The sequence below is a fragment of the Phytopseudomonas straminea genome, assembly GCF_900112645.1.
Taxonomy (GTDB): domain Bacteria; phylum Pseudomonadota; class Gammaproteobacteria; order Pseudomonadales; family Pseudomonadaceae; genus Aquipseudomonas; species Aquipseudomonas straminea.
This window is the reverse complement of record NZ_FOMO01000011.1, coordinates 1-56350: the sequence shown is the minus strand read 5'-3', so window position 1 is coordinate 56350 and position 56350 is coordinate 1. Positions and strand designations below refer to the sequence as shown.

Annotated in this window: 53 protein-coding genes (1 of these 53 cut by a window edge); 24 read left to right on the top strand and 29 right to left on the bottom strand. The window is 63.4% G+C overall.

Translation table 11 applies throughout. From position 1 onward, the window contains the following. From serC to BM279_RS20545, 3 genes are all read right to left on the bottom strand, one after another. On the bottom strand, positions 1–993 hold the 5' portion of the coding sequence (gene serC, locus BM279_RS20555; RefSeq protein WP_093506866.1) for a 3-phosphoserine/phosphohydroxythreonine transaminase. The gene continues 93 nt to the left of window position 1, outside the view; the window shows 993 of its 1086 coding nt (coding positions 1–993); its start codon is at positions 991–993; its stop codon lies beyond the left edge, outside the window. An 85-nt stretch (positions 994–1078) separates the two neighbouring features. Further along, positions 1079–3886 (bottom strand): DNA gyrase subunit A, encoded by a 2808-nt coding sequence (gene gyrA, locus BM279_RS20550; protein ID WP_093506864.1) that lies wholly within the window; start codon positions 3884–3886, stop codon positions 1079–1081. Between the two features lie 224 nt (positions 3887–4110). After that, a complete protein-coding gene (locus tag BM279_RS20545; RefSeq protein ID WP_093506862.1) occupies positions 4111–5181 on the bottom strand; it encodes a s-methyl-5-thioribose-1-phosphate isomerase in 1071 nt (356 codons plus the stop codon). 124 nt (positions 5182–5305) lie between these two features. On the opposite strand from BM279_RS20545, the gene BM279_RS20540 reads away from it, so the two are divergent. Together BM279_RS20540 and ubiG are read left to right on the top strand one after the other, a co-directional pair. Next, positions 5306–6625, top strand: a complete 1320-nt coding sequence (locus BM279_RS20540; protein WP_093506861.1) for a TRZ/ATZ family hydrolase — start codon at positions 5306–5308, stop codon at positions 6623–6625. Positions 6626–6890: 265 nt separating this feature from the next. After that, positions 6891–7589, top strand: a complete 699-nt coding sequence (gene ubiG / locus BM279_RS20535; RefSeq protein WP_093506859.1) for a bifunctional 2-polyprenyl-6-hydroxyphenol methylase/3-demethylubiquinol 3-O-methyltransferase UbiG — start codon at positions 6891–6893, stop codon at positions 7587–7589. A gap of 15 nt (positions 7590–7604) precedes the next feature. On the opposite strand, the gene hpxK is transcribed toward ubiG, so the two are convergent. The 7 genes from hpxK to BM279_RS20500 all read right to left on the bottom strand — a co-directional run bounded on the left by hpxK (position 7605) and on the right by BM279_RS20500 (position 14059). Further along, a complete protein-coding gene (gene hpxK / locus BM279_RS20530; RefSeq protein WP_093506857.1) occupies positions 7605–8867 on the bottom strand; it encodes an allantoate amidohydrolase in 1263 nt (420 codons plus the stop codon). Then, positions 8867–10099, bottom strand: coding sequence for a pyridoxal-phosphate-dependent aminotransferase family protein (locus BM279_RS20525; protein ID WP_093506855.1), 1233 nt, complete (start codon positions 10097–10099; stop codon positions 8867–8869). Before BM279_RS20525 ends, hpxK begins: the two co-directional genes overlap by 1 nt. Positions 10100–10123: 24 nt before the next feature. After that, positions 10124–10861, bottom strand: coding sequence for an amino acid ABC transporter ATP-binding protein (locus BM279_RS20520; protein WP_093506853.1), 738 nt, complete (start codon positions 10859–10861; stop codon positions 10124–10126). Continuing rightward, the gene (locus BM279_RS20515) at positions 10842–11498 is read right to left on the bottom strand and encodes an amino acid ABC transporter permease (RefSeq protein ID WP_093507001.1); all 657 of its coding nucleotides are present in this window, start codon (positions 11496–11498) and stop codon (positions 10842–10844) included. The genes BM279_RS20520 and BM279_RS20515 overlap by 20 nt, the downstream gene beginning before the upstream one ends. Next, positions 11498–12163, bottom strand: a complete 666-nt coding sequence (locus tag BM279_RS20510) for an amino acid ABC transporter permease (RefSeq protein ID WP_093506851.1) — start codon at positions 12161–12163, stop codon at positions 11498–11500. The genes BM279_RS20515 and BM279_RS20510 overlap by 1 nt, the downstream gene beginning before the upstream one ends. A gap of 10 nt (positions 12164–12173) precedes the next feature. Beyond that, entirely contained in the window at positions 12174–12986 is an 813-nt protein-coding gene (locus BM279_RS20505; RefSeq protein WP_372239552.1) for a transporter substrate-binding domain-containing protein, read from the bottom strand. A gap of 233 nt (positions 12987–13219) precedes the next feature. Further along, complete coding sequence (locus BM279_RS20500) at positions 13220–14059, bottom strand: MurR/RpiR family transcriptional regulator (RefSeq protein WP_093506849.1); 840 nt, start codon at positions 14057–14059, stop codon at positions 13220–13222. Between the two features lie 129 nt (positions 14060–14188). Here BM279_RS20500 and hpxX point away from each other — a divergent pair, with 129 nt between their 5' ends. From hpxX to BM279_RS20470, 6 genes are all read left to right on the top strand, one after another. After that, the gene (gene hpxX / locus BM279_RS20495; RefSeq protein WP_093506847.1) at positions 14189–14377 is read left to right on the top strand and encodes an oxalurate catabolism protein HpxX; all 189 of its coding nucleotides are present in this window, start codon (positions 14189–14191) and stop codon (positions 14375–14377) included. After that, positions 14374–15768 (top strand): AtzE family amidohydrolase, encoded by a 1395-nt coding sequence (locus BM279_RS20490; RefSeq protein WP_093506845.1) that lies wholly within the window; start codon positions 14374–14376, stop codon positions 15766–15768. The genes hpxX and BM279_RS20490 overlap by 4 nt, the downstream gene beginning before the upstream one ends. Positions 15769–15772: 4 nt before the next feature. Next, entirely contained in the window at positions 15773–16156 is a 384-nt protein-coding gene (hpxZ, locus tag BM279_RS20485) for an oxalurate catabolism protein HpxZ (protein WP_093506843.1), read from the top strand. A 147-nt stretch (positions 16157–16303) separates the two neighbouring features. Continuing rightward, positions 16304–16975, top strand: coding sequence for an N-acetylmuramic acid 6-phosphate phosphatase MupP (gene mupP / locus BM279_RS20480; protein ID WP_093506841.1), 672 nt, complete (start codon positions 16304–16306; stop codon positions 16973–16975). A 121-nt stretch (positions 16976–17096) separates the two neighbouring features. After that, the gene (locus tag BM279_RS20475; protein ID WP_093506839.1) at positions 17097–17837 is read left to right on the top strand and encodes a YciK family oxidoreductase; all 741 of its coding nucleotides are present in this window, start codon (positions 17097–17099) and stop codon (positions 17835–17837) included. 241 nt (positions 17838–18078) lie between these two features. Continuing rightward, entirely contained in the window at positions 18079–19002 is a 924-nt protein-coding gene (locus BM279_RS20470) for a GGDEF domain-containing protein (RefSeq protein WP_093506837.1), read from the top strand. A gap of 208 nt (positions 19003–19210) precedes the next feature. On the opposite strand, the gene rluB is transcribed toward BM279_RS20470, so the two are convergent. The 6 genes from rluB to BM279_RS20440 all read right to left on the bottom strand — a co-directional run bounded on the left by rluB (position 19211) and on the right by BM279_RS20440 (position 23928). Further along, positions 19211–20374, bottom strand: coding sequence for a 23S rRNA pseudouridine(2605) synthase RluB (gene rluB / locus BM279_RS20465; RefSeq protein ID WP_093506834.1), 1164 nt, complete (start codon positions 20372–20374; stop codon positions 19211–19213). A 141-nt stretch (positions 20375–20515) separates the two neighbouring features. Further along, positions 20516–20695, bottom strand: a complete 180-nt coding sequence (locus tag BM279_RS20460; RefSeq protein WP_093506832.1) for a DUF1289 domain-containing protein — start codon at positions 20693–20695, stop codon at positions 20516–20518. Next, on the bottom strand, positions 20692–21522 hold the full coding sequence (scpB, locus tag BM279_RS20455; protein WP_093506830.1) for an SMC-Scp complex subunit ScpB: 831 nt from the start codon (positions 21520–21522) through the stop codon (positions 20692–20694). The genes BM279_RS20460 and scpB overlap by 4 nt, the downstream gene beginning before the upstream one ends. A gap of 47 nt (positions 21523–21569) precedes the next feature. Continuing rightward, entirely contained in the window at positions 21570–22421 is an 852-nt protein-coding gene (locus tag BM279_RS20450; protein ID WP_013791105.1) for a segregation and condensation protein A, read from the bottom strand. A gap of 4 nt (positions 22422–22425) precedes the next feature. Next, positions 22426–23052 carry an L-threonylcarbamoyladenylate synthase gene (locus BM279_RS20445; protein ID WP_093506828.1) on the bottom strand — a complete coding sequence of 209 codons (627 nt, stop codon included), beginning with the start codon at positions 23050–23052 and terminating at the stop codon, positions 22426–22428. Between the two features lie 12 nt (positions 23053–23064). Next, a complete protein-coding gene (locus BM279_RS20440; RefSeq protein ID WP_027910620.1) occupies positions 23065–23928 on the bottom strand; it encodes a PHP domain-containing protein in 864 nt (287 codons plus the stop codon). Between the two features lie 115 nt (positions 23929–24043). Between BM279_RS20440 and BM279_RS20435 the strand changes: the two genes are divergently transcribed. From BM279_RS20435 to BM279_RS20420, 4 genes are all read left to right on the top strand, one after another. After that, positions 24044–24343, top strand: coding sequence for a YciI family protein (locus BM279_RS20435; RefSeq protein WP_027905133.1), 300 nt, complete (start codon positions 24044–24046; stop codon positions 24341–24343). Positions 24344–24363: 20 nt separating this feature from the next. Next, positions 24364–25047, top strand: coding sequence for a response regulator transcription factor (locus tag BM279_RS20430; protein ID WP_027910619.1), 684 nt, complete (start codon positions 24364–24366; stop codon positions 25045–25047). 133 nt (positions 25048–25180) lie between these two features. Beyond that, the gene (locus tag BM279_RS20425; protein WP_013791100.1) at positions 25181–25591 is read left to right on the top strand and encodes a Spy/CpxP family protein refolding chaperone; all 411 of its coding nucleotides are present in this window, start codon (positions 25181–25183) and stop codon (positions 25589–25591) included. Positions 25592–25678: 87 nt separating this feature from the next. Beyond that, the gene (locus tag BM279_RS20420) at positions 25679–27004 is read left to right on the top strand and encodes a sensor histidine kinase (protein ID WP_093506826.1); all 1326 of its coding nucleotides are present in this window, start codon (positions 25679–25681) and stop codon (positions 27002–27004) included. Between the two features lie 187 nt (positions 27005–27191). On the opposite strand, the gene BM279_RS20415 is transcribed toward BM279_RS20420, so the two are convergent. Next, positions 27192–27758: an NAD(P)H nitroreductase gene (locus BM279_RS20415; RefSeq protein ID WP_093506824.1), complete on the bottom strand. Its 567-nt coding sequence runs from the start codon at positions 27756–27758 to the stop codon at positions 27192–27194. A gap of 166 nt (positions 27759–27924) precedes the next feature. Then, positions 27925–28296, bottom strand: a complete 372-nt coding sequence (locus tag BM279_RS20410; protein ID WP_093506822.1) for a YkgJ family cysteine cluster protein — start codon at positions 28294–28296, stop codon at positions 27925–27927. Between the two features lie 166 nt (positions 28297–28462). Between BM279_RS20410 and BM279_RS20405 the strand changes: the two genes are divergently transcribed. The 3 genes from BM279_RS20405 (at position 28463) to BM279_RS20395 (ending at position 31857) form a co-directional block, all read left to right on the top strand. Next, a complete protein-coding gene (locus BM279_RS20405) occupies positions 28463–29917 on the top strand; it encodes a TrkH family potassium uptake protein (protein ID WP_013791096.1) in 1455 nt (484 codons plus the stop codon). A 62-nt stretch (positions 29918–29979) separates the two neighbouring features. Continuing rightward, positions 29980–30297 (top strand): Mpo1-like protein, encoded by a 318-nt coding sequence (locus tag BM279_RS20400; protein ID WP_093506820.1) that lies wholly within the window; start codon positions 29980–29982, stop codon positions 30295–30297. A gap of 177 nt (positions 30298–30474) precedes the next feature. Further along, positions 30475–31857 carry an adenylate/guanylate cyclase domain-containing protein gene (locus tag BM279_RS20395; protein ID WP_093506818.1) on the top strand — a complete coding sequence of 461 codons (1383 nt, stop codon included), beginning with the start codon at positions 30475–30477 and terminating at the stop codon, positions 31855–31857. A 10-nt stretch (positions 31858–31867) separates the two neighbouring features. Here BM279_RS20395 and BM279_RS20390 read toward each other — a convergent pair whose 3' ends face one another. Together BM279_RS20390 and BM279_RS20385 are read right to left on the bottom strand one after the other, a co-directional pair. Further along, the gene (locus BM279_RS20390; RefSeq protein WP_093506816.1) at positions 31868–32911 is read right to left on the bottom strand and encodes a glycosyltransferase family 4 protein; all 1044 of its coding nucleotides are present in this window, start codon (positions 32909–32911) and stop codon (positions 31868–31870) included. Continuing rightward, a complete protein-coding gene (locus BM279_RS20385) occupies positions 32908–33732 on the bottom strand; it encodes a UDP-2,3-diacylglucosamine diphosphatase (RefSeq protein WP_093506814.1) in 825 nt (274 codons plus the stop codon). The genes BM279_RS20390 and BM279_RS20385 overlap by 4 nt, the downstream gene beginning before the upstream one ends. A 167-nt stretch (positions 33733–33899) precedes the next feature. Here BM279_RS20385 and BM279_RS20380 point away from each other — a divergent pair, with 167 nt between their 5' ends. Together BM279_RS20380 and BM279_RS20375 are read left to right on the top strand one after the other, a co-directional pair. Beyond that, positions 33900–34658, top strand: a complete 759-nt coding sequence (locus tag BM279_RS20380; protein ID WP_093506812.1) for an AraC family transcriptional regulator — start codon at positions 33900–33902, stop codon at positions 34656–34658. A 65-nt stretch (positions 34659–34723) separates the two neighbouring features. Further along, positions 34724–35059: a tRNA-binding protein gene (locus tag BM279_RS20375; protein ID WP_093506810.1), complete on the top strand. Its 336-nt coding sequence runs from the start codon at positions 34724–34726 to the stop codon at positions 35057–35059. Positions 35060–35181: 122 nt separating this feature from the next. On the opposite strand, the gene BM279_RS20370 is transcribed toward BM279_RS20375, so the two are convergent. From BM279_RS20370 to recQ, 5 genes are all read right to left on the bottom strand, one after another. Further along, positions 35182–35475, bottom strand: a complete 294-nt coding sequence (locus BM279_RS20370) for an Rdx family protein (protein ID WP_093506807.1) — start codon at positions 35473–35475, stop codon at positions 35182–35184. 83 nt (positions 35476–35558) lie between these two features. Continuing rightward, complete coding sequence (locus BM279_RS20365) at positions 35559–37670, bottom strand: motility hub landmark protein FimV (RefSeq protein WP_244154200.1); 2112 nt, start codon at positions 37668–37670, stop codon at positions 35559–35561. Between the two features lie 235 nt (positions 37671–37905). Next, positions 37906–39306 carry a DHA2 family efflux MFS transporter permease subunit gene (locus tag BM279_RS20360; RefSeq protein WP_093506805.1) on the bottom strand — a complete coding sequence of 467 codons (1401 nt, stop codon included), beginning with the start codon at positions 39304–39306 and terminating at the stop codon, positions 37906–37908. Next, positions 39306–39740 (bottom strand): MarR family transcriptional regulator, encoded by a 435-nt coding sequence (locus BM279_RS20355; RefSeq protein ID WP_027910608.1) that lies wholly within the window; start codon positions 39738–39740, stop codon positions 39306–39308. Before BM279_RS20355 ends, BM279_RS20360 begins: the two co-directional genes overlap by 1 nt. Positions 39741–39849: 109 nt before the next feature. Further along, complete coding sequence (gene recQ, locus BM279_RS20350) at positions 39850–41973, bottom strand: DNA helicase RecQ (RefSeq protein WP_093506803.1); 2124 nt, start codon at positions 41971–41973, stop codon at positions 39850–39852. Positions 41974–42209: 236 nt separating this feature from the next. Here recQ and BM279_RS20345 point away from each other — a divergent pair, with 236 nt between their 5' ends. The 3 genes from BM279_RS20345 (at position 42210) to BM279_RS20335 (ending at position 43526) form a co-directional block, all read left to right on the top strand. After that, positions 42210–42797 carry a UPF0149 family protein gene (locus BM279_RS20345; RefSeq protein ID WP_013791085.1) on the top strand — a complete coding sequence of 196 codons (588 nt, stop codon included), beginning with the start codon at positions 42210–42212 and terminating at the stop codon, positions 42795–42797. A gap of 16 nt (positions 42798–42813) precedes the next feature. Then, positions 42814–43215, top strand: coding sequence for a YbaN family protein (locus BM279_RS20340; protein WP_013791084.1), 402 nt, complete (start codon positions 42814–42816; stop codon positions 43213–43215). A gap of 80 nt (positions 43216–43295) precedes the next feature. After that, the gene (locus BM279_RS20335; RefSeq protein WP_093506801.1) at positions 43296–43526 is read left to right on the top strand and encodes a DUF6316 family protein; all 231 of its coding nucleotides are present in this window, start codon (positions 43296–43298) and stop codon (positions 43524–43526) included. 31 nt (positions 43527–43557) lie between these two features. Here BM279_RS20335 and pap read toward each other — a convergent pair whose 3' ends face one another. Beyond that, entirely contained in the window at positions 43558–45051 is a 1494-nt protein-coding gene (gene pap, locus BM279_RS20330) for a polyphosphate:AMP phosphotransferase (RefSeq protein ID WP_093506799.1), read from the bottom strand. Between the two features lie 150 nt (positions 45052–45201). Between pap and mnmC the strand changes: the two genes are divergently transcribed. The 4 genes from mnmC to BM279_RS20310 all read left to right on the top strand — a co-directional run bounded on the left by mnmC (position 45202) and on the right by BM279_RS20310 (position 52702). Beyond that, on the top strand, positions 45202–47160 hold the full coding sequence (gene mnmC, locus BM279_RS20325) for a bifunctional tRNA (5-methylaminomethyl-2-thiouridine)(34)-methyltransferase MnmC2/FAD-dependent 5-carboxymethylaminomethyl-2-thiouridine(34) oxidoreductase MnmC1 (RefSeq protein WP_093506797.1): 1959 nt from the start codon (positions 45202–45204) through the stop codon (positions 47158–47160). Positions 47161–47560: 400 nt separating this feature from the next. Further along, positions 47561–49330, top strand: a complete 1770-nt coding sequence (locus BM279_RS20320) for an N-acetylglutaminylglutamine amidotransferase (protein WP_093506795.1) — start codon at positions 47561–47563, stop codon at positions 49328–49330. Positions 49331–49462: 132 nt separating this feature from the next. Continuing rightward, positions 49463–51205 carry an N-acetylglutaminylglutamine synthetase gene (gene ngg, locus BM279_RS20315; RefSeq protein ID WP_093506793.1) on the top strand — a complete coding sequence of 581 codons (1743 nt, stop codon included), beginning with the start codon at positions 49463–49465 and terminating at the stop codon, positions 51203–51205. A gap of 303 nt (positions 51206–51508) precedes the next feature. Continuing rightward, positions 51509–52702 carry an osmoprotectant NAGGN system M42 family peptidase gene (locus tag BM279_RS20310; protein ID WP_093506791.1) on the top strand — a complete coding sequence of 398 codons (1194 nt, stop codon included), beginning with the start codon at positions 51509–51511 and terminating at the stop codon, positions 52700–52702. A 115-nt stretch (positions 52703–52817) separates the two neighbouring features. On the opposite strand, the gene BM279_RS20305 is transcribed toward BM279_RS20310, so the two are convergent. The 3 genes from BM279_RS20305 to BM279_RS20295 all read right to left on the bottom strand — a co-directional run bounded on the left by BM279_RS20305 (position 52818) and on the right by BM279_RS20295 (position 56289). Continuing rightward, positions 52818–54815 (bottom strand): polysaccharide biosynthesis protein, encoded by a 1998-nt coding sequence (locus BM279_RS20305; protein ID WP_093506995.1) that lies wholly within the window; start codon positions 54813–54815, stop codon positions 52818–52820. A gap of 84 nt (positions 54816–54899) precedes the next feature. Further along, positions 54900–55469, bottom strand: a complete 570-nt coding sequence (locus BM279_RS20300) for a sugar transferase (RefSeq protein ID WP_093506789.1) — start codon at positions 55467–55469, stop codon at positions 54900–54902. Further along, positions 55436–56289 (bottom strand): IS5 family transposase gene (locus tag BM279_RS20295; protein WP_093506787.1). Its coding sequence is split into 2 segments (ribosomal slippage): positions 55436–55947 and positions 55947–56289, totalling 855 coding nucleotides; the frame shifts between segments, so codons are not numbered across the junction. The genes BM279_RS20300 and BM279_RS20295 overlap by 34 nt, the downstream gene beginning before the upstream one ends. Between the last annotated feature and the right edge of the window lie 61 nt (positions 56290–56350).

Sequence of the window (56350 nt, the reverse complement as noted above, 5' to 3'; positions counted from 1 at the left end):
GCCCACCGAACGATGGCCCTTGAGGTTGAGCAGGCCGCGGGCATCGGCGCCGGCCAGGAACGGCTTGTCGAGGCGCTCGTCCGCCAGGCGGAACGGCACGTTCATCCACGAGCGGGCGTTCTTGGCGATCGGGTTGCTGTAGAACTCGCTGGCGTCGATGGCCTTGTAAAGCAGGTCCTTCTTGGCCTTGTTGCGCTGCTCCATGGCGGCAACGCCGCCCTGCTCCTTCAGCCATTCGAACACCAGGCCGGACAGGTACCAGCTGAAGGTCGCCGGGGTGTTGTACATCGAGCCGTTATCGGCGGCGATCTTGTAATTGAGCATGGTTGGGCAGCTGCTGCGCGCGCGACCAAGCAGGTCTTCGCGGATGATTGCCACCACCAGGCCGCTGGGGCCGATGTTCTTCTGGGCGCCGGCGTAGATCAGGCCGAACTTGGAGATGTCCACTTCGCGGGACAGGATGTCCGAGGACATGTCGACCACCAGCGGCACGTCGCCGGTTTCCGGAATCCAGTCGAACTGCAGGCCACCGATGGTTTCGTTGCTGGCGTAGTGCAGGTAGGCGGCGTCTTTCGACAACTGCCACTCGTTCTGGCCGGGAATGGCGAAGTAATCGTAGGGCTTGGCGCTGGCAGCGACGTTGACGTTGCCGTAGCGGCGCGCCTCCTCGATGCTCTTCTTCGACCAGATGCCGGTGTCGATGTAGTCGGCGGTGCCGTCTTCGGGCAGCAGGTTGAGCGGAATCTCGGCGAACTGCTGGCTCGCCCCGCCCTGCAGGAACAGCACCTTGTAGTCGGAGGGAATGCTCAGCAGGTCGCGCAGATCCTGCTCGGCCTTTTCGGCGATGGCCACGTAATCGTCGCTGCGGTGGCTCATTTCCATGACGGAAAGGCCCTTGCCCTGCCAGTCGAGCAACTCGGCCTGGGCACGCTGCAGAACGGCTTCGGGAAGCGCGGCCGGGCCGGCGCAGAAGTTAAAGGCTCGCTTGCTCACAATTCACTCTCGCTTGACTGTCTGCTACATCTATCTGGCGAAATGCTGCCCGCAGTGCCGTGACACTGCAGGCAGAGCGGCGCGGTTAGGCGTCGCGATCTTCTGCTGCTGGCTCGTCACCCTCTGCTGCCGACTCTTCACCGGCAGCAGTTTCATCGGCTTCGGCGTCGACGATCGGATTGCCCTCTTCGTCCAGCGCCTCTTCGATGTCCTCTTCGGACGGCTCCTGCACGCGCTCCAGGCCGACCAGTTTCTCGTCCTTGGCCAGCTTGATCAGGGTCACGCCCTGGGTGTTACGGCCGGAACTGGACACTTCGTCGACACGGGTACGTACCAGGGTGCCCTGGTCGGAAATCAGCATGATTTCCTCGCCGTCCTGCACCTGGATGGCGCCGATCAGCGGGCCGTTACGCTCCTTGGTGATCATGCCGATCACACCCTGGCCGCCACGGCCGCGACGCGGGAACTTGGACAGCGCGGTGCGCTTGCCGAAACCACGCTCGGAGGCGGTGAGGATTTGCGCACCGGCCTCCGGGATCAGCATGGAGATCAGGCGCTGGTCCTTGCCCAGGCGCATGCCGCGGATACCACGGGCGCCACGACCCATGACGCGCACCACGCTCTCGGCGAAACGGATCACCTTGCCGGCGCTGGAGAACAACATCACTTCCTTGGCACCATCGGTGATGGCAGCGGCAATCAGGGTGTCGCCTTCCTTCAGTTTCAGGGCGATCAGGCCGTTGGAACGCGGACGGCTGAACTGCACCAGTGGGGTCTTCTTCACGGTGCCGGAGGCGGTGGCCATGAAGATGTAGGCACCAGTCGGCTCGGCCACCAGCTCGGCGGTCTCGCCTTCGACTTCCTCGACCTCGGCGGCTTCGGCCACTTCTTCGGCTTCGACGATCTCGCCTTCAAGCACGGCATCGTCGCTGTCGTCCACGTCGTCAGCGCCGGCCTGCTGCTGCAGGGCCTCGAGGTCGATCTGCAGCATGGTGGTGATGTATTCACCTTCTTCCAGCGGCAGCAGGTTGACCAGCGGACGACCGCGGGCGGCCCGGGACGCTTCGGGAATTTCGTAGGTTTTCAGCCAGTACACCTTGCCCTTGCTGGAGAACAGCAGCAGCGTGGCGTGGCTGTTGGCGACCAGCAGGTGCGCGATGTAATCCTCGTCCTTGATGCCGGTGGCCGACTTGCCCTTGCCGCCGCGACGCTGGGCCTGGTAGGCGGCCAATGGCTGGGTCTTGGCGTAACCGCCGTAGGAGATGGTCACCACGCGCTCTTCCTGCGGGATCATGTCACCCAGGGTGAGGTCCAGACGCGAATCGAGAATCTCTGTACGGCGCTTGTCACCGAACTCGGCCTTGACCGCTTCCAGTTCCTCGCGAATCACTTCCATCAGGCGCTCGGCGCTGGTCAGGATGCGGATCAGCTCGCCGATCTGGTTGAGGATCTCTTGGTACTCGGCCAGCAGCTTCTCGTGCTCAAGACCGGTCAGGCGGTGCAGGCGCAGGTCGAGGATCGCTTGGGCCTGTTCCGGCGACAGGTAATACTTGCCGTCGCGCAGGCCGTATTGCGCATCGAGACCTTCCGGGCGGCAGGAATCGGCACCAGCGCGCTCGACCATGGCCTCCACGGCGGTGGATTCCCAAGCGGTGGAGATCAGCGCTTCCTTGGCTTCGGACGGCGTCGGCGAGGCCTTGATCAGGGCGATGACCGGGTCGATGTTGGACAGCGCGACCGCCTGACCTTCGAGGATGTGGCCACGCTCACGGGCCTTGCGCAGCTCGAACACGGTGCGGCGGGTGACCACCTCACGACGGTGCAGGATGAAGGCATCAAGCATGTCCTTGAGGTTGAGGATCTTCGGCTGGCCGTCGATCAACGCCACCACGTTGATGCCAAACACGCTCTGCATTTGGGTCTGGGCGTACAGGTTGTTGAGGATCACCTCGGGCACTTCGCCGCGGCGCAGCTCGATGACCACGCGCATGCCATCCTTGTCGGACTCGTCGCGCAGCTCGGTGATGCCTTCGAGCTTCTTCTCCTTGACCAGCTCGGCGATCTTCTCGATCAGGCGGGCCTTGTTGAGCTGGTACGGCAGTTCGGTGACGACGATCTGCTGGCGACCGCCGACCTTGTCGATGTCCTCGACTTCGGCACGGGCGCGGATATAGATGCGACCACGGCCGGTACGGTAGGCCTCGATGATGCCGGCGCGCCCGTTGATGATGCCCGCGGTCGGGAAGTCCGGGCCGGGGATGTACTGCATCAGCTCATCGACGGTCAGTTCCGGGTTGTCGATCAGCGCCAGGCAGCCGTCGATCACTTCGCCGAGGTTGTGCGGCGGGATGTTGGTCGCCATGCCCACGGCGATACCGCTGGAACCGTTGACCAGCAGGTTGGGGATCTTGGTCGGCATGACCGCCGGGATCTGCTCGGTGCCGTCGTAGTTGGGCACCCAGTCGACGGTTTCCTTGTGCAGATCGGCCAACAGCTCGTGAGCCAACTTGGTCATGCGCACTTCGGTGTATCGCATGGCCGCAGCGTTGTCGCCGTCCACCGAACCGAAGTTGCCCTGGCCGTCGACCAGCAGGTAGCGTAGCGAGAACGGCTGCGCCATCCGTACGATGGTGTCGTAGACGGCGGTATCACCGTGGGGGTGATATTTACCGATCACGTCACCGACCACACGGGCGGATTTCTTGTAGGGCTTGTTCCAGTCATTGCCCAGCTCGCTCATGGCGAACAGCACCCGGCGATGCACGGGCTTCAGGCCGTCGCGCGCATCCGGCAAGGCACGCCCAACGATCACGCTCATCGCGTAGTCGAGGTACGACTGTTTCAGTTCATCTTCGATGTTGACCGGGAGGATTTCTTTGGCCAGTTCGCCCATGAGTAGCCTGATTCCTTTTTTCTGATGAAACTCCGCCCGGCTCATCTGGAGCCTGGCGAAGCGCGTCGCGATGGCATCAGGCCAGCGACGACTCACGACAAATCAATACGTTATGTCATGCATTCGAGCAGTGACGGCAGCCGCAGGCGGTGCCCCTGAAAACTGCCGGAGCTTACCACAAAGCGCGCCCTGCACCTATCCCCGCAGCTTATGTAGCCAGGTGCTCAATGCAGCCGCTTGCGACACATCAACTGGATGAGTTTGGCGGCATCCGGCCGCTCGATCACCCCACGCTCGGTGACCAGAAAATCCACCAGATCGGCAGGCGTTACGTCGTAGCGCGGCGCCACTTCTTCCACGCCCTCGATGCGTTCGCCAGGCGCGTAGACCAAAGGCGCATGGCCCAGATCATGAAAATCGTCCTCGCCGCTCTCCAGCTGCAGGTCAATGAGTGCACTCGGCGCCACCACCATTAGCCGCACGCCGTGGTGCATGGCGGCCACGGCCAGCTGATAGGTGCCGATCACGCCGAGCACATCACCGTTGGCGGCAATCCGCTCGGCACCGACGATGGCCCAGGTGACGCCACGCTCCTTCATCACATGGGCGAGCGCCGCATCCGCGCTCAACGCCACGGCGATACCTTCCTGATGCAGCTCCCAGGCAGCCAGGCGCGCGCCTTGCAGAAACGGTCGGCTTTCACCCAAGTAGCAACGCTCCAGCAACCCTTCGAGCTGCGCCGCGCGCACCACACCAAGGGCGGTACCGATGCCGCCACCGGCCAGCGCGCCGGCACTGCCGATGCTCAAGAGGTTCTGCAGGTTGCCCTGGAAGCCGCGGATCAGCTCCACACCCAGCTGGGCCATGGCCAGATTGGCTTCGCGATCACGCTGATGGGCGCCGCAGGCTTCGTCCTCCAGCACGGCCACGGGCTGCGCGCCGGGCTTGCTGATCGCCAGGCGCTGCTGCATGCGCGCCAGCAGGCGTTCGCCCTCCTCAAACGGCAAACCGGCCGCGCACAAGGCGTCGATATCGACCTGCAGCCCGGCACGCCAGTCGGCGCCCTCTTCCATGCGCTGGCGCGCGCCCAGCACCAGCCCATAACCACTGCAGATCACCTGCGCGGCAACGCCCTGCAGCGCACCCTCGGCGAGCATGGCGACCACCGCCGACACCGAGTGACAGGCCTGCCAGACCTGCTCGCCGGGCAGGCGGCGCTGATCGAGCACGTGCAGCGCACCCTCGCGCCAGACGAACCCCACGACCTGCTCGGCAGCCAGCAAACGCTCGCGCATCACCTACTCCATCCTAGAAAGCCGGCCAGTATACGCCCGCCAGGCAACCGACCGCACGCCGCGCACCTTCAAGACCGAGGCATTGCGCTATAGACTCAGCACTTTCGCTCACGGAAACCCGCCCATGGCAGATGCTGCGCTCGACCTTTTATTGCTGCCCACCTGGCTGGTGCCGGTCGAGCCCGCCGGCGTCGTGCTGCATGACCATGGCCTGGGTATCCGCGACGGCAAGATCGCCTTGATCGCCCCCTGCGCCGAGGCCTTGCGCCGCGGGGCGACGGAAATTCGCGAACTGCCCGGCCGCCTGCTGACCCCCGGCCTGGTCAATGCCCACGGCCACGCCGCCATGACCCTGTTCCGCGGCCTGGCCGATGACCTGCCGCTAATGACCTGGCTTGAAAAGCACATCTGGCCGGCGGAAGCCAAGTGGGTCGATGAGCAGTTCGTGCAGGACGGCACCGAACTGGCCATCGCCGAACAGATAAAGAGCGGCATTAGCTGCTTCGCCGACATGTACTTCTTTCCCGAGATGGCCTGCGAACGGGTGCACGCCAGCGGCATGCGCGCACAGATCAGCATCCCGGTACTGGACTTCGCCATCCCCGGCGCCCGGGATGCCGACGAGGCGCTGCGCAAGGGCGTGACGCTGCTCGACGACATGAAGCACCACCCGCGCATCAGCGTCGCCTTCGGCCCCCATGCGCCCTACACGGTCAGCGATGCCAACCTGGAAAAACTGCGCATCCTCGCCGAGGAAGTGGACGCCGGCATCCACATGCATGTCCATGAAACCGCCTTCGAAGTGCAGCAGAGCCTGGAGCACCACGGCGAGCGCCCGCTGGCGCGACTGAACCGCCTGGGCCTGCTGGGCCCGCGCTTCCAGGCCGTGCACATGACGCAGATCGATGACGAAGACATCGCCCTGCTGGTGGCCACCAATAGCAGCGTGATCCACTGCCCCGAATCCAACCTCAAGCTGGCCAGCGGCTTCTGCCCGGTCGAGAAGCTATGGCAGGCCGGCGTCAACGTGGCCATCGGCACCGACGGTGCGGCCAGCAACAACGACCTCGATCTGCTCGGCGAAACCCGCACGGCCGCCCTGCTGGCCAAGGCCGTGGCGGGCTCGGCCAGCGCCCTGGATGCCCACCGCGCCCTGCGCATGGCGACCCTCAACGGCGCCCGCGCCCTGGGCCTGGAAGGCGAAATCGGCTCGCTGGAAATCGGCAAGGCCGCCGACATCGTCGCCTTCGACCTGCGCGGCCTCGCCCAGCAGCCGGTGTACGATCCAGTTTCGCAGCTGATCTACGCCACCTCGCGGCACTGCGTGGAGCACCTGTGGGTGGCCGGCAAACCGCTGCTAGAAGAAGGTCGGCTGACGCGCCTGGACGAAGAACGCATCATTGCCACCACGCAGCAATGGGGTGCGAAGATAAGACACCGCTAAAAACGTTACCGAGGCAGTCAGCACAAGGCAAAAACAGGCGAGGAAGCGGAGTTTACGAGCGGTAAATGAGCATTTCGAGCCTGTTTTTAACGCAGTGATGACAACGCAGGTAGTTTTTAGGGTGTCCGATTACCGGGCGTCCGGCACATTGATCGCAAACTACGGCAAACTGTCACACATCACAGGCCAGCAGCGCCGCGCAAGGCTGGCAATATGGACGCACTGCGCGTCCTGTCATACGTATTCGTTTTATTCAGGGAAAACCATGAGCAACGTCGACCACGCTGAAATCGCCAAATTCGAAGCCCTCGCCCATCGCTGGTGGGACAAGGAAAGCGAGTTCAAGCCGCTGCACGAGATCAACCCGCTGCGCGTCAACTGGATCGACGAGCGAGCCGGCCTGGCCGGCAAGAAGGTGCTGGATGTCGGCTGTGGCGGCGGCATTCTCAGTGAAGCCATGGCCCAGCGCGGCGCCAGCGTGACCGGTATCGACATGGGCGAAGCGCCGCTGGCCGTGGCCCGTCTGCACCAGCTCGAGTCGGGCGTAGAGGTGGATTATCGGCAGATCACCGCCGAAGCCATGGCCGAAGAAATGCCCGGCCAGTTCGACGTGGTTACCTGCCTGGAAATGCTCGAGCACGTGCCGGATCCGTCCTCGGTGATTCGCGCCTGCCACAAGCTGGTCAAACCCGGCGGCCAGGTGTTCTTCTCCACCATCAACCGCAACCCCAAGGCCTACCTGTTCGCGGTGATCGGCGCCGAATACATCCTGCGCCTGCTGCCGCGCGGCACCCACGATTTCAAGAAATTCATCCGCCCTTCCGAGCTGGGCGCCTGGAGCCGTCAGGCCGGCCTGGAGGTCAAGGACATCATCGGCCTGACCTACAACCCGCTGACCAAGCACTACAAGCTGGCCAAGGATGTCGACGTCAATTACATGATGCACACACGCAAGGCCGACTGACCGCCAGCTCTACCCTCAGGCCGCCGACTCCGGCGGCTGTTCGGCCAGCGCCTGCGCCCAGCGCGCGTAGGCGTCGACCGCCAGGCCCACGTCCTCGGCTGCAACCGCCTCGGCCGGGTTATGGCTGATGCCCCCGGCACAACGCACGAACAGCATGCCGACCGGCCAGCGCTCAGCCATGGCGATGGCGTCATGGCCAGCGCCACTGGGCAGCGACAGGCTGCGCCCCTGCACCTCGCTCAACACCTGCGCCAGTGACGCCTGCATGGCGGCGTCGCAGCGGGTCGCGCAAATACCGTAATACTGGCTGGCAGCGAAGCTCAGCCCGCGCTGCCGGGCGATGGCTTCGCCCTCGCCGAGCAGGTCGTCGAGCAGCTCGGCCAGGGCGTGATCCTCGGGGCCACGGACATCCAGGGTCAATTCGACCTCCCCCGGAATGACGTTCACCGCCCCTGGATGGCATTGCAGGCGGCCCACGGTGGCCACCAGTTGCGGGCCATGCTGCCGGGTCCGTGCCTCGATCGCCACCATCCAATGCGCGGCGGCGGCCAGGGCGTCCTGGCGATGACTCATCGGCACCGTACCGGCATGCCCGGCCTGGCCGATGAAATGGCAGTTGAGCCGGCGCGCGCCATTGATGGCCGTGACCACGCCCAGCGCCAGCGCTTCACGCTCCAGGCACGGGCCCTGCTCGATATGCAGTTCCAAATAGGCCGCGAAATCCCCGACCGGGCGGGCAGCGCTGGCGATAGCCGAGCCATCGAGCCCCCAGGCCGTCATCGCCTGGGCGACGCTGATGCCATCCGCATCGGCCTGGGCGAGCCACTGCTGCGGCCAACTGCCAGTCAGCCCGCGGCTGCCCAGCAGGGTGATGCCGAAGCGCGTGCCCTCCTCGTCGCCGAAGCCGACGATCTCGATGGCCAGCGGCAGGCGGATACCGAGGTCGTGAAAACGCTGCACCACCTCGATGGCGGCGATCACCCCGAGCATGCCGTCGTAGCGCCCGGCATTGCGCACGGTGTCCAAGTGCGAGCCGAGCAGCAGCGCCTGGGCGCCGGCACTCTGGCCTTCATAGCGGCCGCAGATGTTGCCGACGGCATCCTGCCAGGTGCGCATGCCGGCCCCTTGCATCCACTCGCCGACCAGGGCATTGGCGCGCTGGTGCTCGGGCGACAGGTACACCCGGGTCAGCCCGTCGGCGGACTCGCTGATCGCCGCCAGTTCGTCGCAGCGCGCCATGACCCGCGCCGCGGCCTGTCGATTGTCCAGAGCACACATCAGCGGCGCTCGCCGTAGTGATCCCAGGCCGCCTGCATGGCCGCGCCCTGGGTGGTGCGCAGGCCGAGGCGGTTGAGCACCGCCTCCAGGGCGCTGAGGGTCTGCATCACGCAATCCTTGCGGGCGTTGTAGCCCATGGTGCCGATGCGCCAGATCTTGCCGGCCAACGGCCCGAACGAGGTGCCGATCTCGATGCCGAAGTCCTCGAGCAGCAGCTTGCGCACCTCATCGCCGTTGACCGTCTGGGGAATCACCACGCCCAGCACGTTGTTCATCTTGTGTTCGAGATTGCCGAAAGTCTCCAGGCCCATGCCCTGAATGCCCTTGAGCAGCGCGTCGCCGTGCAGCTTGTGGCGCGCGATGGCAGCGTCCAGGCCTTCTTCGAGCAGCACACGGGCGCACTCGCGGGCACCGAACAGCGCCGAGGTGGCTTCGGTGTGGTGGTTGAGGCGCTCGGGGCCCCAGTAGTCGAGGATCATGCCGAGGTCGAAATAGTTGGAGTAAATCATCTCGTCCTCGCCGTCGCGATGGGCGTCGGTGCGGATGCCGGCCTCGACATGAGCGCGGCGGCGGATCACCTCCACCATCGCCGCACCCAGGGTGATCGGCGCGGTGCCGGATGGCCCGCCGAGGCACTTCTGCAAGCCGGCGGAGACCGCATCCAGCCCCCAGGCATCGGCTTCCAGGGCATTACCGCCCAGGGAGGCGGTAGCGTCGGTGTAGAACAGCACGCCGTGGCGGCGGCAGATCTCGCCCAGCTCGGCCAGCGGCTGCAGCATGGTGGTCGAGGTGTCGCCCTGCACGGTCAGCAGCAGGCGCGGCTTGACCTGCTTGATCGCATCCTCGATCTGCTGCGCGCTGAACACTTCGCCCCACGGCACTTCGATGCTGTGCACCTCGGCGCGGCAGCGTCGGGCGATTTCACAGAGCAGGTGGCCGAAACGGCCGAATACCGGCACCAGCACCTTGTCGCCGGGGCGAATCGCCGACACCAGGATGGCCTCAATGCCGGCGCGCGAGGTGCCGTCGACCAGCAAGGTGGCGGCATTGGTGCTGCGGAACACGCCGCGATAGAGGGCCATCACTTCGTTCATGTAGCCGGTCATGGCCGGGTCGTACTGGCCGATCAACTGGCTCGACATGGCGCGCAGCACGCACGGGTCGGCATTGATCGGGCCGGGGCCCATGAGCAGGCGCTGGGGCGGATTGACGGGCAGGAAAGTCGTGTTCATCTGGTTTTCTCGTTCTTGAGACGCTCAGTTCAGTCCGCGTACGGACGAGATGAATTGCTTGAGTTCGGCGCTTTGCGGGTTGGCGAACAGTTCGCGGCTGGGGCCTTGCTCCCATACGCGGCCCTGATGCATGAACACCACGCGGTCACCCACTTCCTGGGCGAAATTCATTTCGTGGGTGACCAGGATCAGCGTCATACCCTCCTTGGCCAGTTGTTCGAGCACCTTGAGCACCTCGCCGACCAGCTCCGGGTCCAGCGCCGAGGTGATTTCGTCGCACAGCAGCACCTTGGGCGTCATGGCCAGCGCACGGGCGATGGCGACGCGCTGCTGCTGGCCACCGGAAAGGCTCGCCGGGTAATAGTCCAGGCGATCACCGAGGCCCACCTTCTCCAGCATGCGTGCCGCGAGCTCACGGCACTCGGCCTCGCTCTTCTTGAGCACGCGACGCGGCGCCAGCATGACGTTCTCACGGGCGGTCATGTGCGGGAACAGATTGAAGCTCTGGAACACCATGCCCACCGAGCGGCTGATTTCCCGCGCCTGGGAATCGCGGTCGGTGATGGTCATGCCGCCGAGTTTGATGCTGCCGTCCTGATAGCCCTCCAGGCCATTGATGCAGCGCAGCAAGGTGCTCTTGCCCGAGCCGCTGCGGCCGATGATCGACACCACCTCGCCCACCTCGATATCGAGATCGACACCCTTGAGCACGTGGTTGTCGCCGTAGTACTTCTGTACCTGATCAATGGTGATGAGCGGCATTGAATTTCTTCTCCAGATACTGGCTGTAACGCGACAGCGGATAACACATCAGGAAGTAGCCCAGCGCCACCAGACCGAACACCTTGAATGGCTCGTAGGTGACGTTGTTGAGGATGGTGCCGGCCTTGGTCAGCTCGACGAAACCGATGATCGACGCCAACGCGGTGCCCTTGATCACCTGGACGGCGAAGCCCACGGTGGGCGCGATGCCGGTGCGCAGCGCCTGGGGCAGGATGACGCGAAACAGCGTCTGCCCGACATCCAGCCCCAGGCAGCGACAGGCTTCCCACTGACCACGGGGTAGCGCGCGGATGCTGCCGTGCCAGATATCCACCAGAAACGCGCTGGTGTAGAAGGTCAGCGCCAGCGAGGCGGCCGTCCAGGGCGACACGTCGATGCCCAGCAGGGCCACGCCAAAGAACGCCAGGAACAGCTGCATGAGCAGCGGCGTGCCCTGAAACAGTTCGGTATAGCCGCGAATCAGCCAGTGCGGCCAGGCGCGCTTAGACAGCCGCGCCATCACCAGGGGGATGGCCACCAGGGTGCCGCCGATGAATGCGGTCAGAGACAACAGAACGGTCCAGCGCGCAGCCAGGAGCAGATTGCGCAGGATGTCCCAGTCGGTGAAGGTGGTCATCATGGCTGCTCTCCAAACCACTTGCGGCCGGCCGCCAACAGCAGCTGACGCATGGCGATGGACAGCGCCAGGTACATCAGCGTGGTCACCAGGTAAACCTCGAAGCTCAGGAAGGTACGCGACTGGATCAGGTTGGCCGCGAAGGTCAGCTCCTCGTGGGAGACCTGGGAAACCACCGAGGAGCCGAGCATGACGATGATGCACTGGCTGACCAGCGCCGGATAAATGCGCTTGAGCGATGGCGGCAGCACCACACGCACGAAGGTCTGCGTGCGGCTCAGCCCCAGTACGCGACCTGCCTCCCACTGGCCCCGGGGCGTGACCTGGATGCCGGCGCGGATGATCTCGGTGCTGTAGGCGCCCAGGTTGATCAGCATGGCCAGCAGCGCCGCCTCGCCCGCCGTTAGCTTCACACCCAGGTTGGGCAGGCCGAAGACGATGAAGAACAGCTGCACCACGAACGGCGTGTTGCGAATCAGCTCGACGTAGACGCCCCACAGGCGGCTCAGCACGCTGGGCCGGCTGCTGCGCAGGGCCGCACCGAGAATGCCCAGGCCCACGCCGCCCACGGTCGCCATCACCGTGAGCTGAATGGTCACCCAGAGACCGGACAGCAGCTCCGGCCAGTAGGGCCATAGAGCGGAAAAGTTCAGCTGCGCCATCATCAATCAGCCCTTACGCGCCCAGGTTCGCGGGCAGCGGTGCCTTCAGCCATTGCTCGGAAAGGTCGTTGAGCGTGCCATCGGCCTTGGCCTGTTCGATCAGTGCATCGACCTTGGCTTTCAGTGCCGCCTCCCCCTTGCGCAGGCCGATGTAGCACGGCGAATCCTTGAGCATGAACTTGGCCACCGGAGCACGGGCCGCGTTCTGACGCTCGATGGCCGCAACCACCAGGTTGCCGGTGGCGACGAACTCAACCTGCCCGGACAGATAGGCCGACAGCGTGGTGTTGTTGTCCTCGTAGCGCTTGACCTCAGCCCCCTTCGGCGCCACCTCGGTGAGCACCATGTCCTCTACTGCGCCGCGGGTCACGCCAATCGACTTGCCGACCAGCTCGTCGGCCTTCGCCAGGGCGGCGTCCTTGGCACCGAACACGCCAAGGAAGAACGGCGCGTACGCGGCGCTGAAATCGATCACCTGCTCACGCTCGGCGTTCTTGCCCAGGCTGGAGATCACCAGGTCGACCTTGTCGGTCTGCAGGTACGGCACCCGGTTGGCGCTGGTGACCGGCACCAGCTGCAATTTAAGTTTCATCTCCTTGGCCAGGTACTTGGCCATGTCGATGTCGTAGCCCTTAGGTTGCAGGTCGGTGCCCACGGAGCCAAATGGCGGGAAATCCTGCGGCACGGCGATGCGGATCACCCCGCGTTTTTCGATCTCTTGCAACTGGTCCGCAAGCGCAGTGGCTGCCTGGGTCAGCAGCAGGCCAGCGGTCAGCAGTGCGATCAGTCCCTTCTTCATCGGCTTCACCCCATCATCGTCAGTCATGAAACGAAAGATTCGTTATTTACAAATCTGCAACCAACGTGCCAGTGCATTTTCCAGCCATGCTTTTTCCGGGCAACGCCTGCCAGACCGGCCCGGCAAGCCAACCACCTCGGACATTGCAAGCGATTGCTACCGTTCCAAAAGCACGATAAAGAGGCGAAACAAATGCATAGACCGCCACAAAAAAGGGCGCCATCTGGCGCCCTGATACTGCTTCGCACCACAAAGGCGCACTAACGCTGTTCCAATTCGTCCAGTTGGCCATAGAGCCCGGCGATCTGGTGAATGCGTTGACGCCCCTCGGTCAATCGCTCATGCAGCAGCGCGTTGACCAGCAGGTTGATCAGGCTGTTGGCGCTGGAATAACTGTCGAATGCCGACACGCTGTCCAGTGGCGCGCACAAGTGCCAGCTGGCGAGCGCGATGACGCCCTGGGCCTGCGGCTCGCAGATCACCAGGGTCGGTACCTGCTGGGCCTGCAGGGCTTGCAGGAGCGGGCGAATGATCCGCGGGCGGCGCCTGAACCCGAACACCACCACCAGATCGTCGGCCGTCAGGTCGACCAGCTCCTCGGCCAGCGTCTGCCCTGGCTGGGGCAGCACCTGCACCGCACTGCGCACCTGCAGCAGTTGCTGGCGCATGTGCAGCGCCACGGGAAAGGCGTTGCGCAGGCCCACCACGAAGACGCGCCTGCTGCTGCCCAGCGCGCGAACCACCTCGCCGAACGACTCGGCCTCGATGGCATTGACCCACTGGGTGAGGTTGGCCATTTCCTGTTTGTAATGGCGGGCCAGCAAGGTGTTGCCCTGTACCACGTCACGGTTGTCGGCCACCGGCATGCCGCTCTGGCGCAGGCTGCGCTGCTCATCGCGCATGTCCTTGTATTTCTCGTAGCCCAGGCGCTTGAACAGCCGGCTCACGGTGGCCTTGGAGACCCCGGCGAGCCGCGCCAGCTCGGCGCTGTTGTAGCTGACCAGATCATCGTAATGATCGAGCACGAAGTCAGCGATGCGCTGCTCCTGTGGCGCGAGCTGTGCATAGTGGCTGCGCAGACGTTCATCGAGTTGAGTCATGGAAGGCGCCTTGTAACTTTCGTTTCACTCGACCGATGATATAGAAACTGCCCACCTGCTGAAATCGCCCGCGGCAATTCATTCCACCGCACCCGTGGCCTAGAACCCCCACTTCGCAAGGAGATCACCATGCCACCGATCACGCCCGACTGGGCCGCCTATGTCGCCCAGATGGAACAGGTTCTGGCCCTGGAGCTGGACGACGCGCGGCGCCAGGAGCTGCTCACCCAGTTCAGCCGCATCGCCGCCATGGCCGAACCGCTGATGGCCTTTGCGCTTGATGATCGACTGGAAGTTGCGGGGGTGTACCAGGCATGAATCCCGCCCTGCTCTCCATCGACGAAATCCGAACGGCCCTGGCAGCGGGCGAGCTCAGCGCCCAGGAAATCACCGAGCACAGCCTGGCGGCCATCGAACGTCATAACCCGGCAATCAATGCCTGGACGCAGATCACCCACCAGCGCATGCGCGAGAAAGCCGAGCGGCTAGACCGCTTGCGCCGCGAAGGCTCGCCCCTGCCCGCCCTGGCGGCGGTGCCCTATGGGGCGAAGAACCTGTTCGATGTCGCTGGCTTTCCGACTCTGGCCGGTGCCCAGTTGTTCCAGAACCGACCGGCCGCACAGGCCGACGCCTGGGCCGTGCGTCAGCTGTCCGCCAGCGGCGCCCTGCTCGCGGGGATGCTGAACATGGATGCCTACGCCTACGGGTTCACCACGGAAAACACCCACTTCGGCGCGACCCGCAACCCCCACGACCTGTCGCGCATCGCCGGTGGATCCTCCGGAGGCTCGGCAGCGGCGGTCGCAGCCGGCCTGGTGAACTTCTCCTTGGGCAGCGACACCAACGGCTCCATTCGCGTGCCCGCCTCGCTCTGCGGAATCTTCGGCCTCAAGCCCACCTTTGGCAGGCTGTCGCGCAGCGGCTCGCACCCCTTCGTGGGCAGCCTCGACCATATCGGGCCGCTGGCGCGCAGCACCGCCGACCTTGCCGCCGTCTACGACGCACTGCAGGGCCATGATCCGGCGGACGGTTTCCAGGCCAGCCAGCCGCCGCAAGCCGTATCGGAGCTTCTCGAGCAGGATCTGGGTGGCCTGCGCGTCGGCGTGCTGGGTGGCTACTTCCAGCAGTGGTGCGATGACAGCGCCCGTGAGGCCGTGGCCCGGGCCGCCAAGGCCCTGAACGCCAGCGAGGAAGTCACCCTGGCCGACGCCGAGCTGGCCCGCACCTCGGCGTTCATCATCAGCGCCAGCGAGGGCGGCAACGCCTACCTGCCGGCACTGCGCAGCTCACCGGAGATGTTCGAGCCGCTGTCGCGCGAACGTCTGCTGGCTGGCGCGATGATTCCCGCCGCCTGGTACGTCCAGGCGCAGCGCTTCCGGCGGCATTTCCGGAACCAGGTACTGCCGCTGTTCAACGATATCGATGTGCTGATCGCCCCGGCAACGCCCACCAGCGCGACGCCGATCGGCCAGGCGACCCTGCGCATCAACGGCGTCGATCTGCCGACCCGCGCCAGCATGGGCATGCTGGCCCAGCCGATTTCCTTCCTCGGCCTGCCGGTGGTCAGCGTGCCGCTGCGTACCGCCGCCGGCCTGCCGATCGGCGTGCAGCTGATCGCCGCGCCATTTCGTGAAGATGCCTGCCTGCGGGCTGCTGCAGCGTTGGAACGCCTGGGCATCGCGCAAGCCCAAGCCGTGAATCTGGAGTGAATGCATGAACCCTGAACAGATAGACCTGCCCGCCGTGCACGCCGAAGTCACCGCGGCCTTCCAGCGCTACGAACGGGCGTTGGTCAGCAACGATATCGCCGTGCTCGACGAGCTGTTCTGGCACGACCCGCGCACCGTGCGCCTCGGCGCCTCCGAAAACCTCTATGGCATCGACGAGATCCGCGCCTTTCGCGCTGCGCGACCAACCGCCGGCCTGCACCGCGAATTGCACAACACGGTCATCACCACCTACGGCGAGAACTTCGCGGTGTGCAGCACCGAGTTCACCCGCGCGGGCAGCGAGCGCATCGGCCGCCAGCAGCAGAGCTGGGTGAAGCTGGATGGCCAATGGCGCATCGTCGCCGCCCAGGTAAGCCTGATGAGCTGAGCGGCTGCACGCTGCGACAAAGTGACATACAGTGGGAGAACGCCGCCCCAATCGGCAACGGAAACTGGCAACATGCGGCCTACGCCATTTGCCTACGCCGATGTGGGCACATGCCAACGCTATGACTCGAATCCCCAAGGAGGCCTGATGCGCTTGCGCGCGGTTCTTTTCGACATGGATGGCACGCTGCTCGACAGCGCGCCGGACTTCATCGCCATCTGCCAGGCCATGCGCGCCGAGCGCGGCCTGCCGCCGGTGGCGGAAAAGCTGATTCGCGACCACGTCTCCGGCGGTGCCCGGGCGATGATCCTCAACGCCTTCGACATCGACCCGATGAGCCCGGGTTTCGAAGCCTTGCGCCTGGAGTTCCTGGAGCGCTATCAGGATCACTGCGCGGTGCTGACCCGCCCCTACGAAGGCATCGAGCCGCTGCTCGAGGATATCGAACGGGCCAAGCTGATCTGGGGCGTGGTGACCAACAAGCCGCTGCGTTTCGCCGAGCCGATCATGCAGCGCCTGGGCCTGGCCGAGCGCTCCTCGATCCTGATCTGCCCGGACCACGTGACCCGCAGCAAGCCCGATCCGGAGCCGATGATCCTCGCCTGCTCGACCCTCAAACTCGACCCGGCCAGCGTGCTGTTCGTCGGCGACGACCTGCGCGACATCGAATCCGGCCGCGACGCCGGCACCAAGACCGCGGCGGTCACCTACGGCTACATCCACCCCGACGACAACCCCCGTCACTGGGGCGCCGACGTGGTCATCGACCACCCGCTGGAGCTGCGCAAGGTGCTCGATCAGGCGCTGTGCAGCTGCTGAATCGTTTGCCCCTTCATGACACCGATCAGCAAGCGCTGAGCGTCCCCCGCCTAAAATGAGCCCGCTGCCTTGTCGGCGGGCTCCATTCATTTCATCCCTTCGAAACCAGAGGACTGTTGCCATGTTCGATTACAGCGCCCGCCCCGACCTGCTCAAGGATCGCGTGATCCTGGTGACCGGCGCCGGCCGCGGGATTGGCGCCGCCGCAGCGCGCACCTATGCTGCCCATGGCGCTACCGTGCTGCTATTGGGCAAGAGCGAGGAGAACCTGGCGCGTACCTACGACGCCATCGAGCAGGCGGGCCACCCGCAGCCGGTGGTGATTCCATTCGACCTGGAAACGGCGCTGCCGCACCAGTACGACGAGCTGGCGGCGATGGTCGAAAAGGAATTCGGCAAGCTCGACGGCCTGCTGCACAACGCCTCGATCATCGGCCCACGTACACCGCTGGAGCAGCTGTCCGGCGATAATTTCATGCGTGTCATGCAGGTCAACGTCAACGCGATGTTCATGCTGACCAGCACACTGTTGCCGCTGCTCAAGTTGTCCGCCGATGCTTCGGTGGTATTCACCTCCAGCAGCGTGGGCCGCAAGGGCCGCGCTTACTGGGGCGCTTATGCGGTGTCCAAGTTCGCCACCGAAGGGCTGATGCAGGTGATGGCCGACGAGATCGAAGGCATCACTACGATCCGCGCCAACAGCGTCAACCCGGGCGGCACCCGCACCGACATGCGCGCCCAGGCTTATCCTGGCGAGGATCCGCAGACCCGACCGACGCCGGAGGCCATCATGCCGGTCTACCTGTACCTGATGGGGCCGGATAGCAAGGGCATCAATGGCCAGGCATTCGACGCCCAATAATCGCCGCCTTATCGCCCTCGCCCACCACGATCGGCGCCGCGACATTAAATTGTCGCGGCGTCTTTCCAGAGCGGCAAATGCTTGCCGTCATTCTGACGGCGCATTGCCATCAATGGCCCTCTGCCGCTATCGATCAGCTGCAACCTGTTGAACCTCAAGGCTTTTAATCGGCCCTAAAAGACTGGCACGAAATTAGCTCTGTAGCCTGCAAGCTGCAATGAAGCGCCAGAGGTTCACAAAAATGGTCCCACCCAGCCAGAAAAACACCATCGATTTCGATGCCGCCAAAGTGCAGCGTCTCGGCGCTTCAGCGCAAAAGGAGCAGACCCGCCCGGTCAGCCTGGCACAGCTGCGTCAACGCCTCGGCCTGCAATTGCAGACCAGCCTGGACGCCGAGCGCATCCTCGCCACCTTCTTCCGTGAACTGCAGCACCTGGTTGCGGTGGATTCGCTGGGCTATCAGCACTCGAGCAGCGACCTGCGCCTGGATTTCGGCCAGCAGGCCAATCACTCGGCGACCTATCGCCTCAGCCATGAGAGCGAGTACCTGGGTGAGCTGACCTTCCGGAGGCGCCAGCGTTTTTCCGATCACGAACTGGCGCAGCTCGAATCCCTGCTGGCCAGCCTCATGTATCCGCTGCGCAACGCCCTGCTCTACCGCGTGGCAATCCAGAGCGCGCTGCGCGATCCGCTGACCAACACCGGCAACCGCATCGCCATGGACCAAGTGCTGGGCCGCGAGATCGAACTGGCACGCCGTAGCGGCCAGCCGATGTCATTGCTGATGTTGGACATCGATCACTTCAAGGGCATCAACGACGAGCACGGCCACAGCGCCGGCGACGAAGTACTCAAGGCGGTGGCGACTACTATCAAGGATCAGCTGCGCAACATCGACATGGTGTTCCGCTATGGTGGCGAGGAGTTTCTGGTATTGCTTTCCGCCACGTCGCGCGAGGGTGCGCAGCTGGTTGGCGAGCGCCTGCGCGAGGCGGTACTGGGTCTACAGTGCGTGGCGCAGGGCCGTCCGGTGCAGATTTCCATCAGCCTGGGTTGCGCCAGCCTGAAACTCGGCGAGTCGGTGGACGGTCTGCTCAACCGCGCCGACAAGGCGCTGTACAGCGCCAAGCGCAGCGGCCGCAACTGCCTGGCCATGGCTGTCTGAATCGCCTGATCAACGCCCATGAAAAAGGGCCCCGTCCGTAAGGATCGGGGCCCTTTTCATCAGTAAGCTGCTGGCATCGATGCGCAGGAGCGGCTTCAGCCGCGAGCCCTTCGCAGGGAATCGCGGCTAAAGCCGCTCCTACAGGCTAGCCTGTGTGCTCTCCTGCCGAGGGCGTTGCCGCCCCTACGCTACACCAAGCTTTCAGCCTTCACTGCGGCTTGCGGCTGCCGCGACCGAAGCCCGGACGCTGGCCATCACCAGCCGGACGGCTGCGACGGTTATCGCTATCCGCCGGCTTGCGTGGCACCCGCTCGCTCGACTCGGCGCGCTCGCCACGCGGCTTGCCCGGCTTCTTGCCGACATCACGCGGGCGCTCGGCAACTGGCGTACCGCGAGAAGAGTCGGCCCGCGGCGTACGGGGGGTACGGCTTGGGCGCTCACCTTGCTCTTCACGAGTACCGCGAGCTGAACCCTGGGCAGGACCACCGTTGGCAGGACGCAGGGTGCGTCCCGGGCGCTCACCACGACCAACCGGCTTGGCGGCCTTGCGCTGCATGCGGTCGAGCTTCTCGCGGGTCTTTTCCTTCATCTCCGGCAAGGCAACCGGCTTAAGGCCAACTTCCTCGCTGAGGATGTCAACTTCGCGCTGGCCCATTTCGCGCCAGCGGCCCATGGGCAGGTCCGAGGTCATGAACACCGGGCCGAAGCGCACGCGCTTCAGGCGGCTGACCACCAGGCCCTGGGATTCCCACAGGCGACGTACTTCGCGGTTACGACCTTCCATGACCACGCAGTGATACCAGTGGTTGAAGCCTTCGCCGCCCGGCGCTTCCTGGATATCGGTGAATTTGGCCGGGCCGTCCTCGAGCATCACGCCCGCCTTGAGGCGCTCGATCATCTCCTCGTCCACCTCGCCACGTACGCGCACGGCATACTCACGGTCCATCTGGTAGGACGGGTGCATCAGGCGGTTGGCCAGCTCGCCGTCGGTGGTGAACATCAACAGACCGGTGGTGTTGATGTCCAGGCGACCGATATTGATCCAGCGGCCGTCTTTCGGGCGTGGCAAGCGGTCGAATACCGTCGGGCGGCCTTCCGGGTCGTCGCGGGTGCAGATCTCGCCGTCGGGCTTGTTGTAGATCAGCACGCGGCGCACGGTTTCCGTCGCCTCTTCGCGGCGTAGCAGACGACCGTCGACAGAGATGGCGTCATGCAGGTCGACACGCTGGCCGAGGCTGGCGTCGTTGCCATTGACCTTGACGCGGCCGGCGGTGATCCAGGATTCGATTTCGCGGCGCGAGGCCAGGCCCATGCGTGCCAGGACCTTCTGCAGTTTTTCGCCAGCGGGGCTGTATTCTTCGGTTTCACTCATCTGGGCACCTCCCGGTGTTTTCTGGTGATGGGACGATCAAGTCGTCGAAGGGGCGCGCATCATACGCGGATCAGGCGCTGGAAGCACCTGCCAGCAGAGCATAGCCGGCGAGCGGTCTAGCGACTGACCGCTGGTCGGTGGCTAGCGTTTGCGACGTGCCTTGCTACCCATTGCCAGCAGGCGCATGTCGGCCTTGGCGACGACCAGGCGCCGTTCGGCCTTGTCGAGCTTCTTCCAGGCCTTGATTTCCGCCTTGCTGCGTCCGCAGCCCAGGCAGATGCCGTCATCGAATTTGCAGACGCTGATGCAGGGATCTTTCATGACGTCTCTTCACGCTCGCTGGTGGACGGGCCGTCCACAGCGTTAGAGACCGTTTCCGGCGCATCCGGGTTCGACTCATCGCCATCGCGTGCCAGGTCATCGAAGTCGGTTTTCAGGCCCTGCTCCATGGCGTCCAGCTCAGCGAGCAGCGAGCCGAAGCTGGTTTCGGCCTTGGCCTGGGCATCGATTTCCTGCTCGGAATCTTCGTCCGCCAGGGCCAGATCGGCGCGTGCTTGCAGACTCTGCGGCACCGCCGGGTCATCGTCATCCTGAGCCAGCACCGGTTCGGGCTCCAGCTCGCGCAGCGCGGCCAGCGGCGGCAGCTCGTCGAGGTTCTTCAGGTTGAAATGATCGAGAAAGCCCTTGGTGGTGGCGAACATGGCGGGCCGACCGGGCACGTCACGGTAGCCGACCACGCGGATCCACTCGCGCTCCTGCAGCGTCTTGACGATTTGGCTGTTCACGGCCACGCCACGGATTTCCTCGATCTCGCCACGGGTGATGGGTTGGCGGTAGGCGATCAGCGCCAGGGTTTCCAGCATGGCCCGCGAATAGCGCTGCGGGCGCTCTTCCCAGAGGCGGCCGACCCACGGCGAGAAGGTGTCGCGAATCTGCAGGCGATAGCCGGAAGCCACTTCCTTGAGCTCGAAGGCACGGCCCTTGCAACTGCCCCCGAGAATCGCCAGCGCCTTGCGAAACACATCGGCCTCGGGGCGCTCGGCCTCCTCGAACAGCTCCATGATCCGCTCGAGCGACAGCGGCTTGCCGGAGGCCAGCAGCAGGCCCTCGAGCAAGGTGGAGAGTTGCTTGGGATCGGACAGGTTCATAAGCAGGAAACACCGCGTGCAGCCACGAAAGCGGCGAGTCTAGCAGTTCATTCGAACTCGCTGTCGCCCTCTTCCACGCCCGCCACGCGCAGGCGCACGTGCACGGCGGCGAAGGCTTCGTTCTGCACCAGCTCGACCAGGGATTCCTTGACCAGTTCGAGAATCGCCATGAAGGTCACCACCACGCCAAGTCGCCCTTCTTCTGCGCTGAACAGCTGCACGAACGGCACGAATGCGCCGTCCTTGAGGCGGTCGAGCACTTCACCCATGCGCTCGCGGGTGGACAGCGCCTCGCGACTGACCTGGTGGCTTTCGAACATGTCGGCGCGGCGCAGCACTTCGGCCATCGACACCAGCAGTTCCTGAAGGTCCACAGTCGGCAAGAGTTTGCGCGCCCGCGCTTCGGGCGCCTCGACGCGCGGCACGATCAGGTCACGGCCCACCCGCGGCAGCGCGTCGATGCCCTCGGCGGCAGCCTTGAAGCGCTCGTATTCGAGCAGGCGGCGAATCAGCTCGGCGCGCGGGTCGTCTTCCTCTTCTTCGGCCTCGGCCGAGCGCGGCAAGAGCATGCGTGACTTGATCTCGGCGAGCATGGCCGCCATCACCAGGTACTCAGCGGCCAGCTCCAGGCGCACGGTGTGCATAAGCTCGACGTAGCCCATGTACTGGCGGGTGATCTCCGCCACCGGGATGTCCAACACGTCGATGTTCTGCTTGCGGATCAGATAGAGCAGCAGATCCAGCGGGCCCTCGAAGGCTTCGAGAAACACCTCCAGGGCGTCCGGCGGGATGTACAGGTCGACGGGCAGCTCGGTGAGCGCCTCGCCATAGACCATGGCGAACGGCAGCTCCTGCTGGGCGCCGGCCTGGCTGTCGACGGTTTCGGTCGCGGTCGACATCGAATCAGTGCGACTCGAAAGGCGACGGATCGCCACAACCGACGCGGATCACCTCGGGCTCGTCGTCCACCAGGCCAATCACCGTGGAGGCCTCGAGGCCGCCAAAACCGCCGTCGATGATCAGATCCACCTGGTGTTCAAGCATCTGACGCATCTCGTAAGGGTCGCTCATCGGCAGGTCCTCGCCAGGCAGGATCAGGCTGACGCTCATCATCGGCTCGCCGAGTTCTTCGAGCAGTGCCGCGGCGATGGGATAGCTGGGCACCCGCAGGCCGATGGTGCGGCGCTTGGGGTGCAGCAGCATGCGCGGCACTTCGCGGGTGGCGTTGAGAATGAAAGTGTACGGCCCCGGCGTGTGGTTCTTCAGCAGCCGAAAGGCGGCGGTGTCGACCTTGGCGAAGGTGCTGAGCTGCGACAGGTCGCGGCACACCAGGGTGAAGTTGTGCTTGTCATCGAGCTGACGCAGGCGCCGAATGCGCTCCATGGCGTTCTTGGCGCCCATCTGGCAGCCCACCGCGTAGGACGAGTCGGTGGGATACACCACCACGCCACCGTTGCGGATGATGTCGACCGCCTGCTTGATCAGACGGGCCTGGGGACTTTCCGGGTGGATCTGAAAAAACTGGCTCATGGCTAGCAACTCTCAAACGGCTTCGGTCGAGGGCGCGCAGCCGAAACGCGTCCATAACGGGGAAAGGTCATCGGGCAGCGGCCGGTACAAACCCAGCTCCGACCAGTCGCCCGGGGCGTGAAAGTCGCTGCCTACACTGGCCATTAGACCGAATTCACGCGCCAGGATCGCCAGGCCACCGACCTGCTCGGCCGGCTGCATGCCGTTGACGACTTCCAGCGCATGGCCGCCTGCTGCGGCGAAGGCTGCCACCAGCTTGCGGCGCTTGCTGCGCGTGAAGTCGTATTGCCAGGGGTGCGCGAGGCTGATCCATGCGTTGGACTGGCGCAGCGTCTCGAGCGTTTCATCTAACGTCGGCCAGTGCTGCTTGACGTCGCCGAGCTTGCCGGAGCCCAGCCATTTGCGAAAGGCGTCGGCGCGATCCTTGACGAAACCGGCGCGCACCATGAACTCCGCGAAATGCGGACGCGCCGGGGCGTTGTCGCTTTCACCCTGGGCCTGCTGAATCGCCCGCGCGCCTTCCAGCGCGCCTTCCATGCCCTTGAGCGCCAGGCGCCGGGAAATCTCCTCGGCTCGCAGCCAGCGGCCCTGGTGCAGTTCGGCGATGGCTTGGCGCAAGGCCGGCGCGTCGCTGTCGAAGGCATAGCCCAGCACATGGATAGTCGCGCCGCCCCAGGTGCAGGACAGTTCGATGCCATTGACCAACTGCATGCCCAGCTCGCTTGCCGTGGCACGTGCCTCATCGAGTCCTTCGAGGGTGTCGTGATCGGTCAGCGCCAGCGTCGTGACGCCACGCTCGTGCGCCCGCGCGACAACCTCGGCAGGCGGCAAGGCGCCGTCCGAGGCGGTGCTGTGACAATGAAGATCAACCTGCATAAGGGGCGCTTTCCCGACGATTCATGTTTGTTATTATGCCGCGGCCGGCAGATTCCTGCCCCGCTATCGCGCCGTTCTCTCGCCTTTTTCTCGCGGTTTACCCACAAGGATCGACATGCTCTACGCCATCATCGCCACCGACGTGGAAAACTCCCTCGAGCTTCGCCTCTCCGTTCGCCCTGCTCACCTGGCTCGGCTGGAGCAGCTGAAAAGCGAAGGCCGTCTGGTGCTGGCCGGCCCCAACCCGGCCATCGACAGCAATGACCCGGGCCCGGCGGGTTTCACTGGCAGCCTGATCGTCGCCGAGTTCGAGTCGCTGGAAGCCGCCAAAACCTGGGCCAACGCCGACCCGTTCCGCACCGCCGGCGTCTACGCCAGCGTGGTGGTCAAGCCCTTCAAGCACGTCCTGCCGTAATAGGATTCGTCATCACCGCCATGAGTGAGCTGCTGCTGATCGACGACGACGTCGAACTCTGTGACCTGCTGGCCAGTTGGCTGACCCAGGAAGGCTTCCAGGTCACCGCCTGCCACGACGGCCAAGCTGCACGCCAAGCGCTAGCGCAACAAGCACCCGACGCCGTGGTGCTGGACGTGATGCTGCCTGATGGCAGCGGCCTGGAACTGCTCAAGCAGCTACGCAGCGAGCACCCGGAGCTGCCCGTGCTGATGCTCTCGGCGCGTGGCGAGCCGCTGGACCGCATTCTCGGCCTTGAGCTGGGCGCCGACGATTACCTAGCCAAGCCGTGCGACCCACGCGAGCTGACCGCTCGCCTGCGTGCGGTACTGCGCCGCAGCCTGCCGCCGGCCACCTCCAGCCAGATCGAGATCGGCGACCTGCGTTTCAGCCCGGCACGTGGCGTGGCCGCATTGGGCGCCGAGGGTCAGGAAATCGTGCTGACGCTTTCCGAGAGCCGGGTGCTCGAAGCGCTGCTCAAGCAACCGGGCGAGCCGGTCGACAAGCAGGCGCTTGCTCAACTGGCATTGGGCCGCAAGCTGACCCTCTATGACCGCAGCCTGGACATGCACGTCAGCAACCTGCGCAAGAAGATTGGCCCCCACCCCGATGGCCGCCCCCGTGTGGTCGCGCTGCGCGGCCGCGGTTATTACTACGCGCCCTGATGCACGGCGGCCCGCTTTACAAAGCGCGGCCGACCTTTACCCTGCCTTTACCTTGGCTGACTGCGCCTTACCTTGAAAGCCCTAATCTGGGCACATCCGGCAACCGGCCGGTTTCGAGACAAGGAGATACACCATGCGCAAGACCATGACCGCCCTGCTCCTCGCCATGACCCTGCCGACCCTGGCCATGGCTGCTCCCGGTGACGACCACCGCCCAGGCGGCCCGGGCCCAGGCCCACGTATGTTCCATGAGCTGGATCTGAACAAGGATCAACAACGCCAGGTTCACAAACTGATGATGGATCAGCGCAAGAACGACCGCGAGATGATCCAGCGTTATCTGGACAAACTGCCCGAGGCCGACAAGCAGGCCCTGAAAAACGAACGCGAGGCTTCCCATGACAAGCAGCAAAAAGCCATTCGCGGTCTGCTGACCCCCGAGCAACAGAAGACCTTCGACGAACATGTCGCCAAGATGAAAGAACGCAAGGCCGACCGCGAAGAATTCGAAGCCTGGAAAGCCGAGCACAAGAAAGCTGGCTGACCCTGTCGCTGGCCGTGATCACGACCAGTCAACTTGCCGCCTGCACCACTCAAGTGGTGCAGGCGTTTGCCGTTTGAAGGAGCTCCTGTGCGTTCATTGTTCTGGCGGATTTTTGGCAGTTTTTGGCTGGCGATTGCCCTAGTCGCGGGCCTGTCCATGCTGCTCGGCCGCGCCCTGAATCAGGACGCTTGGATTCTCAACCAGCACCCAGGCCTGGAAAATCTGCCGGCCGAATGGGTACAAGCCTTCGAGAATGACGGCCCCAAGGCGGCGCAGGATCTGCTCGAGCAGCGCAAAAGGCGCTTTCGCATCGACACCCAGGTACTGGCGGACACCGGCCAGCCGGCTATTCGCGGCACCTTCCCGCCTCGTGCGGCGGCCATGGAAGAGCGCAACAAAGGCGACAAGCGGCTGCCGTGGCGGCGCCTGACCACCGAGTACACCAGCCCGGTAAGCGGCGAAACCTACCTGTTCATCTACCGTATTCCCCACCCGGAACTGGATGCCTGGCACCGTGGCAGCCTGCTGTGGCCACTCAGCGCACTGGGTATCGCCCTGGTAGTATTGACCGGGCTCAGCCTGTTGCTGACCCTGTCCATCACCCGCCCGCTGAATCGCCTGCGCGGCGCGGTACACGACCTGGGACAGACAGCCTACCAGCAGAACAGCCTGGCACGTTTGGCCAGCCGGCGTGACGAGCTTGGCGTGCTGGCCAACGATTTCAACCGCATGGGCGCGCGCCTGCAGGACCTGATCGGCAGCCAGCGCCAGCTGTTGCGTGACGTCTCCCATGAGCTGCGCTCGCCGCTGGCCCGCCTGCGCATCGCCCTGGCACTGGCCGAGCGCGCCGAGCCGGCCGAGCGCGAGAAGCTGTGGCCAAGGCTGATCCGCGAATGCGACCGCCTTGAAGACCTTATCAGCGAGATCCTCATTCTCGCCCGTCTGGATGCCGAGCCTAGCGCTACCCAGCCCATCGACCTGGCACAACTGGCCGCCAAGCTGCGCGAGGACATGGCCCTCAGCCATCCAACCCAGCAGCTCGACGTCTGCCTGCAACCAGGCATGCACCTGCGCGGCTGGCCGGCGATGATCGAACGCGCCCTGGACAACCTGCTGCGCAATGCCCTGCGCTTCAATCCCGATGGTCAGTCCATCGAGCTGAATGTCGTGCGCCGCAGCAACGAGGCTCACCTGGAGGTACGCGACCATGGCCCCGGCGTGGCTGCCGAATACCTGCACCAGTTGGGCGAGCCATTCTTTCGCGCTCCCGGCCAATCGGCAGCCGGCCATGGCCTGGGGTTGGCCATCACAAGGCGCGCCGCCGAACGCCATGGCGGTCGGCTGGAACTGGCGAATCACCCGCAAGGCGGGTTTAGTGCCAAGCTGGTGCTGCCGCTGGAGACGGCTTTTTAGCCTTCTCTTTTACAGCCTACTGACAAGGGTGGCTGGCTCGGCGTCGTGCGGCCGCGGGCGGGGACGCCCCAGCCCACGCCCGCGAACTCGCGCGTAGGCACGCTCCCACAAAAACAAAATATGCCGACTCGCGTGCCCCTGCGCTTATCCGACCTATGAATAGCCCGAGTGGTAAAAGCGGTCAGCCCTACGCTTTGCCCGTCCAGCCACTGACATACTCATCGACATTTACCGCCGGCGCCTCACGCAGCTCGCGCTGTGGCGTGCCCAGATACAGGTAGCCGATCACCTGCTCATTGGCCGCCAACCCCAGGCCAGCATTCACCACCGCGTCGTAGGACAGCTCCCCCGTACGCCAGACCGCGCCGATGTCCTGGGCATAGGCGGCGAGCAGAATGCCGTGGGCAGCACATCCGGCAGCCAATACCTGCTCCTGGGCCGGCACCTTGGGGTGCTCCTGGATGCGCGCGATCACCACGATCATCAGCGGTGCACGCAGCGGCATGTTGCGTGCCTTAGTCAGCGCCTCTTCGTCGGCCTGCGGGTTCTTGCTGGCAATCGCCTCGGCGTACAGCTCGCCGAGTGCATGGCGCGCATCCCCCTCGACGGTGAGAAATCGCCAGGGGCGTAGTTGGCCATGATCCGGCGCCCGCAGCGCAGCCCTGAACAGCCGCTCGCGCTGCTCGGCAGTCGGCGCCGGTTCGATCAGGCGCGGCGCGGAAACACGGTTGATCAGCGTATCGAGGGCATCCATCGGTTCACCTCCAGAGGAAAAGAGCCGGGATTCTACCAGCCGAGCATGAGCTTCGCAGACCACAGCGCGCCCGCAGCCTGGTGTTGAGCGAAGCGATACCCAAGGCAATATCCCGAGTGTCGCTGCGCTCGACCCGGGCTACACGTAACGGCGATCAAGCAGCCACCTACGCTACCCGATCCGGCGATAGCTCCGGCTGCACAGGCGGCGTTAAAGGCGGCAGGCCATAGGCCTTACGCGCATCATCGCAACGCGGGTTGTGCTCACCGTTGGCCCAGGAGGCTTGGAAATCGCGGCAAGGGCTGGAACGCTGCTCGTAAATCGTGCAGCGGGTGCCCTGGCCGACATCGCCAAGCAACGCATTGCAACGCGCGGGCTTGTATTCGGTACCGCGCATGGCAACCAGGTGCGGAGAGATCTGGATGACCTGCTCGTCCGGCACACTGCCACCGGCCGATTGACACTCACCCCAGAAGAAGGACACACGAAAATACGCGCAGCAGGCGCCGCACGTGAGACAAGGATTGCTTTCGGACATGATGAGAGGGCTCAGAAACCGGCAAGGGCCGGCACCTGGCGGCGTATTCTATGCACCGCAAGCAACTTGTAAAGAGGCCCGCAGGCGCCTGACGACGGGCGCGCCAGCGGGTGTACAGCGATGCCGGCACAGGTAGAATGGCGCCACTTTTTCGCGGATAAAACCGATGGCCTGGCCGACCCTACGACTTATCGCATTCATCAATGGCATTTTCCTGATTACCCTGGCCATTGGCATGATCGGCCCAATGTTCACCCTGTTCGTCTTCGACCGCGCCGCAGAGGTGAGCCCCTTCGCCTGGTCGAGTCTGATCACCTTTATCGCCGGGCTGTCGATGATCGCCCGCGGCAAGCCCCAGGACGTGCACCTGCGCCCCCGCGACATGTACATGCTGACGGTATCGAGCTGGCTGATGGTGTGCATCTTCGCCGCCCTGCCGTTCATGTTCACCCAACACATGAGCTACACCGACGCCTTCTTCGAGAGCATGTCGGGCATCACCGCCACTGGCGCCACGGTGCTGATTGGCCTGGACAACATGTCGCCGGGCATTCTGATCTGGCGCTCGATGCTGCACTGGCTCGGCGGTATCGGCTTCATCGCCATGGCGGTGGCGATTCTGCCCATGCTGCGCATCGGTGGCATGCGCCTGTTCCAGACCGAATCCTCGGACCGCTCCGACAAGGTCATGCCGCGCTCGCACATGGTCGCCAAGTACATGGCGGTGGCCTACTTCGGCATCAGCCTGCTCGGCTGCCTGGCCTTCTGGCTGGCAGGCATGAGTTTCTTCGATGCGATCAACCACAGCATGTCGGCGATCTCCACCGGCGGTTTCTCCACTTCGGACCTGTCGCTGGCCAAATGGACGCAGCCGGCCGTGCACTGGGTCGCCGTGGTGCTGATGATTCTCGGCAGCCTGCCGTTCGTACTCTACGTGTCCACGCTACGCGGCAACTTTGGCGCCGTGCTAGCCGATCAGCAGGTGCGCGGTTTTCTCGGCATTCTGCTGGGTGTCTGGCTGACCATGGGCACCTGGTACTACTTCACCACCGACCTGCACTGGCTCGACGCCCTGCGCCACGTGGCCGTGAACGCCACCTCGGTGATGACCACCACCGGCTTCGCTCTGGGCGACTACTCGCTATGGGGCGGTTTCGCCGGCATGCTGTTCTTCTACCTGGGCTTTATCGGCGGCTGCTCGGGCTCTACGGCCGGCGGTCTGAAGATCTTCCGCTTCCAGGTCGCCTACATCCTGCTCAAGGCCAACCTGATGCAACTGGTGCACCCGCGTGCGGTGATCAAGCAGCAGTACAACCGTCATCGCCTGGACGAAGACATCGTTCGCTCGATTCTGACCTTCTCGTTCTTCTTCACCATCATCATCGCCGTGCTGGCCCTGGCTCTGACCCTCTGCGGTCTGGACTGGATCACCGCCCTGAGCGGCGCCGCCAGCACGGTCGCCGGCGTCGGCCCAGGCATGGGCCCGATCATCGGCCCGGCCGGCACCTACGCCAGCCTGCCGGACATGGCCAAGTGGCTACTGACCCTGGGCATGCTGATGGGCCGCCTGGAAATCCTCACCGTGCTGGTGCTGTTTATGCCGGCGTTCTGGCGGCATTGACCCTGTTGCTGCCGGCAATCTCGGCCTAGACTTTGCGAACATAACAACAACAGGAAGTCGCAATGAGCAGCCAGCCCCGCGAGCGTTTTAGCTCCTTCGCCGAGTTCTATCCTTACTACTTGGAAGAACACCGCAACCCGACCTGCAGGCGCCTGCATTATGTCGGCAGCCTTCTGGTGCTGGTGGTGCTTGGCTATGCGCTGACCAGCGGGCAATGGCTGTGGCTGTTGGCCCTGCCGGTGATCGGCTATGGCTTCGCCTGGGTCGGTCACTTCGCCTTCGAACGCAATCGCCCCGCCACCTTCCAGTACCCGCTGTATTCGCTGATGGGCGACTGGGTGATGCTCAAGGACATGCTCACCGGACGCATTCGTTTCTGAACGAACGGTCAAATGCAATTGCCCACGCCGGGATTAGCGCCGTCATGGCATTGCGCCTTTGCCGACCGGCCCTGCAGCGTATATGATCCCCACTTTCCGCTGGCCCCGTCCGCACGCCGCTTGCAGCCTGGCGCTCGGTCATGCAGTCGGACTTTCAGCAGGGGTCGCCGTTAGCGCATGAGCACCAGTATTACCGCCGTACCAAACCTGCCCTCGTTGCTCACCCGCGAATATTATTCGCGGGTGCTGGCCTATCTTGCCGTGGCCGCGAGCGTAGCAGCCGGCACCTATGAGCAAGTGTTCAGCCACGGCCTGCTGTGGCTCGTGCCCTATGCGCTGCTCTATCCCCACCTGGCTCACTGGCTGAGCAAACGCTTTCGCGACGACCACCGACATCGCACACTGATGAGCCTGCTGTTCGTCGATGCCCTGCACTGTGGCGCATTTGCGGCACTACTCGGGTTTTCGGTGGTACCCAGCCTGATGTTTCTGCTGACCCTGAGTTTCAGTACCCTGATAGTCGGTGGCTTGCGCGACATGAGTGTGGCGCTGCTGGTCGCCTTCAGCGGTACGCTGCTCACTGCCTCGCTCACCGACCTCCACGTGGCCCCGCAAACACCGGCGCTGGTGGCCCTGGTGAGCATCGCTTTCACCATCTTCTATATCTGCATCTCGGCCTATTTCGTGCACCAGCAGGGCATTCGCCTTGCTCAGGTACGACACCAGATCAAGGGCGAGCAGGAAAAGGCCGCACGCCTGGCTCGCAACCTCGCCAAATACCTGTCGCCCCAGGTGTGGGAGTCGATCTTCAGCGGCAAGAAGCACGTGCGCCTGGAAACCCAGCGCAAGAAACTCACCGTATTTTTTTCCGACATCCGCGGTTTCACCGAGCTGTCCGAGGAGCTGGAAGCCGAGGCCCTGACTGACCTGCTCAACACCTATCTCAACGAGATGTCGAAGATCTGCATGAAGTTCGGCGGCACCATCGATAAGTTCATCGGTGACAGCGTGATGGTGTTCTTTGGTGACCCGAGCAGCCAGGGCGCCAAGAAGGACGCCATGGCCGCGGTGTCGATGGCCATCGCCATGCGCAAGCATATGAAGGTGCTGCGCCAGCACTGGCGTGCCCAGGGCATTACCAAACCCCTGGAAATCCGCATGGGCCTCAACACCGGTTACTGCACGGTGGGCAACTTCGGTGCCGACACGCGCATGGACTACACCATCATCGGCCGCGACGTGAACCTCGCCAGCCGCCTGGAAAGCGCCGCCGAAGCCGGTGAGATCCTGATCTCCCACGAGACCTATTCGCTGATCAAGGACGTAATCATGTGCCGCGACAAGGGCCAGATAAGCGTCAAGGGCTTCAGCCGCCCGGTGCAGATCTACCAGGTCGTGGATTTTCGCCGCGACCTGGGCGCCAGTTCCAGCTACATGGAGCACGAGTTGCCTGGCTTCTCCATGTACCTGGACACCAACGGCATCCAGAACTTCGACAAGGACCGGGTCATCGAGGCCCTGGAACAGGCCGCCGAAAAGCTGCGCGACAAGATCATTTAAGGCAGGCTGCTCAGCAGTTGCGCGCGATGACCTTACTCAACTCACCACTGGCAGGCCTGCCACTGAGCAGCGGTTGGCTGGCCAGAAACTCTACCGCCGATGCCCGCCACGATTGGCGCCCCGCCTCCTCGGCGCAGCGTGCGCGATCCAGTTCCAACGCCGCCAGGCAGGCGTCACGCAAGTTGGCGGCCAGCACGCCGGTCACGCCTGGCACCACCACATCCAGCGGCCCTGGCACGTTAAAGGCTGCCACCGGCGTGCCGCAGGCCTGGGCCTCGAGCATCACAAGGCCATAGGTGTCGGTTAGCGACGGAAACACCAGCGCGCTGGCGCGCCGGTAGAAATCGGCTAGTGCCTCGCCGTGCTGATAGCCAAAGAATTTCACGCCCGGATACACCTGCTCCAGCATCACGCGCTGCGGACCATCACCGACCACCCACTTCTCGCCCGGCAGTTGCAGATCGAGAAACGCCTGCAGATTCTTCTCTGCGGCGATGCGTCCGACATAGAGGAAGATCGCACTCACCGGCGCTGCCAGCTCGGGCCTGGGCGCGAAAAGCTGCGTATCCACGCCCTTGCGCCAGAGCATCAACCGCCGCAGCCCGCGCTCTGCCAAGCCAGCACGCAAGCGCTCGGTGCTGACCAGCACTGCCTGGCTGTGGCGATGAAAGCGCTGCAGGCAGGCATAGCCGACGCCCAACCCGATCCAGCGGCAGCGCGCTGTCAGGTATTCGGGAAAGCGCGTATGCACCGCACTGGAAAAGGCCAGGCCGCGGCGCAGCAACCAACGCCTGGCGGCCCAGCCCAGCGGGCCTTCGGTGGCCAGGTGCACACAGTCGGGTGCGAACGCCTCGATGGCCGGGCCGACGCGCCACAGGTTCCAGGCCAGGGGAATTTCCGGATAGCTCGGGCATGGCACGCAGCTAAAGCGTTGCGGCGACAACACTTCCACCTGATGACCCATGTCGCACAATTCCCCAACCAGCGCCAGCAGGCTGGTGACCACACCGTTGACCTGGGGCGTCCAGGCGTCACTGACGATCAGCAGCCTCATGCTGCCGGCTCGATGACCGCCACCTTGGCGGCCTGCAGCTGCGCCAGACGCTGCTGCTCCTCGGCCAGACGATAGAGCTCGATACGGCCGTCCGGATGTTCGATCAGCGCCGTGCAGGACTCCACCCAGTCACCACAGTTGAGGTACTCGACGTCGCCCAGCTTGCGGATTTCGGCATGGTGGATATGCCCGCACACCACGCCGTCGAAACCTCGACGCGCGCACTCATGGGTGATCGCCTCCTCGAAGTCACTGATGAAGTTCACCGCCGTCTTCACCTTGTGCTTGAGGTAGGCCGACAGCGACCAATAGCCATAGCCGTAACGGCGCCGCCAGTGATTGAGCCAGCGGTTGAGCACCAGGGTTACGGTGTAGGCCGAGTCGCCGAGAAAGGCCAGCCAGCGGTGGTAACGGGTAATCACGTCGAACTGATCGCCATGGATCACCAGTAGCTTGCGGCCATCGGCCGTCACATGCTCAGCCTCGTCGACCAGCTGGATATTGCCCAGCAGCAACTTGGAGTAACGGCGCAGGAATTCGTCGTGGTTGCCGGTGACGTAGATGACCTCGGTGCCACGCTTGCTCATGGTCAGCAGCCGGCGGATCACGTTGGTGTGCGCCTGGGGCCAGTAGATGCCGCTGCGCAGCTTCCAGCCGTCGATGATGTCACCCACCAGATAGACTCGCTCGGCCTGGTAGCGCTTGAGAAACGCCGCCAGGTGTTCGGCCTGGCTGTCGCGGGTCCCCAGATGCACGTCGGAGATCCATAGCGTGCGTACAGGTTGCTTGCGGCTCGGCCTTACCAGGGGTTCGATGCTCATCGGGCAGTCTCCGGCAGATTTTTGCCGAGCTTGCGCGAACGCAGTGAAACGATTGTGAACGCGCCGTGGCAATTCGATGACGACGGCGCGCTTCGCCTATGAGTGCGCCGTTGCACCCAACCTGCGATCCAGGGCGTAAACTGACGCGACCGTTCGAGGAACCCGCCATGTCAGCGCTCTTGTCAGTTCGCCACTACCACCATGACATCGTCTGCCATGAGCATGACCATGCCCAGTTGGTGTTCGGCCTGAGCGGCCACCTGCAGTTCGAGGTAGCGGGCCACGGCAGTCGTGTCAGCCGGCAAACGCTGGCGGTCGTCCCCGCCGGTGCACGCCACGCCTGCGAGAGCCGCACAGGTAGCGAGTGCCTAGTGCTCGATATCCCGGCCGGCGACTGGCTGCAGCGCAATCTGGGTGATCATGCCGATGCCAGCCGCCGCCTGCTGGAAGCGCCAAACAAAGTCGAGCTGTCGGTAAACCAGAGTGGCCTGGTCAACTGGCTGGCCGCAAGCGCGGTCAAAGATCCGCTGATCGCCCGCCAGGGCGCCATCCTGCTACTGGCCAGTCTCAATGCACCAGCGGCACTCCTTCCCAGCCCGGCCCTGCCGCTGAGCGCACTGAACGCCTATATCGAGCGACATGCTGCCCACCCCATTCAGGTGGCGGACCTGGCGAGCCTCGCCGGGCTTTCCGCGGCACGCTTCCACCATCGTTTTCTCGACGAGACCGGGCTCACGCCCATGGCCTACGTGCGCGACAAACGCCTGCGCCTGGGCCGCCAACTGCTGCACAACAGCCGTCTCAGCGTTGGCGAAATCGCTGCGCGGGTCGGCTACACCTCACAAAGCGCCTTTACAGCCGCCCTCTCCAGACATTTCGGCGAGACACCCCGAGTACTGCGCGCGCGTGAGCCTCGCGACAAATAACAGCAGTTTTGCAACAGCTCTGTCTGTTCGCCGCCGTTACAGTGCGGCCAAAACAGGAGAGCATCATGCAGATCATCGAATGGCAAGACTTCGAGCGCGTTGAGCTGCGCGTCGGCACCCTCATCAGCGCAGAACCTAACGAGAAAGCGACCAAACCTGCCTATGTGCTGCAGGTCGATCTAGGTGAACTGGGCATCCGCACCTCCAGTGCCCAGGTCACCGCCCATTATCTTGCCGACGAACTGGTCGGACGCCAAGTACTGTGCGTATGCAATTTCGCTCCCAAGCGCATTGCCGGTGTACGCTCAGAGGTGCTGGTCACCGGCGTCTACGACAGCGACGGCAAAGTGGTGCTGGCAGGCTTCGACAAGCCACTGCCCAATGGCGCACGCCTGGCCTGAGCTGCAGACCAGACCGGGGAGCACGCCGTCCTGGGGCGCCAGCGAACGGCCCGCCATGACGAAGCACGGACGAAACGCTGCACGGCAAGCCCTACGCTTCCAGGTTTCGAGGCTCTGCGGATTTAACTCGCTGCGGGGCGGTCGTTATGGCCCAGGTCGCGGGCCGGATCAATCTGGTCGCGTACTCGCTGCTTGAGCACCTTGGCTTCTGGAAAGCCGCCGTCGGCCTTGCGCTCCCAGATCTCCACACCATTGCACTGAATACAAAAGGTACCGCCAGTGGCGGGTTCGAGGCTGACCCTGGCCAGGTCGTCAGCGAAGGTGGACAGCAACTCCTGCGCCAACCACGCCGCGCGCAGCAGCCATTGGCACTGAGTGCAATAGGTAATCGTCACTTCGGCTTTGCTGGTGCTCATGGGCTCACTCCAGTACAGCGGACGTTTACCAACGCCCATGAAAAAGCGCGGCCAGGCCGCGCTCGGATGAAAACAACAAGAATTCAGGCGATGCGCGCGAGCAGCTCGCGGGCTTCCTGTTTCTCTTCCTCGTCACCTTCGTTGATCACCTCATTGAGGATGTCGCACGCGGCCTCCAGATCATCCTGTTCGATATAGGCCATGGCCAGGTTGAGCTTGGTGAGATTCTCGTGATTGGTGACAAAGCGCTCGGCCTCTTCGGAGGCGTCTGCCGGCAGCTCGTCCAGCTCCAGCCACTCCTCCTGCGGGTCCTCTTCCTCGACCAGCATGGTGCCGGCAAACGGACTGTTCGCATCATGGCCGAAGATATCGCTCGAGGCGTTCTCGGGCGCAGCAGGCGGCATATCGGCCTCAGGGCCAGGACGCTTCTTGCGCGAGGCGTTCTCGAAGGGGTTCACCAGATCCCAGTCGGCATCCAGCGACAGGTCATCGAGGTTGAGCTGAAAGTCGTCGTCCTGGGGCTTTTGCTCTGCTGGCATGTCGTCCAAATCGAGGGTCAGATCTTCCAGCGGGCCCAGAGACTCCAGCTCATCGACTGGCTGCGCGAACAGCGCGGGATAGCTGGCTTTGAGGGCATCGATACGCTCAGGGTCGAAGCCGTACTCGCGTAGGCGCATTTCCTCTTCGGCGAAGGCCAGGGTGTTGCCCTGCTGCGCCAGCACTTCGAGCAGCCGGAAGCCGATATCCAGACGCTGTGGGTTGGCCTGAGAGGCCTGGCGCAGCACGGACACCGCCTCACCCAGACGACCGTAAGCCAGGTAGATATTGGCAGCGTCCAGCGGATCAGTAGCACTGGTCTCCGTGCGCGGAGTGACTGGGGCACGAACCGGCGGTGGTACGTCGGCCTCGGTAGCACGTGGTGCGATGATCGGCTCGACCGGCGCGGCAAGCGGTGCCTGCACCACGGGCGGCACAACCACCACAGGCTCGGCGATGGCCTCAGGATCAGGTTTGCGCTTGCGCTTGAACAGCACCAGCAGCAACGCCAGCGCACCGAGCAGACCGGCCAACAGGATATTCCAGAGACTCCAGAAACCTTCGGATTGGGCTGGCTGCGGGGCAGCGGCCGGCGCTTGAGCGGGTTGTGCGCTGGCAGTTGGGGCGACAGTGCTTGGAGTGACCGCCTGAGGCGCTGCGTCGGCAGGTGCAGCGGGCGCGGCTACCGGACGCTGGGCCAGTTGCTCGAGCAACTGGGCGATCTGCTGATCGCGCGTTTCCATGCGCACCATCATGTCCTTCAACTGGTTCTGGACGGTCAACAGATCCTGTTGCAGCTGAAGGTTCTCGGCAGTGCGGTTGGCAACCTCTTCCTCGACACGGCGAATCTGCGCCAGCACTTCCACCTGTGGTTCGGCAGGCTGCTGGGGCGCGGTGTCGGGAATTATCTCTGCCGGTGCGGCGGGCTGCGTCGGTGTCGCGGCGTCGGCAGGCTTGACCGGCGCGGCCTCGGCTATCCGCGCATGATCAGGCAGTAACAACGAAGCACCGGCACGCAGGCGATGGATATCGCCATTGGTGAAGGCTTCGGGGTTCAGCGCATGAATGTCGAGCATCAGATCTTGCAGCGACGACTTGTCGCCATCGACCCGCAGCTTGGACGCTATCGTCCACAGGCTCTCGCCACTGGCCACCCGATAGCGCTCACCCCGGCTGGCAATCGGCGTGCGGCGTGGCGGCGCGTAAGAAGTGAATTGCTGGTCGCCCACCTGTGCAGCCTGGCTGGTGTAGGCCGAAGAAGACGGCGGATCGAGCAACACCGTGTATTCGCGCAGCAACTGCCCACCGGGACGCTTCAGCTCGACGATGAAATTCAGGTAAGGCTCGCGCACTGGCTGATTGGACACCACGCGCACAACGCTCTTGCCGCCGCGCAACAACGGGCTGAAACGCAGGTCATTGAGGAAGTAGACGCGATCCACACCCGCTTGGTTGAAGGCATCGGCCGGCGCCAGCGCGACCTTGATGTCCGACGCGGTCATGTCATCACCTACCGCCAGCAACTCGATTTCGGCGTTCAAAGGCTGGTTGAGCGCCGAATGCAGGGTGATCTCACCCAGCCCCAGCGCAGGCGCCAGCCCCGAATAAAACGCCGAGCTCGATGCCAGGCCGATCAATAGATGACGAACACGAGTCATAAAAGCTCCCGGTAACTCCGCTCGAAAAACAGTTGCAGTGGCTCCAACCGGGCCTAAGGTTCTGCAAGGTACGGCGTAGCATAGCTGCCTCGGCAAACGTTCCCTGCTTCACCGAGTAATGAGTATGGCCAAAATTCAACGACTTGCGACTTTCAGACGTGCCGCCCCCAATAGGGTTCAGCAATTCGCCATCATACGCATAAAGCCAGAAAAGCGGCTAGTTATGTAAATAACGTCAACGTTGTGACGGACGCAGGTTCCAGGCCGCCAATATCGTCACCACAAACAGTGCGCCCATAAGCCAGAAACTCTGTTGAAACGCCGCTACCTCGCCAGCGAAATCGCCACCTTCCTGGCGATGGCGCCACTCCAAAAAGAAGGTCAGCAGGTTCACACCGAAAGCCCCGCCCAACTGCCGTACAAAGGTGATAGCACCTGCGCCGTGGGGTACTTGCTCGCGGTCAAGCGCATCCAGCGCGCCGGTGGTCAGCGCCGGCAGCAGGATGCCCAGACCGATCCGTCCGATGCAGGCCCAGAAACACAGCGCCACAAACGATGCCCCCGGATCCAGCCAGCCAAGGCCGATGGACGACACCACCAATGCCAGCAAGCCGGCGACCAGCAGCACGGCGCTAGACAGATGGTCGCTCAGGCGCCCCCCCATGAACGACGCAATCCCCATGACCAGTCCGGTGGGCAAGAGCAACAATCCTGCCCAGCCCGCGCTGTAACCTTCGACGGCCTGCACATGCAGTGGGATGATGTAGGTAGTGCCATATAGCCCCATACCGAGGGCCAGCGCCACCCAGCTTGCCTTACGAAAACCCGCGTGTCGCCAAAGCGCCAGCGGCAACAAAGGTTGGTGGCTGAAGCGGCTACGCCACAGAAAACCGGCGACAGCCAACAGACCAACCAGCCCCGCCCCCCAAACCCGCGGCTCGCCCCAAGGGAAACGCTGAGCTTCGGCGAGGGCACCCAGGGTCGCGAATAAACCCACGTTCAAAAGCAAGAAGGCCCAAAGATCAAGAAACGGCGTGCGGCGCTCGCGCTCGTTGGGCATTAGAAAAAGCCCGGCCAGCATAGCGAGCACGCACATAGGCAGCGGCAGCCAGAACACCGCATACCAGCCAAACCCATCGACCAGATAACCCCCGATGGTCGGCCCAAGCGTCGGCGCGATCATCACCCCAAGCCCGTAGGCACCCAGCGCAGCACCACGACCGCCGCCGGCAAACACCCGGAAGATCAGCACCATGGCCAGCGGCTGGACGATACCGGCGCACAGGCCCTGAATAATACGCAGGGTGATCAACTGCCAGGCAGCGCTAGCGATCAGAGCAAGCAGCGAAGTAAGGATGAAAATGGCAAGACCGGCTTGCGCCGTCGCCCTGGCGCCGAAGCGCGCCTGAGCCCATGCGGAGAGCAACAGCCCGGAGGTCATCGAAGCGAGAAAGCCGGTGGACAGCCACTGGGCCAGCGGGCGGCCGATGCGAAAGTCGGCCATGATCGCCGGCAGCGCGACGTTGACACTGGTCGAGGCCAGGATCATCGCCATGCTGCCGAGCATCAACAAGATCAGCAGGTAATTGGGATAGCGCGGCCCATAACGTCTCTGCAGCAGAGACAGGTCCTGCATCAACGCCGCTCCAGATTGCCCAGAATGCGCGCGTGCACCTGTTGGCAGCGGCGCAGATCTTCCTGGTCGATGCCGGCGAACAGCTCCTCACGCAGCTGCGTGGAAATCGCTTCGATCTTCTCGATCAAAGGCTTGGCAGCCGGACACAGGGCAATCTTCTTGGCGCGGCGGTCTTCGGGTACCGCATGGCGTACCACCAGCCCCTGAGCTTCGAGGCTATCGAGCAGCCGGGCCAATGTCGGCCCTTCTACCCCGACGCTCTGCGCCAGCTCACGCTGGGTCGGCAGCTCAGCGAAGCGGCCGATATGCAGCAACACCAGCCAGCGTGCTTGGGAAAGGCCCAGGCCGGCAAGCCTGCGATCGAGTTCTGCGCGCCAGGCGCGGGACATTTGCGCCACCTGCATGGCGAAACGATGGGGTTCGGCTGGAGACATGAAGGTCACTCTTGGAATTATCAAAAACTAATTATTAGTGAGCTAACCATAGCTTTTGACGGAGAGCAAGATTTCAGTCGCAACGAGACATGCTTGCGTCGCCGCCTTGTCAGGCTTCGAACTCGGCCTGCAACGCGGCGCGCACGCAGTGCAGAACGCCCTCTTCCACCCGCCCGGCGAACAGGGGGCTGACCTCGGCGACCGATGGCAGCTCACCCTCACCATCGAGAAAGGCGTCCTGAATCTCGCCCAGCAACTCTTCGGGCAGATCAAGGGCCTGCTGCAGGGAAATCTGCTGCTCGGCGATGGCTTCGGCGAGCATCGCGTAGGCGCTTTTCGGGCTGCAGTTCAGCTGACTGGCGATCTGGGTCGGTGTCATGCCGGCACGAGCCAGGCTGACCAGTTCGTGACGCAGGTCGACTACCGGCGCCGGACTATCGCCGCCGGCCAGCACTTCCAGGAAGGCTTCGCCGTAACGCTCCAACTTGCGTGCACCAACACCACTGACCCGGGCCATCTCAGCCAGGGTGGTCGGCTTGCTGCGCAGCATTTCCAGCAGGGTGGCGTCGGGGAAGATCACATAAGGCGGCACCGCGTGTTCTTCTGCCAGACGCTTGCGCAGGGCGCGCAGCGCTTCCCACTGCTCGCGCTCGTCGCCACGTACCAGTTGCCGTGCGGCGCTGCCAGAGGCCTTGGCGCTCTGCTGGGGCTTGAGATCACGGCGCAGTTGCAGACTTACTTCACCGCGCAGCAGCGGGCGGCAGCTGTCGGACAGGCGTAAGCCGCCAAAGCCTTCCAGATCGACATCGGCCAAGCCGCGGGCAACCAACTGACGGAACAACGAACGCCATTCGCCCTCACTGAGCGCGCTGCCCACGCCGAAGACCGACAGGTGCTGATGACCGAGGCCGCGCATCTTCTCGTTGTCGCGGCCCAGCAGAATATCCACCAGATGGCCGACGCCATAGCGCTGGCCGCTGCGATAGATCGCTGACAGCGCCTGGCGGGCCGGCTCGGTGGCGTCCCAGGTCTGTACGCCGTCGGTACAGTTGTCGCAATGCCCGCAGGGTTGCGGCAGTTCTTCATCGAAATAGGCCAGCAGCACCTGGCGCCGGCAGCGGGTCTCCTCGCACAGCGCCAGCATGGCGTCGAGCTTGTGCTGCTCCACGCGCTTGTGGCGCTCGTCGCCTTCGGAATTGGCGAGCATCTGCTTGAGGAAAATCATGTCCTGCAGGCCGTAGGCCATCCAGGCATCGGCCGGCAGCCCATCACGACCGGCGCGGCCGGTTTCCTGGTAGTAGGCTTCCAGCGACTTGGGCAGATCCAGATGCGCGACGAAGCGCACGTTGGGCTTGTCGATGCCCATGCCGAAGGCGATGGTCGCCACCATGATCAGGCCTTCCTCGTTGAGAAAGCGCTTCTGGTTGAAGGCACGCAACTCGGCCGGCAGGCCGGCGTGATACGGCAACGCCGGGAAGCCCTGTTCGGTGAGGAAGCTCGCCACTTCCTCGACCTTCTTGCGTGACAAGCAATAGACGATGCCGGCATCTCCCTTGCGCGCCGCCAGGAACGCCAGCAGCTGTTTGCGTGGCTGCTCCTTGGGCACGATGCGGTAGAAGATGTTGGGGCGGTCGAAGCTCGACAGAAAGCGCTCGGCGTTCTGCAGGTGCAGGCGATTGACAATTTCCTCGCGGGTGCGCATGTCCGCGGTCGCCGTCAGGGCGATGCGCGGTACCTCGGGGAATAGTTCGGCCAGCTGACCCAGCTGCAGGTATTCAGGGCGGAAGTCGTGGCCCCACTGCGACACGCAATGGGCTTCGTCAATGGCGAACAGGGCGATCTGCAGCTGGCGCAGAAAGTCCAGCATGCGCGGCTGTACCAGCCGTTCCGGTGCGAGATAGAGCATCTTGATCTCGCCGCGGCGGATGCGCGCGGCGATGTCGCGCTGTTGTTCGGCCTCGAGCGTCGAGTTCAGCGCCACGGCCGCCACGCCCAGCTCTTCCAGGGTGGCCACCTGATCGTCCATCAGCGCGATCAGCGGCGAGACCACCACCGCCAAGCCGTCACGCAGCAGCGCTGGAACCTGGAAACACAGCGACTTGCCACCGCCGGTGGGCATCAGCACCAGCGCATCGCCGCCGCTGGCCACGCGCTCGATGATCGCGCCCTGGCGACCCCGGAAGCTGTCATAGCCAAATACTTCTTTGAGGATGCGTTGCGCCTGCTCGAGCATGTAGGGTCTCCGAATCAAGCGCCGCATTATACGCACCTGGGCCGCGAGGTGCGGCCTTGCAGACAGTGTTTACCTGCAACTCTGCCTGCCGGCGCCGGTCTGCACTTGCAGGCTCGCTGAAAAATTCGCGCCAGGCGCTCGCCGACTGTTTTGAGCGGCGGCAACGCAACGCAGATAGTTTTTCGGCAGCCTGCTAGAATCCAGCCTCGTTTACTTCTTCCTCAAGGTAGCCACTGATGTCCTTCGCCGAGCAACTGTCCCGCCTGCAAGCCTTTCTCGATGCCGATGATCTGCATGAAGAGGCTCTGGACTATGTCGCCGCCCATGGCTACCTGACGGCCCTGTCCATCTGCCCAGAAAAGATCGAGCCACGCGAGTGGATCGACGCCCTGTTCTCCGAGCCGCCGCACTACCGCAGTGACGAGGAGCGCGACGAGATCGAAGCCACCTTGATCCAGCTGCAGGCCCATATCGCCCGCCAACTGGCCAGCGATGACGAGCCGGAAGTGCCGTGCGACCTGGACCTGGGCGACGAGCCGGACGACTCGGACCTGCGCGGCTGGTGCATCGGCTTCATGGAAGGCGTGTTCCTGCGCGAAAGCGTATGGTTCGACGACGCCGAAGACGAAGTAAGCGAACTGCTGCTGCCGATCATGGTCGGTTCGGGCCTGTTCGACGAACAGCCGGAATTCGCCGAAATCGCCCGTGACCGCGACCTGGTCGACAGCATGGTCGATCAGATCCCTGAGTTGCTGACCGCCCTGTTCCTGCTGTGCAACGCCCCCGACGAGAAGCCGGCGCTGCTCAAGCCTCGCCACCACTAACAGCGCCGCCATCGTCATGGCGCGCGAACCCTTCGAGACACGCAACCCGCTGCTGCGCTATTGCCTGCTGACCATCGGCTGGCTGAGCGTGGCGCTGGGCGTGCTCGGCATCTTCCTGCCACTGCTGCCCACCACGCCGTTCCTGCTGCTCGCTGCGGCTTGCTTCATGCGCAGCTCCAAGCGCTTCTACCTGTGGCTGGTCGAGCACCCGCGATTGGGGCCGTGGATTCGCGACTACCTGGCCGGCGAAGGCATCCCGCGCAAGGCCAAGATCTACGCCATCAGCCTGATGTGGCTGAGCATCGGCATCTCCTGCGCGCTGGTGCCGCTGATCTGGGCACGTCTGTTCATGCTGACCAGTGCCGTACTGGTCAGCCTGTACATCCTCAAGCAGAAAACCTTGCCGGATCGCCGTTAAACCTCAGTTCTGAGGTCATCCGGCAAGCTTGCCAAGCGCAGCTACACTGCATGAAGCTCGGCACACCTGAGGCGCCTTCCATGGCAAGCATCCAGCGCGCAAAAGACACTCGCCAGACCACTTATTTTCGCAGCGAGCGGATCAGCACCATCAATGGCCACTTCTTTTTCAGCACCCGCGAAGGCACGCTGGAAGGCCCCTACTTTTCTCGCGACGAGGCCGAGCGCCAGGTGCCGCGCTATATCGCGCGCATGCTGCAATCCCAGGCCATTCTCGACAGCCGCAACCGCGAGAACGACCTGAGCGGGTAAGCGCTGCGGCTGCGAACATCGCCTCTAGAGATCAATGCCTGGCCTTCTCGAACGCCGCCTCCAGCGCATCGTTGATCGTACGCAACACCTTGACCCGGGCGAACTGCTTGTCGTTGGCCTCGACCAGTGTCCAGGGCGCCAGCCGGGTGCTGGTACGGTCGACCATATCGCCAACCGCTTCGCGGTACAGCGGCCACTTCTCGCGGTTGCGCCAATCTTCCTCGGTGATCTTGAAGCGTTTGACCGGATTGTTCTCGCGCTCGCGAAAACGCTGCAGCTGGGTTTTCTCGTCGATGGCCAGCCAGAACTTCACCAGCACCACGCCAGCATTGCTCAGCTGTTCCTCGAAGTCATTGATCTCCCCATAGGCGCGCAGCCAGTCCTCGGGCGCGCAGAAGCCCTCCACCCGCTCCACCAGCACCCGGCCGTACCAGGAGCGATCGAACACCGTGAACTTGCCGCGTGCGGGGATATGCCGCCAGAAACGCCACAGATAAGGTTGCGCACGCTCCTCCTCGGTTGGCGCGGCGACCGGCACGATGCGGTACTGGCGCGGATCCAGCGCCGCTGCCACCCGGCGAATGGCTCCGCCCTTGCCGGCCGCGTCGTTACCCTCGAACACCGCGACCAGCGCGTGGCGGCGCATGCGCTTGTCGCGCATCAGTTGGGCCAGGCGCGCCTGCTCCTGCACCAGTTGCTCACGGTAGTCAGCCTTGGCGAGATGCACGCCCATATTCAGGCTGTCGAGCAAACTGCGCTCATCGGTGCGCGTCATGAGCGGCGTGGTGTGCGGCAGCGGCGCCCGCTCGGCGCTGTTGCGCAGTGCAGCCTGCAAACCTTCGAGCAGGATGCGCCCGACCGTCAGGCTACGGTAATTGGCATCGGCACCGGCGACGATGTACCAGGGCGCGTAATCACGGCTGGTGCGCCGCAACACGTCTTCGCCGGCGCGAACGAACTTGTCGTAGGTCTTCGATTGCTGCCAGTCCAGCGGGCTCAGGCGCCAGCTGTGCAGCGGATCGTCCTTCAGTGTTTCCAGCCGCTTGAGCATCTGTTTCTTGGACAGATGGAACCAGAACTTGAAGATCAGCGTGCCTTCGTTGCAGAGCATCTGCTCCAAGCCCAGCGCGCCCTCGATGGCGCCATTGAGCTGGTCCTTCTTGAGGTCGCCGTGCACCCGGCCCTGCAGCATCTGGCTGTACCAGTTGCCGAAAAAAATGCCAATGCGGCCCTTAGGCGGCAGCTGCCGCCAGTAACGCCAGGCCGCCGGCCGGGCCAGCTCTTCGTCGGTCTGCTGGTCGAAGGTGCTGACCTGAATCAGGCGCGGGTCCATCCACTCGTTGAGCAGCTTCACCGTCTCGCCCTTACCGGCGCCCTCGATACCATTGATCAGGATGATCACTGCATGGCGACTTTGCTCGCGCAAAGCGTACTGGGCTTCGAGCAGCGCCTCGCGCAGCACCTGCTCTTCGGCATCGAACGTGGCCTTATCGATGACGTGGTCGATCTCGGCGGACTCGAACATAAGCACCTCTCCCTGAACGGTGAGTGCAGACTAGGAGCGCTTCGCCGCTCAGTGCAAGCCTCGACGCCGCTCGCAGCAACGAACCGACACATCACAGTGGCTCCCCGGCCCTGCTAGAATCGCCGCCCTGCTCGCTACAGGCACCCGACCATGGCCGATCAATACGCACAACTCGACTGGGACGACCAGGGCCTGCCCTCCTCGCGCCAGTACGCGGACGTCTACTTTTCCCGGGAAAACGGCCTGGAAGAAACCCGCTACGTCTTTCTCGACAACAACGACCTGCCGCGTCGCTTCGCCACGCTAAAGCCAGACGAGCAGTTGGTGATCGGCGAAACCGGCTTTGGCACCGGGATGAATTTTCTCTGCGCCTGGCAGCTGTTCGACGAGCAGGCACCCGCCGGTGCACGCTTACACTTCGTCAGCGTGGAAAAGCATCCGCTGAGTGCGGCGGATCTGCAGCGCGCCCTGACGCTGTGGCCATCGCTGCAGTGCTACAGCCAGCAGTTGCTGACTGCCTATCGCTGCCTGAACCCGGGCTTCCAGCGCCTGGTGTTCGATAGCGGTCGCGTCGTGCTGACCCTGATGATCGGCGATGCGCTGACCATGCTGCCGCAGCTCGATGCACGCATCGATGCCTGGTTTCTCGACGGCTTCGCACCCTCGAAAAACCCCGAGATGTGGACGCCCGAGCTGTTTGCGCAACTGGCCAGGCTGAGCGCGCCGGGCACCACCCTGGGCACCTTTACCGCCACCGGTTACGTGCGCCGCGGCCTGATCGAGTCGGGCTTCTCCATGAAACGCGTGCCCGGGCTCGGCAAGAAATGGGAAGTGATGTGCGGCGCCTTCACCGGCCAGGCCTCCAATCAGGCCAAGCCCTGGTTTGCGCGCCCCAATCAAGATCACCAGAAACGACACGCCCTGGTGATAGGCGCCGGCCTGGCCGGTTGCGCCACGGCTGCCAGCCTGGCCAAACGCGGTTGGCAGGTTACCGTGCTGGAGCGCCATGGCGCCGCGGCCCAGGAAGCCTCGGGCAACCCCCAGGGCGTCTTGTACCTCAAGCTGTCCGCCCATGGCACGGCGTTGTCGCGGCTGATCGTCGATGGCTTTGGCTACACCCGTCGGCTGCTCGAACGCCTGCACAAGGGCCAGGATTGGGACGACTGCGGCGTGCTGCAACTGGCCTTCGACGAGCGCGAAGCCCAGCGCCAGGCCAAGCTTGCCACCGCCTTCCCGACCACCCTGCTGCGCTCGCTGGACCGTCAGCAGGCCGAGCTGCAGGCCGGCATCGGCCTGGCCAACGGCGGCTTGTTCTATCCCGATGCCGGTTGGGTGCATCCGCCGGCGCTGTGCGCGCAATTGCTCGACCATCCCGCAATCCGCCTGCAGTGCCACCAAGAGGCTCTGGCGCTCGAGCATATCGACGGACAATGGCAGGCGCTGAGCGGCCGGGAGATATTGGCTGAAGCGCCAGTGGTAGTGATCTGCAGCGCGGCGGATACCCTGCGCTTCGCGCAGAGTGCGTATCTGCCGCTCAAGCGCATCCGCGGGCAGATCAGTCGGCTGCCGGCCTCACCACGCAGCGCCGGGCTGAGTACCGTGGTGTGCGCCGAAGGCTATGTCGCACCGGTGCGCCAAGGCGAACACACCCTGGGCGCCAGCTTCAACTTCGACAGTGACGACCTCACGCCGAGCAGCGCCGAACATGCCAGCAATCTGGATCTGCTGCGGGAAATCTCCAGCGACCTGGCCGCACGCCTCGACGCCAACACCCTCGACCCGGTCACTTTGCAGGGCCGCGCGGCCTTTCGCTGCACCAGCCCGGATTATCTGCCGATCATCGGCCCGCTGGCCGACGCCGAACAGTTCACCACCGCCTACGCCGTGCTGGCCCGTGACGCCCGCCAGGTACCGCCAATCCCCTGCCCCTGGCAGCAAGGCCTGTACATCAACAGCGGACACGGCTCCCGCGGCCTGATCACCGCCCCGCTATCCGGCGAACTGATCGCCGCCTGGCTGGAAAACGAGCCGCTACCATTGCCCCGCGACGTCGCCGAAGGCTGCCATCCCAATCGGTTTATGCTGCGCCAGTTGATTCGTAAGGGCTGATGCCTCAGCACAACGCTGGCAAACCGCCCACTTTCTGTGAGCATCCGGCCTAGCGAATCGCGGGCATGGCCCGCTTCCCCAGTTAAAGAGCGTGATGACAGCCAAGAGGGGCATGCCCGCCACCTTCTGTGGGAGCGGGCCATGCCCGCGAAGCAATAGTGGCCTTGCTGCGCAGCCAGAACTATCAGCCCACCGGCCATTTTATTGAACATTCCCCGCACACAGGGACTCGAAAAAACTCGAGCCTGCTGTGCCGCCACCCTGTGCGCAGCAGCTTTTTCACTGCTCGATCGTCTCCGGCGCGCCCTGGAGCGCACTGGAACTCAGAACCGGTACACCACTGGTACGGACTGACGTTAAGGAGGAACAGAGCCCAGGAAGCATGCGGGCTTTATAGACTATGTGCGGAATAGCAGGCGAACTTCGATTCGATAACCAACCGGCCGATCTGGCTGCCGTTGAACGCATCACTCACCACCTCGCCCCTCGCGGCCCGGATGCCCATGGCTTCCACAGCCGCGGCCCTGTCGCCTTTGGCCACCGCCGGCTGAAGATCATGGATCTAGCCGAAGCCTCGGGCCAGCCGATGATCGATAACGATCTTGGCCTGTCGATGGTCTTCAATGGCGCCATCTACAACTACCCGGAACTGCGCAGCGAGCTGGAACGGCTCGGCTACCGCTTCTTCTCCGGTGGCGATACCGAGGTGCTGCTCAAGGGCTACCACGCCTGGGGCGCCGACCTGCTGCCCAAGCTCAATGGCATGTTCGCCTTCGCCGTTTGGGAGCGCGACAGCCAGCAGTTGTTCATCGCTCGCGATCGTCTGGGCGTGAAGCCTCTGTACCTTTCCAAGACCAAGGATCGCCTGCGCTTCGCCTCCAGCCTGCCTGCGCTGCTCAAAGGCGGCGACATCGGCAAGACCCTCGATCCCATTGCGCTCAACCACTACCTGAACTTCCACGCAGTGGTCCCAGCCCCACGTACCATCCTCGCTGGCGTTGAAAAACTGCCGCCGGCTACCTGGATGCGTATCGACACCAACGGCAAGGTCGAGCAAAAGGTCTGGTGGACGCTGAACTTCGGCCCGAATGCCGACGAAGCCAACTTCACCTTCGAAGACTGGCGCGACGCCACCCTCGACAGCATGCGCGAAGCGGTCGAAATCCGTCAGCGTGCTGCCGTGGACGTCGGCGTGCTGCTTTCCGGTGGCGTCGACTCCAGCATGCTGGTCGGCTTACTGCGCGAGGCGGGTGTCGAAAACCTGCTGACCTTCTCCATCGGTTTCCAGGATGCCGGCGGCGAGCGTGGCGACGAATTCCAGTATTCGGACCTGATCGCCAAGCGCTTCGAAACCCAGCATCACCAACTGCGTATCGGCGAGAACGAGATTCTCGACCAGCTGCCGGCGGCCTTCCGTGCCATGAGCGAGCCGATGGTCAGCCACGACTGCATCGCCTTCTACCTGCTCTCGCGGGAAGTGGCCAAGCACTGCAAGGTGGTGCAAAGCGGCCAGGGCGCCGACGAGCTCTTCGCCGGTTACCACTGGTACCCGCTGGTCGACGGTGCGGATGACGCCTACAGCGCCTATCGCAAGGCCTTCTTCGACCGCGAGCACGACGAGTACGCCGCCTGCGTACAGCCTGCCTGGCTGACCGACGACGTATCCGGCGAATTCGTCCGCCAGCATTTCGCCCAGCCAGGCGCGACCGCCGCCGTGGACAAGGCACTGCGCCTGGATAGCACGGTGATGCTGGTCGACGATCCGGTCAAGCGCGTCGACAACATGACCATGGCTTGGGGCCTCGAGGCGCGCACCCCGTTTCTGGACTACCGAGTGGCGGAATTGTCGGCGCGCATCCCTGGCCAGTTCAAACTGCCGGAAGGCGGCAAGTACGTGCTCAAGGAAGCGGCCCGCAAGGTGATTCCGTCCGAGGTCATCGACCGCAAGAAGGGTTACTTCCCGGTACCGGGCCTCAAGCACCTGGAAGGCGCCACGCTGGGCTGGGTACGCGACCTGCTGGTCGATCCGGCCCATGATCGCGGTATCTTCAACCCGCAGATGCTCGACCGCCTGCTTACCGACCCGCAGGGCCAGCTGACGCCGCTACGCGGCTCCAAGCTGTGGCAGATGGCGGCCTTGAACCTGTGGCTGAGCGAACAGGGCCTGTAACGACGAATCGGGGGAGCTGCGGCTTCCCCGTTCCCCGACTGGAATGGCCGCGTCCGCCTCGCTGCGGACAAAAACACAGGCCAATCGATAGCCGGCAAAGCCGGCCATGCGCAAGCAAAGGAACACTCTTCAATGCGAGCCACTGCCCACAACCAACGCCTTCTTCGGGGCCAATCCCCCTCCTACGAGCGCCTGCAGGCGCGATTTGCCGAAGAGCACGGTGACGGCATCAGCCAACCGCAAATCGTCCATTGTGGCTGGGGTCGACTGCTGATCGGCCACACCTTTCCGGACGCCGCAGTACTAGCCGAGGAGCTGCTCAGCGAGCAACCCGGCGAACGTGACATCGCGCTCTACGTCGCGGCGCCACAGCAGGTCCTCGCCCACGCCCCGCAACAACTGTTTCTTGACCCCTCCGACACCCTGCGCCTGTGGTTCAGCGACTACCGCCAGGCACGCCGCGGCTTTCGCGGCTTTCGCGTACGCCGCGCGCAGACCGAGGCCGATTGGCAGGCAATCAACTGCCTGTACCAGACCCGCGGCATGCTGCCGCTCGATCCAGAGAAGCTCACCCCGCGTCACCAGGGCGGCCCGGTTTACTGGCTGGCCGAGGATGAAGACAGCGGCGCAGTGATCGGCAGCGTGATGGGCCTCAATCACCAGAAGGCCTACCAGGATCCTGAGCTGGGCAGCAGCCTCTGGTGCCTGGCCGTCGACCCGGCCTGCAGCCGCCCCGGCGTGGGCGAAGTGCTGGTGCGTCACCTGATCGAGCACTTCATGAGCCGCGGGCTCAGCCACCTAGACCTGTCAGTGCTGCATGACAACGGCCAGGCCAAGAAACTGTACGCCAAGCTGGGCTTTCGCGAGCTGCAGACCTTCAGCATCAAGCGTAAGAACGGCATCAACCAGCCCCTGTTCCTCGGCCCGGGGCCTGATGACAAGCTCAACCCCTATGCGCGCATCATCGTCGACGAAGCTCGTCGTCGTGGCATCGATGCGCAGATCGACGACGCCGAAGCCGGCCTGTTCACCCTGAGCCAGGGCGGCCGACGCATTCGTTGCCGCGAGTCGCTGACCGACCTGACCAGCGCCGTGACCATGACCCTCTGCCAGGACAAGCGCTTGACTCACCGCACCCTCAGCCGTGCCGGCCTGAGCCTCCCTGCCCAGCGCCTGGCAGGCAGCGCCGAGGACAATGCGGCGTTTCTGGCCGAGCATGGCAGCCTGGTGGTCAAGCCCGTGGATGGCGAACAGGGCCAGGGGGTTGCCGTTGATCTGCGCACGCCTGCTGATGTGCAAGCTGCGATAGAGCGCGCCCGCCCCTTCGATGAGCGAGTGCTGCTGGAGAGCTATCACGAAGGCTTCGACCTGCGCATCGTGGTCATCGGCTTCGAAGTGGTTGCCGCCGCGATCCGTCGCCCGGCGGAAATCCTCGGTGATGGCCGCCATACCATTGGCGAGCTTATCGACGCGCAAAGCCGTCGTCGTCAGGCAGCAACGGGCGGCGAAAGCCGTATTCCGAAGGACGCCGAAACCCTGCGCACCTTGCACGCCGCTGGCTTCGACTACGACAGCGTGCTGCCCCAGGGCAAGCGCATGGCCGTGCGCAAGACCGCCAACCTGCACACCGGCGGGATTCTCGAGGACGTCACCGGCATCCTTCACCCGACCCTCGCCGATGCCGCCGTCAAAGCCGCCCGTGCGCTGGACATTCCGGTGGTGGGCCTCGACCTGCTGGTGCCTGCGGCGGATCAGCCCGAGTACGTATTCATCGAAGCTAACGAGCGCGCGGGCCTGGCCAACCATGAACCGCAGCCGACTGCAGAACGTTTTATCGACCTGCTGTTTCCGCTGAGCCATGGCGTTGGGGATTGAATGACGTTTGCCGGTACCGCGGTGATTGCCCCATTCGCCGCGGGTCGCCGTTCCTACAAGGATCGTGAGCAACCCACCGCCCGTGTAGGAGCGCCGACCCGGCGCGAAAAATTGCGGCATTGCTGCGATTACAGCGCCACCTAACCATTCGCCACAACCCCGTACGAGTTCCCCTTGAAACCCTATCGGCAAATACAGGTCAGGATGTAACACAGCGCAAATTTCCCGTCCGTCGACAGGCGTCACGCAATCACCGCAGACAGACGCCGCCCGGCGGCCCGCCCCGTCCTAGATGGAGAGCCCATGTCGCAAATTCCAGAACCCGATCTCGAATACATGCAAAAGGTCCTGCTGGAAATGCTCGCCATTCCCAGCCCCACCGGTTTCACCGACACCATCGTGCGCTATGTCGCTGAGCGCCTCACCGAAATCGGCATCCCCTTCGAAATGACCCGGCGCGGCACCATCCGCGGTACCCTAAAAGGCCGTCGCGACAGCCCGGACCGCGCCGTCTCCGTGCATCTGGATACCATCGGCGCCATGGTGCGCGAGATCAAGGACAACGGCCGGCTGTGCCTGACCGCTGTAGGTTGCTGGTCGAGCCGCTTCGCCGAAGGCAGCCGGGTCAGCGTGTTCAGCGATCATGGCGTTTACCGCGGCAGCGTCCTGCCGCTGCTGGCCTCCGGGCACGCGTTCAATACCGAAGTGGACCAGATGCCGATTTCCTGGGATCACGTCGAGTTGCGCCTCGATGCCCTGGTCGCCAGCCGCGCCGACTGCGAGAGCCTGGGCGTATCGGTAGGCGACTTCGTGGCCTTCGACCCGCTGCCCGAGTTCACCGAAAGCGGCCATGTCAGTGCCCGCCACCTGGACGACAAGGCCGGCGTCGCCGCGCTGCTCGCGGCACTCAAGGCGGTGGTCGAAAGCGGTCAGGAGCCGCCCATCGACTGCCACCCGCTGTTCACCATCACCGAAGAAGTCGGCTCCGGTGCGGCGGCTGCATTGCCTTGGGACGTCAGTGAATTCGTGGGCATCGACATCGCTCCGGTCGCCGCCGGCCAGCGCTCCACCGAACACACCGTCAGCGTGGCCATGCACGACTCCGGCGGCCCCTACGATTATCACCTGTCGCGCCAACTGCTGCGCCTGGCCAGCGACAACGAAATCCCGGTACGTCGCGACCTCTTCCGCTACTACCACAGCGACGCCCAGTCAGCCGTCACCGCTGGCCACGATATCCGCACCGCCCTGATCGCCTTCGGCTGCGACGCCACCCACGGCTACGAACGTACTCACATCGACAGCCTCGCCGCACTCTCCCGGCTACTCGGCGCCTACCTGCTTAGCCCGCCGGTATTCGCCAGCGACGCTCAGCCGGAAAACGGCTCGCTGGAGCGTTTCAGCCATCAGCTGGAACATGATGCGCAAATGGAGCCCGAGACGCGGGTGCCGACGGTGGATAGTTTGGTGGGCAATCGGGAAAAAGAAGATAAATAAGAGAAAAATAAGGCGCCTACGAATCACTCTGTAGGCGCCTTAATATTTCGGCTTCATTAATCAAGGTTTTACTAGTGGCAAACTTTGCAATACCGCTACCTAAGTATAAGAGGATTCAGTCCAAAGGCTTTCTAACCGAACGACGCAGATGCATCCAGTCAACGATCTCGCCCTCTGGGGCATAACCGGCAACCGTTTCACGCAATAGCTGACGCACGCGATCATAATCGTCCAGCTCAACTGCGTTTAGCAGTTGCGCTATAACGCCCTTGAAAGTCTCCCAGGGTAGATGCTCTTCATTGGCACGCATGATCATCGGGTGCTCGGTCGGGATTACGTTGTCACCTATAAGTAGTTCTTCGTATAACTTCTCGCCCGGCCGCAAACCCGTGTACTCGATGCAGATGTCACCCTTGGGATTGGCGTCGGAGCAGACACTCAAGCCTGTCAGGTGAATCATCTTCTCCGCCAGTTCGGCGATCTTCACTGGCTGGCCCATATCCAGCACGAATACATCACCGCCCTGCCCCATGGAGCCGGCCTGAATTACCAGTTGCGCAGCTTCAGGAATGGTCATGAAATAGCGCGTGATATTCGGATGGGTAACCGTTACTGGGCCACCAACCTTGATCTGCTCGCGGAACAATGGAATGACAGATCCTGAGGAGCCCAGCACATTACCGAATCGCACCATGGTAAAGCGGGTTTTATTGACCTGACGAACACCTGAGTCATCGCCGAACAACAGGGGAGCCGGCTGGCGACTGAGTGCCTGCAGGACCATTTCGGCCAAGCGCTTGGTGCTGCCCATGACATTAGTGGGGCGCACCGCCTTATCCGTCGAAATCAAAACAAAATTGGCGACTCCAGCCTGAACGGCAGCCTGCGCCGTATTCAGAGTTCCGACGACATTATTCAGCACACCCTCCGCCACATTGTGCTCGACGATCGGTACATGTTTGTAAGCAGCCGCGTGATAGACCGTATTCACCCGCCAGGCCTGCAGAATAGTGAGCAGACGCTCGGCATTACGAATCGAACCCAGCACAGGCACAAGGCGAATAGACAGTGACTCACGCTGAACACGCTGGTGCAGCTCACTGTGAATACTGTAAAGATTGAATTCGCTATGCTCGAACAGTACCAACGTCCGAGCGCCACTGGTCAGAATCTGCCGGCACAATTCTGAGCCTATAGAGCCACCAGCCCCCGTCACCAAGACCACTTGGTCCCTGATGCAACGCTCAAACAAATCCTGGCGCGGTGGCACGGCATCACGCCCCAGAAGATCAGCGATATCGACTTCCTGAATATCTTCGACCTTCACTCGCCCACTGGCTAGATCGGTGAAACCGGGCACGCTCCGAACATGCAATGCATAGGGTTCAAGTGCATCGAGGATCTCGCGTCGGCGTGCGCGAGAAATCGACGGCATGGCCAAAAGAATCTCGCCTGCGCCAGTCTCATCGATCATCTGCTGAATACTTGTGGGCGAATAAACCCTCAATCCTGCAATGATCCGATTGGCAAGGCCTGCATCATCATCCACGAAGGCAGCCGCCCTCATGCTACGCCCCAAGCGTAAAGCAGCTACCAATTGGTTACCCGCTGTGCCTGCACCATAGATGGCAACCCGAGGTATAACGGCCCCCATGTCATGTTGCCGCGTCACCGGCTCGAGCCAGGACCCAATAAAAAACTGACGCATTACAAGGCGCAGGCCACCTAGCAACAGCAGGCTCAGCCACCAGTAATTAAAAACCATGGACCGCGGTACCAGTGCTGTTGGGCCACGGTACCAATAGACAGCAAGTGCCAGTACCAATGCAGAAAGAGACACGGCTTTTGCGATGGTGATGAGCGCATCACTGCCTACATAACGCATCACCGCACGGTACATGCCCAAACGAATGAAAATCGGCAGCGCGATCAGCGGCGCGAGGATAAACAACCAGCCATGTCCGGAAATGGGTTTGGCGGCATCGAGTTCGCCCAGGCGGATAGCAAATGACAGCCAGAGCGCAATCCATATGAGGATAGTATCGGCCAGCAGCTGCAAGAGGCGCTTCTGCCCCCGGGACATGCTGACCATAAACTGACGCACAACCTTCATCCTCATCCCTCAGATTACTTTGATGCAACTTCCAAAATAGCGCACTACCAGGCGCAGCTGCGCAACGACACTCAACCGTCAGCCTCAATGCACAACACGGTCACCAGCACCTCGACCCAATGCAGTCTGCAGAATCAACGTAAAGTAGAGAGAAATCGACAGTGACCGAATCATCTTCTGATCAGCCTCGGCAAGCAAAGCGGGCGTAGACATATCTATACCCCGAACTTGAGCCAACCCAGTGATTCCAGGGCGAACGCTATACACACCACGAACAGTCCGCTCGGCAATCAATTCGTCCTGATTTAACAGGTTAGGTCGAGGCCCGACCAAACTCATTTCGCCCTTGAGCACATTCCATAGCTGCGGCAACTCATCGAGCTTGGTCTTGCGCAAGAAAGCGCCCAAACGAGTAATAGAAGCGCGGGATGCCAAATGGGTCGCAACGGAGGCAGTATCCACACCCATGGTTCGAAACTTGACCAAGGTGAAGGGTCGCTTATCACGACCCACGCGTGTCTGCCGGAACAAAGGAGCCCCTGTATCCAGCAAGCCGAGGATGTAGATCACAATCAATACAGGGAGGCCAACGAGCAACCCCAGCAGGGCGAAGGCGATATCTAGGTTCTGTACGAAAAGTACTGCCTTAAGCATCGCAGCGCGCAAGCCAGCGTGACCATCGCGCCAAAACTTCTGGCGAGCTTGTCGTAGCGGGTGCCGATCCTCCGGCTCTCTTTCAGCCAGCCAAACATACGCTCGATGATGTTCCGTTGCCGGTATTTCGGGCGATCAAAAAGCCTGGGTAGCCCTGGCTTGGGTTTGCGTTTCATGGTGCGCTGCGGAATTACCGGTTGCATGCGGTAACGGTCGCAGTACTGGCGCAGATGTTCGGCATCGTAACCTTTGTCAGCCAGTAACCAACGGCAGCGCTTACGAGGCCGTCCCGGCTTTCCGGGGATACGCACCTGGTCCAAGAGCGGCTGAGCATGTGCAATATCGCTGGCCTGTCCTGGCGACAGCACAAAGCGAAGAGGTATCCCATTGGCATCGCAGATTAAGTGAATCTTGGTGGTCAGGCCGCCTCGGCTACGTCCCAACGCATGGTCTACCGGTTCTTCTGGCCCCCCTTTTTCCCGGCACCTGACGAGGCTCGGCTTGCACGTACTGCAGTGGAGTCGATCATCCAGGTGTCCAGATCGATCAGGCCTTCCTGATTCAACCGGACGTGCAACCGCTCAAGTACTCGGTCAAACGTGCCATCGTCTCGCCAATCACGGAACCGTTGATATACCGTTGACCACGGGCCGAAACGCTCCGGCAGGTCGCGCCAGGCGGCACCGGAGCAGAGAATCCAGAAGATTCCGTTGAGCAACAGACGATCATCACTGCGCGGCCGGCCCATCTTCTGTTCCGGGGAAACGAGATCCTTGATCAACTCCCAGGCTGCATCGGGGAGTTCGTAGCGCTTTGCCATGCGGGCCTCCAGCCAATCATGGCGGCAATTCTACCCGCACCGACTTTTCGTACAGAACCTA

Coding starts and splice junctions, on each gene's coding strand:
- gyrA (WP_093506864.1), bottom strand. CDS start 3,886: ATGGGCGAACTGGCCAAAGAAATCCTCCCGGTCAACATCGAAGATGAA.
- BM279_RS20545 (WP_093506862.1), bottom strand. CDS start 5,181: ATGCGCGAGCGTTTGCTGGCTGCCGAGCAGGTCGTGGGGTTCGTCTGG.
- BM279_RS20540 (WP_093506861.1), top strand. CDS start 5,306: ATGGCAGATGCTGCGCTCGACCTTTTATTGCTGCCCACCTGGCTGGTG.
- ubiG (WP_093506859.1), top strand. CDS start 6,891: ATGAGCAACGTCGACCACGCTGAAATCGCCAAATTCGAAGCCCTCGCC.
- hpxK (WP_093506857.1), bottom strand. CDS start 8,867: ATGTGTGCTCTGGACAATCGACAGGCCGCGGCGCGGGTCATGGCGCGC.
- BM279_RS20525 (WP_093506855.1), bottom strand. CDS start 10,099: ATGAACACGACTTTCCTGCCCGTCAATCCGCCCCAGCGCCTGCTCATG.
- BM279_RS20520 (WP_093506853.1), bottom strand. CDS start 10,861: ATGCCGCTCATCACCATTGATCAGGTACAGAAGTACTACGGCGACAAC.
- BM279_RS20515 (WP_093507001.1), bottom strand. CDS start 11,498: ATGACCACCTTCACCGACTGGGACATCCTGCGCAATCTGCTCCTGGCT.
- BM279_RS20510 (WP_093506851.1), bottom strand. CDS start 12,163: ATGATGGCGCAGCTGAACTTTTCCGCTCTATGGCCCTACTGGCCGGAG.
- BM279_RS20505 (WP_372239552.1), bottom strand. CDS start 12,986: ATGACTGACGATGATGGGGTGAAGCCGATGAAGAAGGGACTGATCGCA.
- BM279_RS20500 (WP_093506849.1), bottom strand. CDS start 14,059: ATGACTCAACTCGATGAACGTCTGCGCAGCCACTATGCACAGCTCGCG.
- hpxX (WP_093506847.1), top strand. CDS start 14,189: ATGCCACCGATCACGCCCGACTGGGCCGCCTATGTCGCCCAGATGGAA.
- BM279_RS20490 (WP_093506845.1), top strand. CDS start 14,374: ATGAATCCCGCCCTGCTCTCCATCGACGAAATCCGAACGGCCCTGGCA.
- hpxZ (WP_093506843.1), top strand. CDS start 15,773: ATGAACCCTGAACAGATAGACCTGCCCGCCGTGCACGCCGAAGTCACC.
- mupP (WP_093506841.1), top strand. CDS start 16,304: ATGCGCTTGCGCGCGGTTCTTTTCGACATGGATGGCACGCTGCTCGAC.
- BM279_RS20475 (WP_093506839.1), top strand. CDS start 17,097: ATGTTCGATTACAGCGCCCGCCCCGACCTGCTCAAGGATCGCGTGATC.
- BM279_RS20470 (WP_093506837.1), top strand. CDS start 18,079: ATGGTCCCACCCAGCCAGAAAAACACCATCGATTTCGATGCCGCCAAA.
- rluB (WP_093506834.1), bottom strand. CDS start 20,374: ATGAGTGAAACCGAAGAATACAGCCCCGCTGGCGAAAAACTGCAGAAG.
- BM279_RS20460 (WP_093506832.1), bottom strand. CDS start 20,695: ATGAAAGATCCCTGCATCAGCGTCTGCAAATTCGATGACGGCATCTGC.
- scpB (WP_093506830.1), bottom strand. CDS start 21,522: ATGAACCTGTCCGATCCCAAGCAACTCTCCACCTTGCTCGAGGGCCTG.
- BM279_RS20450 (WP_013791105.1), bottom strand. CDS start 22,421: ATGTCGACCGCGACCGAAACCGTCGACAGCCAGGCCGGCGCCCAGCAG.
- BM279_RS20445 (WP_093506828.1), bottom strand. CDS start 23,052: ATGAGCCAGTTTTTTCAGATCCACCCGGAAAGTCCCCAGGCCCGTCTG.
- BM279_RS20440 (WP_027910620.1), bottom strand. CDS start 23,928: ATGCAGGTTGATCTTCATTGTCACAGCACCGCCTCGGACGGCGCCTTG.
- BM279_RS20435 (WP_027905133.1), top strand. CDS start 24,044: ATGCTCTACGCCATCATCGCCACCGACGTGGAAAACTCCCTCGAGCTT.
- BM279_RS20430 (WP_027910619.1), top strand. CDS start 24,364: ATGAGTGAGCTGCTGCTGATCGACGACGACGTCGAACTCTGTGACCTG.
- BM279_RS20425 (WP_013791100.1), top strand. CDS start 25,181: ATGCGCAAGACCATGACCGCCCTGCTCCTCGCCATGACCCTGCCGACC.
- BM279_RS20415 (WP_093506824.1), bottom strand. CDS start 27,758: ATGGATGCCCTCGATACGCTGATCAACCGTGTTTCCGCGCCGCGCCTG.
- BM279_RS20410 (WP_093506822.1), bottom strand. CDS start 28,296: ATGTCCGAAAGCAATCCTTGTCTCACGTGCGGCGCCTGCTGCGCGTAT.
- BM279_RS20405 (WP_013791096.1), top strand. CDS start 28,463: ATGGCCTGGCCGACCCTACGACTTATCGCATTCATCAATGGCATTTTC.
- BM279_RS20400 (WP_093506820.1), top strand. CDS start 29,980: ATGAGCAGCCAGCCCCGCGAGCGTTTTAGCTCCTTCGCCGAGTTCTAT.
- BM279_RS20395 (WP_093506818.1), top strand. CDS start 30,475: ATGAGCACCAGTATTACCGCCGTACCAAACCTGCCCTCGTTGCTCACC.
- BM279_RS20390 (WP_093506816.1), bottom strand. CDS start 32,911: ATGAGGCTGCTGATCGTCAGTGACGCCTGGACGCCCCAGGTCAACGGT.
- BM279_RS20385 (WP_093506814.1), bottom strand. CDS start 33,732: ATGAGCATCGAACCCCTGGTAAGGCCGAGCCGCAAGCAACCTGTACGC.
- BM279_RS20380 (WP_093506812.1), top strand. CDS start 33,900: ATGTCAGCGCTCTTGTCAGTTCGCCACTACCACCATGACATCGTCTGC.
- BM279_RS20375 (WP_093506810.1), top strand. CDS start 34,724: ATGCAGATCATCGAATGGCAAGACTTCGAGCGCGTTGAGCTGCGCGTC.
- BM279_RS20370 (WP_093506807.1), bottom strand. CDS start 35,475: ATGAGCACCAGCAAAGCCGAAGTGACGATTACCTATTGCACTCAGTGC.
- BM279_RS20365 (WP_244154200.1), bottom strand. CDS start 37,670: ATGACTCGTGTTCGTCATCTATTGATCGGCCTGGCATCGAGCTCGGCG.
- BM279_RS20360 (WP_093506805.1), bottom strand. CDS start 39,306: ATGCAGGACCTGTCTCTGCTGCAGAGACGTTATGGGCCGCGCTATCCC.
- BM279_RS20355 (WP_027910608.1), bottom strand. CDS start 39,740: ATGTCTCCAGCCGAACCCCATCGTTTCGCCATGCAGGTGGCGCAAATG.
- recQ (WP_093506803.1), bottom strand. CDS start 41,973: ATGCTCGAGCAGGCGCAACGCATCCTCAAAGAAGTATTTGGCTATGAC.
- BM279_RS20345 (WP_013791085.1), top strand. CDS start 42,210: ATGTCCTTCGCCGAGCAACTGTCCCGCCTGCAAGCCTTTCTCGATGCC.
- BM279_RS20340 (WP_013791084.1), top strand. CDS start 42,814: ATGGCGCGCGAACCCTTCGAGACACGCAACCCGCTGCTGCGCTATTGC.
- BM279_RS20335 (WP_093506801.1), top strand. CDS start 43,296: ATGGCAAGCATCCAGCGCGCAAAAGACACTCGCCAGACCACTTATTTT.
- pap (WP_093506799.1), bottom strand. CDS start 45,051: ATGTTCGAGTCCGCCGAGATCGACCACGTCATCGATAAGGCCACGTTC.
- mnmC (WP_093506797.1), top strand. CDS start 45,202: ATGGCCGATCAATACGCACAACTCGACTGGGACGACCAGGGCCTGCCC.
- BM279_RS20320 (WP_093506795.1), top strand. CDS start 47,561: ATGTGCGGAATAGCAGGCGAACTTCGATTCGATAACCAACCGGCCGAT.
- ngg (WP_093506793.1), top strand. CDS start 49,463: ATGCGAGCCACTGCCCACAACCAACGCCTTCTTCGGGGCCAATCCCCC.
- BM279_RS20310 (WP_093506791.1), top strand. CDS start 51,509: ATGTCGCAAATTCCAGAACCCGATCTCGAATACATGCAAAAGGTCCTG.
- BM279_RS20305 (WP_093506995.1), bottom strand. CDS start 54,815: ATGAAGGTTGTGCGTCAGTTTATGGTCAGCATGTCCCGGGGGCAGAAG.
- BM279_RS20300 (WP_093506789.1), bottom strand. CDS start 55,469: ATGCTTAAGGCAGTACTTTTCGTACAGAACCTAGATATCGCCTTCGCC.